Here is a 57,671-nt window from a genome sequence, read left to right as displayed (position 1 = left end):
AAGGCTGGCAAAATCCGCCACGTCGGCCTGTCCAACGAAACGCCGTGGGGCACCATGAAATTCCTGCAACTGGCCGAAAGCCGCGGCTGGCCGCGCGTTGCGTCGATCCAGAACCCCTACAACCTGCTCAACCGCTCGTTCGAAGTCGGTCTGGCTGAAATCGCCATTCGCGAGCAATGCGGCTTGCTGGCCTATTCGCCAATGGCCTTCGGCATGCTGTCAGGCAAGTACGAAGGTGGCGCACGTCCGCCCAAGGGCCGCCTGAGCCTCTACAGCCGCTTCACCCGCTACTTCAATCCGCAATCGGAAGCCGCCTGCAGCCGCTACGTTGCCCTGGCTCGTGAATTCGGCCTGGACCCGGCGCAAATGGCCCTGGCCTTCGTCACCCAGCAGCCGTTCGTGACCAGCAACATCATCGGCGCCACCACTATGGAGCAACTCGACAGCAACCTGGCCAGCGCTGATCTGGTGCTATCCGAAGACGTCCTGGCCGCTATCGAAGCGATCCACAAGGATCAGCCGAATCCGGCGCCGTAGACCAGAGTCCGCATAACTATCTGTACGTTGTTCGGTTTTTTCAGGAGCGAATCTGCAGGAGCAAATTCTGTGGGAGCGAATCATTCGCGAAGAGGGCGTAGCAATTCATGCACATTGATCGCCTGAATTGCCGCCTTCGCGAATGAATTCGCTCCCACAAGTACCCCCCACAAATCGCGCCCACCGATTTCTCCATCATCCCCGCTTACATCGACACTGGACACATCCGCCAAAAAATAAGACGATCCAGCCGCTAGTTGACCACTTTCCCATATAAGAACAAAAGATCATGTCAATCCAAACGACCACGCCCCTGCGGCGTGTCAGCATCCTGGCCATCGATGGAGTGTTTGCCTCCACCCTGATGCAGGCCAAGGATTTTTTCCATCTGGCCAGCCTGCGCTATAGCCGCCAGCTCGGCCAGGGGCGCGTCCCTGCCTTCGAGACTCGCCTGGTCAGCCCCGGCGGCCTCCCTGTGCGCAGCTTCAGCGATGTGGTGATGCCGGTCGAGGGTGACCTGGGCAATACCGATATCATCGTGATACCGGCCTTCTGGGACGATTTCGACGCCCTGAACAAACGCTACCCGCAGATACTGCCCTGGCTGCGCGAGCAACACGCCCGAGGCGCGGTGCTCTGCGGCGAAGCCAGCGGCGTATTCTGGCTGGCCGAAACCGGCCTGCTCGACGGCAAGGAAGCGACCACCTACTGGCGTTTTTTCGACGAGTTCGCCCAGCGCTTCCCGAAAGTGCTGCTCAATCAGGAAAAACACCTGACCGATGCCGACAACCTGTACTGCGCTGGCGGCACGACTTCAGCCTGCGACCTCTATATCTACCTGATCGAACGGTTCTGCGGCGCCAACGTGGCCCAAGCGGTCGCACGGGACATTCTGTATGAGGTTCAGCGCAACTATGCGCCGGGACGGATGGGGTTCGGTGGGCAAAAGCTGCATCAGGACGTGATCATCCTGCAAATCCAGCACTGGCTGGAAGAACACTTCGCCGACAAGTTTCGTTTCGAGGATGTGGCCCGGGAACACGGCATGAGCATTCGCAACTTCATGCGCCGCTTCCAGACCGCCACCGGTGACAAGCCACTGCACTACCTGCAGCGCCTGCGTATCGAAACCGCCAAGGGCCTGCTGTCCGGCACGCGCAAGAGCATCAAGACCATCAGTTACGAAGTGGGCTACGACGACGCCAGCTTCTTTGCCCGGCTGTTTCGCCAGCATACCGAGCTGTCGCCGAATCAGTATCGGCAGCAGTTTCAGCAGGCGGCATAGACGCAGCTGCAAGCTGCAAGCTGCAAGCCTCAAGCTGCAAGAGGCTTCGCACACATACCTCTTGTAGCTTATAGCTTGAAGCTTGCTGCTCCCGTCAGGGCTTATGCGCCCGCGCCAGAAACTCGTGGGACTGCATTTCCAGCAGGCGGCTCAGGGTGCGCTGGAACTCGAAGTTCAGGCGCCCGCCGCTGTACAGGTCCTTGAGTTCCACTTCCGCCGAGATGATCAGCTTGACGTTGCGGTCGTAGAATTCGTCGACCATGTTGATGAAGCGACGGGCGATGTCGTCGGTGCTGACGCTCATCTGCTCGACGCCGCTGAGCAGCACGGCATGGAAGATCTTGCCCAGTTCGATGTAGTCGTTCTGGCTGCGCGGCCCATCGCACAAAGCGCGGAAGTCGAACCAGGCGACGTCGTCGCAGGTACGTATGGCGCGAATCTCGCGATTCTCGATCATCAGCACATCGTTTTCGATGGCTTTGGTGCACTCCGGCGTCAGGGCGCGGAAGCTCTTGCGCATGCTCTCTTCGGCCGCTTCGTCGAGCGGGAAGTGGAACAGCTCGGCCTGCTCCAGGTGACGCAGGCGATAGTCGACGCCGCTGTCGACGTTGACGATGTCGGTGTTCTGTTTGATCAGGGCAATGGCCGGCAGGAAGCGCGCGCGCTGCAGGCCGTCCTTGTACAGGCCGTCCGGCACGATGTTCGACGTCGCGACCAGGGTCACGCCATTCTTGAACAGCTCTTCCATCAGGGTGCCCAGGATCATGGCATCGGTAATATCGGAAACGAAGAATTCATCGAAGCAGATGACCCGGGCTTCGTCGGAAAAACGCTTGGCGATGATGGTCAGCGGGTTGCGCTCGCCCTTGAGGGTCTTCATCTCTTCGTGCACGCGCTTCATGAAGCGGTGGAAGTGAGTACGGACCTTCTCTTCGAAAGGCAGCGCCTCGAAGAAGGTGTCGACCAGGTAAGTCTTGCCCCGGCCCACGCCGCCCCAGAAGTACAGGCCCTTGACCGGCGTGACTTCTTTCTTGCCGAACAGCTTGCCGAACAAGCCCGGCTTGCTGTTGTGCGCAACGATCAGGTCGTCGTACAGGCGCTGCAAATGGCGCACTGCAGTTTCCTGAGCGGCATCGTGGAAGAAGTCGGGACGCTTAAGATCAGCTTGATATCGTTCTAGGGGGGTCATATTCGTTAGCAAGGCAACAAAAACGGGCCGTCACTGTAGCGACGGCCCAATGGAATGGCAATCCGACAAAGGGCCGAGCCGCGAATTATTCGCCTTTAGGCTGCAGCGCCAGACGAAGGGCCGTCAATGCGGCCTCGCGCTCGGTTACTGCGGCAAATGCCGGGGTGGAAGCAACGGCCTGATCATCGCCCTTGATGAAGACATCGAAACCTTCGCCATTGGCGCGGATTTCGTAGTCCTGAGCCTCAGCCTGCAAGGCTTTGGTCACGGCTCCGGCGCTCTTGCCATCGGCAAAACCACGGGACAGCAACAGTTGCTCGCCTTCGGCCGACAGCAGACGGAACAGGAACTGGCCTTCTTCGCGGAAGCTGACGAAGCGCGCGCCCTTGGCGGCTTTTTTCTTGCCGCTGTCGGCGCTCTGCACCGAGCTACGGAATGAACGCAGGCCAACCGCTTCGCGCAACTCACCAAGGAACGGCGTGGCGACCTTGCGGGCTTTTTCGGCGCCGGCCTGGAGGATATCCTCCAGGTCCGCCGGGCGTTCGATCAGGCGCAGGTAGTTGTCCCGTGCCTCGCTCAAGTCAGCGTCAAGCAGATTGAACAGGCGGCTCTTGGCCTCGCCCCAACCAAGGCCCTGCAACAGGTCGGCGCGAAACTCGGCGCTCTGCTCGGCACTGGCGAAAGCCTGATAGAGCGTGAACAGGTGCGAATTGTCCGGATCCTTGGCTTCACCTGGCGCACGTGAGTCGGTGACGATGCGCGAGATCGCGTCCTTCATTTCCTTGGCACTGCTGAACAACGGGATGGTGTTGTCGTAGCTTTTCGACATCTTGCGCCCGTCCAGGCCCGGCAGGGTCGCCACGCTCTCTTCGATCAGCGCTTCAGGCATGACGAAGAACTCACGCCCCTTGCCGAACAGGTGGTTGAAGCGCTGGCCGATATCACGGGCCATTTCCACGTGCTGGATCTGGTCGCGACCGACCGGTACCTGATGGGCGTTGAACATCAGGATGTCCGCCGCCATCAGCACCGGGTAGCTGTACAGGCCCATGGTGATGCCAGCGTCCGGGTCTTCGCCGGTCTCGACGTTCTTGTCCACCGAAGCCTTGTAGGCATGGGCACGGTTAAGCAGGCCCTTGGCCGCCACACAGGTCAGCAGCCAGGTCAGCTCGGGGATTTCCGGGATGTCGGACTGGCGATAGAAGGTCACGCGCTCCACATCCAGGCCGGCCGCCAGCCAGGTCGCGGCGATTTCCAGGCGCGAGCGCTGGATGCGCAGCGGGTCATCGCACTTGATCAGGGCGTGATAGTCGGCCAGGAAGTAGAACGAGTCGGCGTCACTGCGACGGCTGGCGACGATGGCCGGGCGAATCGCGCCGGCGTAGTTGCCCAGGTGAGGCGTGCCGGTCGTGGTAATGCCGGTCAGGATACGAGTGGTCATGGCAGATCGCTTATTGTCAGGGCTGCATTCAGTTCGAGAGACGCGGCAGGACCAGATCCTTGAGATCGGTCAGCTTGCCGTGAAAAAAGTGTCCGCATTCTGCCACTTTCAGCAGCTCATGTGGACGCGACAGCGCCGCCGACCAGGCGTAGACCATCTCGGGATCGATCACTTCGTCGTTTTCCGGCTGGATCAGGGTGATCGGACAGTTTTGCGGCAGCACGCTCTGATCCTGCAGGCGCGAGGCCGCAGCAGCAATCAGAAACAGGTGTTCAAGCGGCTCACCGGCCGCCTCAAGGCGTCCACCGAGGTTGGCTGCCACATAGCCACCAAAGGAGAAGCCCAGCAGCGTCAGCGGCAGCTCAGGCTGTTGCTCGCGCAGCCACTTGGCCGCTGCCACGGCATCTTCGATCTCACCCGGCCCGGCCACGGAGGTCCCGGCACTGGCGCCGACACCGCGATAATTAAAGCGCAGGGTGATCAAACCGGCATCCCGAGCGGTGCGTTGCAGCGTCGACACCACTTTATTGAGCATGGTGCCGCCCTGGATCGGGTTAGGATGGCAAATCAGGGCAATGCCTTTGGCATCATTCGCATCCTGATACAAAGCTTCGATCTGGCCTTCCGGGCCGTCAATGAATACTGGGGTTTCGCGCATGAGCACAATGGAACTCCGTGACCTTGGATTGGATCGACTCGTCTAGGCAATGCCTGGAAAAGTCTGTAGCTGACATGCCGACGACGCATCGTGGCTATACAGCACAGGTTCGAGCCGTTAACGTAAAGCAAAGCCGTTTATAGAGGAAGGACTCGTGGAACACTCGCTCTTAGTTTGGTTGTTGCCGACCATCGCCCTGGTCGCCGGTGTTGTCATCGGTTTCTTCGTGGCGCGTCTGCTGCCCAACGCCGCCCCAAGCAGCACCCAGCGTCAGCTGGATGATGTGCAGGAGCGCTTCGATACCTATCAGAACGAGGTGGTCACTCACTTCAACAGCACGGCTAACCTGGTCCAGAAGCTGTCCCAGAGCTATCAGGACGTTCAGGAACACCTCGCCGAGGGCGCCAACCGTCTGGCCCTGGACGAACTGACCCGACAACGCCTGCTGGCCGCCCTGCATCCGGAGGCCAACGCCCTGCCCCGCGACCGCCTGACGCCACCGCGCACCACCGAGCCGCCAAAGGACTACGCCCCCAAGACCCCAAACTCCCCCGGCATGCTCGATGAGCATTACGGTTTGAAGAAGTGATGCGTTAACCGGCAGCACATAAAACCCGCCCTTGATTGCTCAAGGGCGGGTTTTTTATTGGTCGCAAACGCTCGCAAGAGACCTGCGGGAGAGATCTGTGGGAGCGAATTCATTCGCGAAGGCGTTGGTTCAAACGACAGAAATGCATCGAATTCAATGGCCTCTTCGCGAATGAATTCGCTCCCACAGGATTAGCCTCCATACTCAACGAAAGCGTAATCCGCAAACAAAAAACCCACCGATCAAGGTGGGTTCTTTGTTATTGCCTCAGCGCTTAGATCGCGCCACGGCTGCGCAGCAGATCCAGCACCTGCTTGACGCCTTCCTCGACATTCAGCGACTGGGTGTCGATCACCAGATCGGCATCCAGCGGCACATCGTACGGGAAGGACTCGCCGGGGATGTTGTCCTTGTCGGCGGCGTACAGGCCCTGTGGATCGCGTTCACGGCAAACCTGCGGCGAGGCCTGGACGTACACGGTGATCAGGCGATCGCTGCCGATCAGGCCCTTGGCGTTTTCACGGCCAGCGGCATCCGGCGCAACGAAAGCGGCCAGGGTCAGCAGGCCGGCTTCGTTGAACTGACGGGCGACGTGAGCCGCACGACGCCAGTTTTCGGTACGCCCGGCACGGTCCTGCGGCAGACCTTTGTTCAGGTCGTGACGCAGGTTCTGGCCGTCGAGGACGAACACCGCACGGCCCATGTCGAACAGCTTGCGCTCGACCGCATAGGCCAGGGTGCTCTTGCCCGCGCCGGACAGGCCGCTGAACAGCACGGTGGCCGGCTTCTGACCGAAGCGCTGGGCGCGCTCCTCGACAGAAACGTGGGCGAGCTCGCCGTGATGGCTGGCACCACCGGCGCTGACTGGCCTGGCGATGATCATGCCCGCCGCCACAGTGCCGTTGGTCAAGCGATCGATGACGATGAAGGCACCCGTCGTGCGGTTGCTGTCATAGCCATCCAGAGCGATTGGCGCATCAAGGCTGATCTTGACCCGACCGATTTCGTTAAGCTGCAACGCGCTGGCCGGACCTTCTTCCAGGGTGTTCACATCAACGCGGTGAGTAATGCTGGCGATGGAACCCGGTACATAGCTGGTGGCGCGCTTGATGTCGTATTTCTTGCCCGGCAGCATCGGCTCTTCAGCCATCCACACCAGCATCGCGTCAAACGCGTCGCTGACTTGCGGGACGTTGTCGGCATGCACCAGCAGGTCGCCGCGGGAGATATCGATCTCGTCTTCCATGGTCAGGGTCACGGCCTGACCTGGACCGGCGTGCTCCAGCTCACCTTCGAAGGTAACGATGGACTTGACCCGGCTGCTCTTGCCCGACGGCAGCACGACGATTTCATCGCCCTTGTGCACGACGCCGCTGGCCAGGGTCCCGGCGAAGCCACGGAAGTTCAGGTTAGGACGGTTGACGTACTGCACCGGGAAACGCAGATCGGTGTAATTGCGGTCGTTGGCGATCTCGACGGTCTCGAGAATCTCCATCAGTGACTGGCCGGTATACCACGGCGAGCGTTCGCTCTTGCTGACGACGTTATCACCCTTGAGCGCCGACATCGGCACGAAGGCCATGGTGCTTGGCTTGAAGGCGATACCGTCGGCGAACTTCAGGTAATCGGCCTTGATCGACTCGAATACCTGCTCGTCGAAACCGTTGAGGTCCATCTTGTTGATGGCCACAACGATGTGCTTGATGCCCAGCAACGAAGCGATGTAGCTGTGGCGACGGGTCTGGGTCTGCACGCCGTAACGGGCATCGACCAGGATGATCGCCAGATCACAGGTGGACGCACCGGTGGCCATGTTGCGGGTGTACTGCTCGTGGCCCGGGGTATCGGCAATGATGAACTTGCGCTTGGCCGTGGAGAAATAGCGGTAGGCGACATCAATGGTGATGCCCTGCTCGCGCTCGGCCTGCAGACCATCGACCAGCAGCGCCAGGTCGACGTCATCGCCGGTGGTGCCGGACTTCTTCGAGTCACGGGTAATGGCTTCCAGGTGATCTTCATAGATCATCTTGGAGTCGTGCAGCAGACGCCCGATCAGCGTGCTCTTGCCGTCATCGACGTTGCCACAGGTAAGAAAGCGCAGCATTTCCTTGCGTTCGTGCTGGCCCAGATAGGCGAGGATGTCCTCGCTGATCAATTCGGATTGGTGGCTCATTTCATTCAAGCTCCGAGCTGTAAGCTTCAAGCGGCAAGCTTGTCGGCGTACAACTAGTCAGAAATTTTGTTGATCAGCCCGCACAGCATTTTCGAAAGCTCGCGGGTTTCAATAATCCAAGCTGTTGCAAGTGGCTCAGCGATGTAACCAATTTCACTACCGATGATGAGCTGAGTCCTCAACTCACCGCAGGATGCTTTCGCAATCGACAAAAAACGGCACTTTTCCTTAGCAGTGAAGCGCTCCATGCCTTCTGCAATATTGCTCGGCACTGATAACCCGGAGCGAGTGATCTGGCTTCTGAAAGCCAAATCCGGGCAGTTGATCATCTCTTTGTAAAGACTGACCGACAATGCCTTTGCCCTTTGCCAAACCACGAGTTTCTCGAAATCCATTTCGATGACCTGCTTTTGATTTGCTTGAAGCTTGCCACTTGAAGCTTGCAACTGCTCCTCAGAAATAACCCTGACGTTTCTTTTCTTCCATCGAGCCTGCGCCATCGTGATCGATGACCCGGCCCTGGCGTTCGGAAGTTCGCGTCAGGAGCATTTCCTGAATGATGTCGGTCAGGCTGATGGCTTCGGACTCGACGGCGCCCGTCAACGGGTAGTCGCCCAGTGTGCGGAAGCGCACTTTTTTCTTGACGATGCGTGCGCGGTCGGCCTCGCTGAGGTGGTTACGCAGGCGATCGTCGTCGATCATGATCCAGGTGCCGTTCATTTCGATGACTTCGCGCTCAGCGGCGAAGTACAGCGGCACAATCGGGATGCCTTCAAGGTAGATGTACTGCCAGATGTCCAGCTCGGTCCAGTTCGACAGCGGGAATACGCGGATCGACTCGCCCTTGTTGACGTTGCCGTTGTACACGTTCCACAGCTCTGGGCGCTGGTTCTTCGGGTCCCAGCGGTGCTTGCTGTCGCGGAAGGAATACACGCGCTCCTTGGCGCGGGATTTCTCTTCGTCGCGGCGCGCGCCACCGAAAGCGGCATCGAAACCATGCTTGTCCAAAGCCTGCTTGAGGCCTTCGGTCTTCATGATATCGGTGTGCTTGGAGCTACCGTGAGTGAGCGGGTTGATGTCCTGGGCGACGCCGTCCGGGTTGATGTGGACAATCAGGTCCAGGCCCATTTCCTCGACCATGCGATCACGGAATTGATACATCTCCTGGAATTTCCAGCGGGTATCGACGTGCATGACCGGGAACGGTAGCTTGCCAGGGAAAAACGCCTTGCGTGCCAGATGCAGCATCACGGCAGAGTCTTTACCGACGGAGTACAGCATCACCGGGTTATCAAACTCGGCGGCGACCTCGCGGATGATGTGGATGCTTTCCGCCTCCAGCTGTTTCAGATGCGTCAGTTTGTCGACCATGGCTACTCACGGGGTTGCATTCGTTATGGACCGCAAGCATCAGCTTGCGGGGCGGCCTGCGGGCCGTGTTCGAGCCGCGCACTTTATCACGCAGCCTGCTTCTAATCAGCGGGGCGGATAGATCGAAACGATCTATGGATATAGCCTCTCGTTTGGGTGGCTAGATCGGATTGGGGCAGTCGATGAACAGATGTTCCAGGGCAAAACGTCGGGCCAGATAGTCGCCGAGGGCCTGAACGCCATAGCGTTCGGTAGCGTGATGGCCGGCGGCAATGAAACTGATGCCGTTTTCCTGAGCGCTATGAAAGGTCTGCTCCGACGCCTCACCACTGAGAAACAGATCGACCCCGGCGAGAATCCCCTGATCGATATAGCCCTGGCCACCGCCAGTGCACCAGCCGACCCGGCGAATCATATCGCTGCCTTCTATAAGCAGCGGCTCGCGACCGAGCACGTCCTGCACCTTGCGCGCGAAATCCCTGGGCATCATCGGCTCGGCCAGGGAGCCGACCAGGCCGACGATCCGGGCATTGTCCGGGTCCAGCGGACCTTCGACGGTGATATCCAGTTGCCGGGCCAGTTGCACGTTATTGCCCACTTCCGGATGGACATCCAGGGGCAAGTGGTAGGCCAGCAGACTGATGTCATGCTTGAGCAGGGTTTTCAGCCGGCGTTGCTTCATGCCGACCACACAAGGGTTCTCACCCTTCCAGAAATAGCCGTGATGGACCAGGATCAGGTCGGCCTGGGCCTCGACCGCCGCGTCAAGCAAGGCCTGACTGGCGGTGACGCCGCTGACGATACGCATCACTTGCGGGCGTCCCTCGACCTGCAGGCCGTTAGGGCAATAATCCTGAATGCGGGCACTGTTCAGATAGCGATCCGCTTCCTCGACCAGGGTGCTCAGGGCAACAGCCATAAAAGACTCCTAAATAGGCATTTCAGCAATGCGTGGTGCTCGTATAATGCCCGCCATTATGGCGCAGCTGTGGCAAAAATTTACCGCGCCTCTACCCCCTCAGGACTCGCTCAATGTTCAAGGCACTGCGTTTTTTCGGTTGGCCCTTGCTGACCGGTGTGCTCATCGCCCTGCTGATTATTCAGCACTACCCCGAATTGGTCGGCCTCCCGACTCAGGACGTCAACCTGCAACAAGCCCCACAAACCACCAAGATTCAGCAAGGCCCGGTGTCCTACGCCGACGCCGTGAGCATTGCGGCTCCGGCCGTGGCCAATCTGTACACCACCAAAATGGTCAACAAGACCAGCCGGCCGTTGTTCGAGGACCCGCAGTTCCGCCGCTTCTTCGGTGACAACCTGCCCAAGCAGAAGCGCATGGAATCGAGCCTCGGCTCGGGCGTGATCATGAGCCCCGAAGGCTATCTGTTGACCAACAACCACGTCACCACCGGCGCCGACCAGATAGTCGTCGCCCTCAAGGACGGCCGGGAAACCATCGCCCGGGTCATCGGCAGCGATCCCGAAACCGATCTCGCTGTACTGAAGATCGACCTGAAAAACCTGCCCGCCATCACCATCGGCAGCTCGGACAATATCCGCATCGGCGACGTCGCGTTGGCCATCGGCAACCCCTTCGGAGTCGGCCAGACCGTGACCATGGGCATCATCAGCGCCACCGGCCGCAACCAGCTGGGCCTGAACACCTATGAAGACTTCATCCAGACCGACGCGGCGATCAACCCCGGCAACTCGGGCGGTGCACTGGTGGATGCCAATGGCAACCTGACCGGTATCAATACTGCGATCTTTTCCAAATCCGGCGGTTCCCAAGGCATTGGCTTTGCGATTCCGACCAAGCTGGCCCTGGATGTCATGAAGTCGATCATCGAGCACGGTCAGGTTATCCGAGGCTGGTTGGGTATCGAAGTTCAACCCCTGACCCAGGAACTGGCCGAATCCTTTGGCCTCAAGGATCGCCCGGGGATCGTCGTCGCCGGGATCTTCCGCGATGGCCCGGCACAGAAAGCCGGGCTGCAGTTGGGTGACGTGATCCTGAACATCAATGGCGAACTGGCCGGTGATGGCCGCCGCTCGATGAATCAGGTGGCCCGCACCAAACCCGGCGAGAAGATTGCCATTGGCGTGATGCGTAACGGTAAAGAGTTGAAGTTGACGGCTGAGGTCGGCCTGCGCCCACCCCCTGCGCCGACACCGGCTGAGCAAGAATAAACAGACACGGGGCGACCCACAGCGCCCCGTTTTTTACCCACGGATTTTTAATGCCTACACCCAAACACTAAAACAGGGGTGGTAGTTATAGCCATTATTTACAACCGAGAGCACCGATAGACTTCAAGTTAATATCATTAACTTAAGGCTTTTCCGTGTCCATCGACAGAACACCCACCAAATATCTATCCACCACCACTTCAGCAAAAACACTATTTACCACCCTGCAAAACAATATTCCTCCCTGGTTGATCAACGCCTCTTCTGAAACTCACAGAGCATTACGCAGCGCACGCCTGCAAACACCGGACTGGTTTGAAAAAGCCCGCCTCTCGATGCCCGATGTCGTTCAGCAGTTACAGCGCGCCCACGCCGCCTATCTTGTCGATGAGCGACCAGTCAAACAATTACTGGCTCGTCTGCCGTCGGTTGAGGTGTTCGCTGCCCCCCTATTGACGGCGGCCATTGAGGAACGGTTCGGGCTGAAGGTCGATGTGCGTACGAGCTATCTGTTCTACGCACGACGGTTCCTGACAGACCAGTCGTTTGGCGCAGCTTCCAAAGACCCTTTAGTAGCAACCCAGGATGGGCTCAAGGCAGCGACGCAGCCGTTACTGCGCGCCGCCCTGCAAAATTTTGAAGCCTTTGAAACCCAACCCGGAGCGATGGATAAATCAAGCCGCAACAAAGCCGCTATTTATGCCGACTATCCTGTCAAAGGCATTGCAGTCACGGGTACGGTCTTGCCTATTGCCCCTGAACAGTTTGCAGACCTTTGTCGGACACTGGATCTGGGCGGCAAATACCAGGCATTGATCAGTGCTGTGGTGAACCCGGTGTCCAGACCCGGTGATGCTCCAGGCGCGGCGGCAGCCATTGTTCAGGCACAATTCAAACGGTTTGAAGCTTCGGCGATGACGCTGCAAGTGCATATTGCCCGCATGAAAGGTCTGATTAATGCAGATCAGCACAGTGCCTTACTGGAGTCTTTGCGCCACCGCTCAGGGATCTACCTCAACGGCCAGCAACGTGTCTGCAGTTTCCTCACACTATGGGATATCCCACTGACGGGTATCGTGGCCATTGGAAAACCGGCGAACGAAAGCAACCAGATAGAAAAAATCATCGTTTATATACCGGACGATCCTTTTCACCCCTTAAAAGAATACGAATCAACCCTGCACTTCATCAATGAACTAAGGGACCGGTTGTTGCATCGCAGTTATATGGATTTCTTCATGCGCTTCGTACCCGCCCGCGAACGTAACCGGTTGGCACGCAAACTCCATGAGGCTTTTTACCCCAAGGTCTGGAATAAGGCTGGCTGGTACGAACAGGTGCTGGATAAAAATGCAAAGCTGCACCTGAGGGCCGAGGCTTTTCCTTCCGGGCAGTTGATAGCTGATATCCATCGGCAAAAAGTTGCAATGCTACACAACGATGGCTTATTCCATGCAGTCCCCACCGCTGCCGAAGATCATAAAACCCTTGAAGACAAGTTACGTTACTTTGCTGAAAAAACGTTTGAGGTGCTTAACATTGCAGCGTTCGTAGTACCGGTATTGGGCGAGATCATGCTGGCCGTGACCGCCGCACAGCTGTGCTACGAAGTCTATGAAGGTATCGAAAGCCTGACCAGAGACGAGAAAGAGCAAGCCTGGTCTTACCTGCTGGACGTGGTGGAAAACCTTGCGTTGATGGCTGCGCTCGGGACTGCATCTGCCAACTCGCCTGGCATTGCGGCAGTCAAGGCACCCGCGGTGATAGAACAGATGCACGTCGTCGAACTGCCCACGGGTAGCACACGGTTGTGGAAACCCGATCTGGCACCCTTTGCCCACGACATCGTGCTTCCCGCCGGGCTTGAACCCAACGCACTGGGGCTTTACGACTATCAAGGTCAACAATGGCTGGCCCTGGAGGGCCGCACCTATGCAGTCAAAGGGGCAACGCCATACCGTCTGCAACATCCCACCCGTCCCGACGCTTATCAACCGACATTGCGCCATAACCATGCGGGCGCCTGGTTACATGAACTGGAGCAACCGCTGGACTGGCAGGGCCTGACGCTATTCCGTCGCCTGGGAAGGGCCCATGCCGGGTTTACCGACGTCACTGCCAGACGCATCCTGCAGGTCAGCGATACCCATGAAGCTGTCCTGCGCCATACCCTGGCCGAGGGCGAGCGACCGCCCGCAATGCTCGACGATACTGTGCAACGCTTCCGGCTTGATCAGGAGCTGGCCTCACAGATAGCCAACGATGAACACCTGCGCCCGCGCAGACACGAACTGTTCGAGGCTCGCTACGAGGCACTTCAAACCAGCGACAATGCTGGCGTTGCATTGATGCTCAGGGATTATTCAGGCCTGCCCAAAGCCGTAGCACAAGAACTGCTACGCCATGCCAGCGCCGAGGAGCTGTTGCAATTGACCCAGGAACAGCGCCTGCCACTAAGGATCGCCGAAGAAATCCGCGCCTATCAACAACAGGTGCGGCTGACTCGGGCCTACGAAGGATTGTACCTGGACTCGGTCGATCATCCCGATACCGACGTACTGATCCTGCACACCCTGGAAACACTGCCCGGCTGGTCGCCGCACATTCGCCTGGAAGTGCGTGATGGCTCATTCCACGGCGCCCTGCTCGACAGCATCGGCCCAATCGACGCTCCGATTCGCAAGGTGTTGATCAAGGAGGGGCGGGCTTATGAGGCCCGGGACAGCAACGACCAGCACCTGCACGGTCGAGACAATGTATTCGCTGCCGTCATGCATGCCCTGCCCGATGCCCAGCGCCAGGCATTGGGGCTGCCCCATGTGGGCCAGGGCAGTGAACTGCAACAAGCTCTGCAGGCCCGACCATTGCTACCCCGCCAGGCCCTGGCCGGATTGCTCAAGATGCAACCGCGCAAACCCGGCTTTAAATCCCCCATGCGACTGGCTGATGGTCGCCTGGGCTATCTGTTGAGCGGCCGGGGTGCTATGGAGGGCCATATCACCCGGGAAACGCTGCTGGACAAAGTGCGTCTGCTGGAATTGCCGGAGCCAGCCGAGCACACCCTCGCAGCCCTCGAAAACGCCAGACTCAGCCGCGTCGCCATCAACCAGCGCCTGGACCAACTCCTGAGCGAGCAACAAGCCCTGCGTGCCAGACTCAACAACTGGACGCAAACCCCAACGGCAAGCCCTGAGGAACAGGCCGCGCAAACCCTCAGCCGCCAGCGGATCCATGACGAGCTGTGGAATCACTGGCAGACCAGCCATCTGCCTGAAATTGGTCGGCATGCCGCACGCTTGCGACTGGAGGCTGTATGCCTTTCCGACTTTCCCGCGCAGTTGCCGGACTTTATCTTCGAGCGCATACACACACTGGAACTCAACGATGTCACGGTGGATATCCACCGTACCCTCAATACCAACAATGCACTGGCAGACCTGTTCAGCCGACTCCCGCACCTGACTTCGCTGACCATTGGCCGCAGCGCCCTGTCGGCAGGTTTCAGAGAGCTGGAGTTACTCGACGATGGAAGGGTCAGGGAGCTGCGGCCGGGCTTCGGCTTTCCCCACCTGCTGGCCGGAAGCCTGGACGGGCTGCGGGAGCTCAGGTTGACCAATCTGGGTTTGTATCTAAGTTCGATCGACATCGACAGCTTTCGCCAGATGTCCAACCTGCAGATCCTCGATTTAACCGGTAATCGAATGCTGACGAGCGCATCTGCACTCTCACCGCAAGCCTCGCTACCGGATTTCGGCGGATTGAACCTGCAATACCTGGGCTTGGAGGGAATGGAGCTGGATCGTTGGCCTGCATGGATCAATAGCCGCTGGACCGGGCAGATTGCCGAAATTTCCCTGGTCGATAACCGCATCACGTCACTGCCAGACGATGTTCTTTACAGCCCTGCGCCCGCTGAGCAACAGACCCGGGTTTTGTTACGAGGCAACGCTCTGCCCCGCAGGGTCCTGATAGCTGCCCGGCTGGCCAACGATCGGCCCCACGGGCGGTTCAGTTTCGAGGTCGAGACACCCCTCTCCCTTGAAACTACCGTCGAACAGCGTCTCCATCAACAACGAGCCCTGCATGAGGCAGTGGATAACTGGGCAGAAGCCTCCAGTTCCGCTGCACCGCTGAGCGAGGAGCGTATCCGGGCGCGTCGACAGATTGGTGAAAACCTTGGCGCCTTCTGGCGCGACATCAGCACAGACCATGGCCCGATAGCACTTGAGTTGAACGCTATTGACCTCGACGATTTTCCCCGGCAATTACCCGAGTTCTTTTATCGTGGAGTGCAGCATCTGTTGCTGAGCAGCATCAGGACCGCCCCCGGGCAGCTCGACGGACTGTTGCGCCACTTCACGCAACTACGCGACCTCACCATCAGAGACCACATGACCGCCATGGTGCAGCTGCCTGCGGTGTTGAGCGAGTTATCATCCCTGGCGACATTGAGCTTGCTGAACCAGGGTCTGCTCATTGATCAGACAGCCATAGAGTTTTTCGCTCGCCTGCCCGCCCTGACGCATTTGAGTCTGGACGGTAATACCCTGGGCGAGATCATCGATATTTCACCCTTGGCCGGCCGCAGGCTCTCTGCCCTGTCGCTGAGCAATGTCGGGCTACAGGCCTGGCCTGAGTGGCTGAGCGAGCTGATCCCGGGCAACATGGACATGCTTCATCTGGACGACAACCAACTGACCGAATTACCGGAGCACGTCCTGCAAAACCGACGCAATAATGAGCAACACACTGAAATCAGCCTGCTGGGCAACCCGCTCACCCATGACACCATGCGCCGCGCCCATACGTCAGAAGGCAATGGACGTACCTATTCGTTCGCCATGGACCTGCCTGCCGATATTCTTCTGCTCGATTACGAAACTCACAGCTCGGACACAGATACTTACGACAGCGACAGCTCGGACTCCTACCATCACATCCACAGCCCGCCTCCGCACCCGGTACAAGAAGTTGCCAATATCGAGCCGTGGCTATACGGCGCAGTCGAAGAACAGCAGCACTATCGCGCTATCTGGCAACAGCTTGATGGCGGTCAGGACGCGCAGGACCTGCTGAATCTGATCAACCGCCTGCGCCATACCGCCGACTACCGGACCCTGCGCAACCGACCGGAGATAATCGCGCGCGTCTGGCGCGTACTGGAAGCCGCCGCGCAGGACGCCGAACTGCGCCTGACGCTCAACGGCATGGCCGAGGAGCCTCTGCGTCTGCTTCTGGACTACGATACCTGTCCGGATGGCATCCGCCTGGAGTTCAACCAGATGGAAGTGCTGATTTACACCCGCCAGGCATTACTCGATGCTCCTGTCGAGCATCGTGGCCAAGCGCTCTACCACCTGACCCGTCGCCTTTATCGCCTGCACGAGCTGGATCGCATTGCCCGCGAGCAGGCGGGCAGTCGCGACGAAGCCGAAGTGCGATTGGCCTATCGCCTGCAATGGGCGGCAGAACTGGAGCTGCCGCTGCCGCCTGGCAGCATGCTGTACCGGGCGCACGCGCGGCTCAGGCCGGGCGAGCTGGATGAAGCGCTGGGGCGGGTAAGGCAGGGCGAAAGTACTGAACCGTTCATGGCGTACGCGGCGCAGCGGGATTTCTGGATGGACTATTTGCGCGAGACCTATGCTGAGCGCTTCCGCCAGCTCAAAGACGCGTATGAAGCCAATGTGCTGGCGCTGACCGATCTGCACCCGGATGACAATGTCGATCAGTACGCCCCCCGGATCGCAGCGCTGGAGCAGCAATTCAAAGAGGATGAGCAATACCTGATTCGTCAACTGACGATTCAGGAAGGCATGAGCCAGGATTAAGCTCTGCCTGTGGATAAAAAACGCCGCTTGAGTAAGCGGCGTTTTTTCTGCGCAGATTTAAAGCCCGCTCAATCCGTCCAGCAACGCCTGGTTCTGCTCCGGCGTACCGATGCTGATCCGCAGGAACTGCGCAATGCGCTCCTGCTTGAAGTGCCGCACGATCACTCCCTGTTCACGCAATCTGGCAGCAATCCCGGCTGCGTCATGCTGCGGGTGGCGGGCGAAGATGAAGTTGGCCGCCGACGGCAGTACTTCAAAACCCTTGCCCTGCAATTGTTCAACCAACGCTTCGCGACTGGCGATTACCGCGTTGCGGGTGACGTCAAAGTGCTCACGATCCTCGAAGGCCGCCGTGGCACCCACAATCGCCAGACGATCCAGCGGGTAGGAGTTGAAGCTGTTCTTGACCCGCTCCAGCGCCTCGATCAGATCCGGGTGACCGACCGCAAAACCGACCCGCAGACCGGCCAGTGAACGCGATTTGGACAAGGTCTGAGCCACCAGCAAGTTCGGGTAACGGTCGACCAGAGAGATGGCTGTCTCGCCGCCGAAGTCGATATAGGCTTCGTCGATCACCACCACCGAATCCGGGCTGCCCTTGACCAGTTGCTCGATGGCGTCCAGATCCAGCAGGCAGCCGGTCGGCGCGTTCGGGTTAGGGATGATGATCCCGGCATTGGGCTTGGTGTAGTCGGCTACCTGGATGCGGAACTGCTCGTCCAGCGGCACGGCGTCGTAGCCGATGCCATACAGGCCGCAATAGACCGGATAGAAGCTGTAGCTGATGTCAGGGAACAGCAGCGGTTTGTCGTGACGGAACAGCGCATTGAAGATATGCGCCAGTACCTCGTCGGAACCGTTACCAAGGAACACCTGATTGCGCTGCACGCCGTAGTAGTCCGCCACCGCCTGCTTGAGCAGGTCGCCGTTGGGGTCCGGGTACAGGCGCAAATCGTCGGTCAGTTGCTCGCGCATGGCCGCCAGCGCCTTGGGCGACGGGCCATAAGGGTTTTCATTGGTGTTGAGTTTGGTCAGCCTGGTCAGCTTCGGCTGTTCACCCGGTACATAGGGGACCAGATCGCTGACGAAAGAACTCCAGAACTTGCTCATTATTGGCCATCCTTTTTGTTGGCAGCAATCCAGGCCGGATCCGTGATGCGGTATTCAGCACTGCGGGCGTGAGCCGACAGCGATTCGCCGCGGGCCAATACCGAAGCAGTCTGGCCGAGCACGGACGCGCCCTCCTGCGAGCAGTAGATGATCGACGAACGTTTCTGGAAGTCATACACCCCCAGCGGCGAGGAGAAACGCGCGGTGCCGGAAGTCGGCAAAACGTGATTGGGACCGGCGCAATAATCGCCCAGGGCTTCGCTGGTGTGACGGCCCATGAAGATGGCACCGGCATGGCGAATCTGTGGCAGCCAGGCTTCAGGATCGGCCACCGACAACTCCAGGTGTTCCGGGGCGATGCGGTTGGCGACTTCGATGGCCTGTTGCATGTCGGCCACCTTGATCAGGGCGCCGCGGCCATTGATCGAGGTATTGATGATTTCGGCACGGTCCATGGTCGGCAGCAGGCGGGCAATGCTCGCCGCCACGCGATCGAGGAAGTCGGCATCGGGGCTGACCAGAATGGCCTGGGCGTCTTCGTCGTGCTCGGCCTGGGAGAACAGGTCCATGGCGATCCAGTCCGGATCGGTCTGGCCATCACAGACGACGAGAATTTCCGAAGGACCGGCAATCATGTCGATGCCGACCTGACCGAATACGTGGCGCTTGGCAGTGGCGACATAGATGTTGCCGGGGCCGACTACCTTGTCCACCTTCGGCACGCTCTCGGTGCCATAGGCCAGGGCCGCGACCGCCTGGGCGCCGCCGATGGTGAATACGCGATCGACGCCGGCGATGCAGGCCGCCGCCAGTACCAGCTCATTGATTTCACCGCGCGGCGTCGGCACAACCATGACCACTTCGGTGACGCCCGCGACTTTCGCCGGGATGGCGTTCATCAGTACCGACGACGGATACGACGCCTTGCCGCCCGGCACATACAGGCCGGCGCGGTCCAGGGGCGTGACTTTCTGGCCCAGCACCGTGCCGTCGGCTTCAGTGTAAGTCCAGGAGTCCTGTTTTTGCTTCTCGTGGTAGCTGCGCACGCGCTCGGCGGCCTTTTCCAGGGCTTCGCGCTGGGGTGCGGTGATGCGGGTCAGGGCCAGCTCCAGGCGTTCGCGCGGCAGAATCAGTTCGCTCATGGACTGCACGTGCAGGCCATCGAAACGCTGAGTGAACTCCACCAGCGCGGCATCGCCCCGCTCGCGTACGGCCTTGATGATATCCAGCACCCGCTGATTGACCGAGTCGTCGGACACACTTTCCCAGCTCAGCAGATGATCCAGATGTCGGGCGAAATCCGGATCAGCGGCGTCGAGTCGGCGAATTGCAGTGGAAGTGGTCATAGCGAGGGCCTCATTGATTGGCGAATGCTCAGGTGCCGTTAAGCTACCAAGCCGTCCGCGCAGGCACCTGAGAAATTTGGCTATGACACGGATAGCTGGGCGCGACGTGACGTCGCGCGGGTCAGTCAGCCGCGGTGTCGCGACTCTACGGCGGTGCGCAGAGTGTCGATCAGCGCCTGGATGCGGGCGTGCTGCATTTTCATCGAAGCCTTGTTCACCACCAGGCGCGAACTGATGGTTGCGATCAGTTCCTGAGGCTCAAGGCCGTTGGCGCGCAAGGTGTTGCCGGTGTCCACGACGTCGATGATCTTGTCGGCCAGACCGATCAGCGGCGCCAGTTCCATGGAGCCGTACAGCTTGATGATGTCGACCTGACGGCCCTGTTCGGCGTAGTAGCGCTTGGCAACATTGACGAACTTGGTGGCCACGCGCAGACGGCCCTTGGGCTCCACCGCACCAATGGCGCCGGCGGTCATCAGCTTGCATTTGGCAATCTGCAGGTCCAGCGGCTCGTAAAGGCCCTGGCCACTGTATTCCATCAGCACGTCCTTGCCCGCAACGCCGAGGTCGGCAGCGCCATGCTCGACGTAGGTCGGCACGTCGGTGGCACGCACGATCAACAGGCGTACATCGTCCTGGGTCGTGGGGATGATCAGCTTGCGGCTCTTGTCCGGATTCTCGGTCGGCACGATGCCCGCTTCAGCGAGAAGCGGCAGGGTGTCGTCAAGAATGCGGCCCTTGGACAGTGCGATGGTCAACATGGAAAACGTAAGTCCTTATCAGGAAACGTATGCCCGAACGCAATCGGCGTCGAACAACACCCGGACCCGTGACGCGGCCCGGGGCGAAACGAATTCGGTCATCCGGTGCGGGCACCGGATGACGCACAGCCACTAGCCCGGAACGCGACGAATCTTGGCGCCCAGCATTTGCAGCTTCTCTTCGATGCACTCGTAACCACGGTCAATGTGGTAGATGCGGTCGATCAGGGTATCGCCCTGGGCAACCAGCGCCGAGATCACCAGACTGGCCGAAGCCCGAAGGTCAGTGGCCATGACCGGAGCACCCTTGAGGTGGTCGACACCGGTAACGATCGCCGTGTTGCCTTCGACCTGGATCTGCGCGCCCATGCGATGCATTTCATACACGTGCATGAAGCGGTTTTCGAAGATGGTCTCGATCACCGCGCCAGTGCCTTCGCCGATGGCATTGAGCGAGATGAACTGCGCCTGCATGTCGGTCGGGAACGCCGGGTAAGGCGCGGTACGCACGTTGACCGCCTTGGGACGCTTGCCGTGCATGTTCAGCTCGATCCAGTCCGGACCGGTAGTGATTTCGGCACCGGCTTCCTGCAACTTGAGCAGGACCGCCTCAAGAATGGTCGGATCGGTGTCCTTGACCTTGACCCGGCCGCCAGTAGCGGCAGCGGCCACCAGGTAGGTGCCGGTCTCGATACGGTCAGGCATGACCTTGTAGGTGGCCGAACCCAGACGCTCGACGCCATCGATGGTGATGGTATCGGTGCCAGCACCGCTGACCTTGGCGCCCATGGCATTGAGGAAGTTGGCCAGGTCGACCACTTCCGGCTCGCGCGCGGCGTTCTGCAACACGCTGCGGCCTTTTGCCAGGCTGGCTGCCATCATGATGTTCTCGGTACCGGTCACACTGACGGTATCGAAGAAGAAGTGCGCGCCACGCAGGCCGCCTTCAGGCGCGCGGGCCTTGATGTAGCCGCCCTCGACATCGATGATCGCGCCCATGGCTTCCAGGCCTCGGATGTGCAGGTCGACCGGACGCGAACCGATGGCGCAACCGCCAGGCAGGGCAACTTCAGCCTCGCCGAAACGGGCAACCATCGGCCCCAGGACCAGGATCGACGCCCGCATGGTCTTGACCAGCTCGTACGGGGCAATCAGGGTCTTGATGGTGCGAGGGTCGATTTCAACGCTGAGCTTTTCGTCGATCACAGGCTCGATGCCCATGCGCCCGAACAGCTCGATCATGGTGGTAATGTCGTGCAAATGCGGCAGGTTCTGCACCACAACCGGGCCATCGGCCAACAGGGTTGCAGCCAGAATCGGCAGGGCAGAGTTCTTTGCCCCGGAAATGCGGATTTCGCCATCAAGACGAACACCGCCAGTAATAATCAGTTTATCCATTGGAGTCTCGACGCCTTTTGGCTCAGGTGCGCTCGGCCCACGCAGCGCGGCTGAAAAATTTCATGGTGACCGCGTGGATACTGCCATCGGTAATCCAAGGGTTCAGGTGCGCATAAATCTGCTGCTGACGTTTTACCGGGCTCAAGGCAGCCAGTTCGTCACTGATGACATTGAGCTGGAAATTGCAGCCTTCGCCCTCAACTTCCACCTGAGTCTCGGCCAGATTTGCTTCAAGGAAGCTCTTAACTTCTACGGCCTGCATGCTTAACCTCAATCGGCGCTCTACGCGCGCGGGTCGGCCATCATACAAAAAAGCCCGTGCAATGCGAACCCCGTAATACGGGGCCCGGACAGAGGGCTTAGTCGTGGATAGCGATTTATGATTGTAAAAGAAGTGCGTCCAGCTCTGAAACCTTGGCGATTTCGCGCATATCCAGCGGCAGCGCACGCACGCTGACAGCCTTGCCCAGAGCGGCGCCATCGCGCATGAACGCCAGCAGCAATGCCAGACCAACACTGCTCGACTTCTCGACAGCGGAGCAATCCAGCACAACGGATGCTGCCTGGCTCGACTTGATCAGCGCCCCACCCTGCTTGCGCAGGGCCGGGCCGGTACGGTAGTCGAGCACGCCGACCAGTTCGATCTCTCCGGCTGCACCAAGGCGAACAAGCGACTCACTCACCTTGAGGCGCCTTCTGCGCTGCATCGACGGTAGTTTCCTTGGCCTTGGCGACTTCGCCGGCCCAGCCATCAATGGTCTTGTCGAGATCGTTGCCATTGCGCTGCATCGAGTCGGCGAACTGATCACGGAACAGCTTGCCGATGTTGATGCCGTTGATGATCACGTTGCGCACTTTCCACTGGCCGTCGATTTTTTCGAGGGTGTAGGAAACCGGATAGACCGCGCCGTTATTGCCCTTGACCTGCATATCCACGCTGGTCCGGTCGGAGCCTTCTTCCTTGGCCGGGGATACGGTAATGCCCTGGTTGTTGTACTCGAGCAAGGCGTTGCCGTAGAACTGGATCAGGCTGCGCTTGAAGTTTTCCTGGAAGCGCTGCATCTGCGCAGGCGTGGCCTTGCGCGAATACTTGACGGTCATGATGCTCTTGGAAATGCCGTCGGCATCGATGGCCGGGCCGACAATACCGTTCAGCGCATCATAAAAAGCACTCGGGTTGCTTTTGTAGGTTTCTTTGTTCGCAGCCAGGTCACTCAACAGCTGCTTGGTCGTACGATCCACCAGATCATGGGCAGACTGGTCTGCCGCAGCGTTGGCCAGCATTGGCAGTGCAGCCAGCAAGACCAGCAGACCACGGCGCAAGGTCGAGATCATGTCAAACATCCTCATTTAGCGTCTTTGCTCACGGTGTTGAGCAGGAATTTGCCGATCAGGTCTTCCAGTACAAGGGACGACTGGGTGTCATGAATCGTTCCGCCATCGGTCAACAGTTTCGAATCGCCGCCGACGCTGAGACCGACGTATTTCTCGCCCAGCAGCCCGGCAGTCAGGATCGAAGCAGTCGAATCGATTGGCAGATTATTCACGCCCTTCTGCACTTCCATCGTCACCTTCCCGGTAAAACTTTCACGATCCAGATCGATTGCAGTGACCTTGCCGATGGTGACACCGGCCATGCTCACCTTCGCTCTGACAGTCAAACCGGCGATATTGTCGAAATACGCATAAAGTTTATAAGTATCGTTGGCCGTCGTGGCAGTCAGACCACTGACCCGCAGGGCGAGCAAGAGCAAAGCCAGCAGGCCGGCCAGCAGGAACAGGCCGACACCTGTTTCGATGGTGCGGTTTTGCATCAGAAATCTCCAAACATCAAGGCGGTCAAAATGAAGTCCAGGCCCAGTACGGCCAAGGAGGAATACACGACAGTCTTGGTCGTGGCACGGCTGATCCCTTCTGAAGTGGGCTCACAGTCGTAACCCTGGAATACGGCGATCCAGGTCACCACAAAAGCGAAGACTATGCTTTTAATTACACCATTGGCTACGTCATCCGTAAAAGAGACGCTGTTTTGCATGTTGGCCCAGAACGAACCCTCATACACACCCAACCAATCGATAGCCACCCAGGATCCGCCCCAGATACCCACCACATTGAAGATCAACGCCAGCACCGGCAAGGAAATGAAGCCCGCCCACAAACGCGGCGCAACAATGTACTTGAGCGGGTCGACCCCGATCATTTCCAGGCTCGACAGCTGTTCGGTGGACTTCATATTGCCAATCTCGGCGGTCAACGCCGATCCTGCGCGCCCGGCAAACAGCAAGGCCGTCACCACCGGGCCCAATTCACGCAGCAAGGTCAATGCCACCATCTGCCCCACGGCCTGCTCGGAACCGTATTTGGCCAGAATGCTGAACCCCTGCAACGACAGCACCATGCCGATGAATATGCCTGATACGACGATGATCGCCAGCGACAGGACACCCACCGAGTACAACTGTTTGATCAGCAGCTGAAAGCCGCCGCCAATCCCGCCACGGCCCAGGAGGGCGTGGACCAGGAACAGACCGGAACGCCCCAGTATCGTGACGGTTTCAATGGCCCCCTGCCCCAGATGGGCAACGCGGTCCAGTAATGACTTTCTGCGCATCAGCGCTTCCCCAAAAGATCTTCGCGAAAATCCGGCGCCGGATAGTGGAACGGCACAGGGCCGTCCGGATCGCCGGTCATGAATTGGCGCAGGCGCGGGTTGTCCGAGTTCATCAGGTCCTGCGGCGTCCCCTGCCCCAGCACCTGACCGTCGCCGACTACATAGAGGTAGTCGGCAATGCTCGCGGTCTCGGCCAGGTCATGGGAGACCACGACACTGGTGATCCCCAGCGCATCGTTGAGCAGGCGGATCAGGCGCACCAGCACGCCCATGGCGATCGGGTCCTGACCTACAAATGGTTCGTCGTACATCAGCACCTGGGGATCCAGAGCGATGGCGCGGGCCAGGGCCACGCGCCGCTTCATGCCGCCGGACAACTCATCGGGCATAAGCTCGATGGCACCGCGCAACCCCACCGCCTGCAACTTGAGCAGGACAATGTCACGAATCATTTCTTCGGGAAGTTCGGTGTGGACACGCAACGGAAAGGCCACGTTCTCGAAGACATCGAGATCGGTGAACAGGGCGCCGCTTTGAAAAAGAACACCCATTTGCTTGCGGGCATCGAACAGATCACTGCGCGACAACTTCGGCAGATTCTGACCATTGACCCACACTTCACCACTCGACGGGCGCAGTTGTGCCCCCATCAGACGCAGCAAGGTGGTCTTGCCGCTGCCCGAAGGCCCCATGATGCCGGTGACCTTGCCCCTGGGAATTTGAATGTCGACATTATTGAAGATGCTGCGCGTACCGCGCTTGAAGGACACGCCCTTCAGCTCGATCGCGTAGGCGTTATCGGCGCTCATCTAGACTCCTTGCGATACAACCTCACTCTCAGCTGCCGAGCCCTGAGGCAGGGGGACAGGCTATCTAGGTGGGTCGAACAAGCGGCGAACTATACCACCGCAATAGAGGGACGCCAAAGAGAGAACCCTGCTTCATTCAGCACGAGGACAGATATTTGATACAGCCCTCATATATGCAGGGATATGGCAAATGGCCCGTATTTACGGCTTGTCGCACGCAAGAAATGTGCGCAATTTCAAAGTGCGACGATCGAGCGTGAGGGAATCGTGCATTACCGTTATAATCGCCGCCTTTTCACAGGCTGACCGATTTCCGATATGAGCCAATCCAGCGACCTGATTCAATCCGCACAACGCACCATCCGCCTCGAAATGGAAGCCGTGGAAGGCCTGCTGGGCTTTATCGATGCCGAATTTGTACGCGCGTGCGAAATGATTCTGGCAAGCCGTGGCCGCGTCGTCGTGGTCGGCATGGGCAAGTCCGGGCATATCGGCCGCAAGGTTGCCGCGACCCTGGCCAGTACCGGCACTCCGGCGTTTTTCGTGCATCCGGCCGAGGCCAGCCATGGCGACATGGGCATGATTACCCGGGACGACATCATCCTCGCCCTGTCCAATTCGGGCACCACCGCAGAAATCGTCACCCTGTTGCCGCTGATCAAGCGCCTGGGTATCAAGATGATCAGCCTGACCGGCAACCCGACTTCGACCCTGGCCAAGGCCGCCGACATCAGCCTGAATGCCCATGTCGAGCACGAAGCCTGCTCGCTTAACCTGGCACCGACCTCCTCGACCACTGCCACGCTGGTCATGGGCGATGCCCTGGCGGTGGCCCTGCTCGACGCCCGCGGCTTCACTGCCGAAGATTTCGCCTTCTCCCACCCCGGTGGTGCACTGGGTCGACGCCTGCTGCTCAAGGTGGAAAACGTCATGCACACCGGCGACGACCTGCCCCAGGTGCAGCGCGGCACCCTGTTGCGCGACGCCCTGATGGAAATGACCCGCAAGGGCCTGGGCATGACCGCTATCCTGGAAGCTGACGGCCGCCTGGCCGGGATTTTCACGGACGGCGACCTGCGCCGTACCCTGGATCGCCCGATCGATATCCGCCAGACCACCATCGACGAAGTGATGACCGTGCACGGCAAGACCGCCAAGGCCGACATGCTCGCCGCCCAGGCCCTGAAAATCATGGAAGACCACAAGATTGGCGCGCTGATCGTCGTCGACGAAAACGACCGTCCGGTGGGCGCCTTCAACCTGCAGGACCTTCTGCGCGCAGGTGTCATGTAATGGCTGCACTTATTAATGGAGGCCAGTGAAATGACCCCTGAAGCAACCGCAGATCTGCTGCAACGTGGCAAACAGATCAAACTGGCCGTGTTCGACGTCGATGGCGTGCTGACCGATGGCCGCCTGTACTTCCTCGAAGACGGCAGCGAATTCAAGACCTTCAATACCCTCGACGGCCAGGGCATCAAGATGCTGATGGCCGCAGGCGTTACCACGGCTATCATCAGCGGGCGCAAGACCCCGGTGGTCGAGCGCCGGGCGAAGAATCTGGGCATCCCGCACCTGTATCAGGGCCGCGAAGACAAGCTGGTGGTACTCGACGAATTGCTCGCCCAACTCAACTTGAGTTACGAACAGGTCGCTTATCTGGGTGATGATCTGCCAGACTTACCCGTTATCCGTCGTGTCGGCCTGGGCATGGCCGTCGCCAACGCCGCGGGTTTCGTGCGCCAGCACGCCCATGGCGTGACTCAGGCACGCGGTGGCGAAGGTGCTGCGCGTGAGTTCTGCGAGCTGATCCTGAGCGCCCAGGGCAGCCTCGAAGCGGCCAATGCCGCCTACTTATAGAAGCCATTTATGCTAAGCAAAAGATTTCGTACGTTCCTGGTCTTCGGAGTGCTGGCCCTGCTGTTGGCCGCCGCAGGCTACTGGAACATCAACCCGGAAAGCTTCCTGGACAAGAACAAGACGGTCGTTGACGACACCGCCATCGACTTCTACGCGACCAACGCCCATACCGTGCAGTACCTGCCCGATGGCGGCGTGCAATATGAATTGACGTCCGACAAGGTCGAGCATCTCAAGGCCACCGATGTCAGCTGGCTGACCAACCCGGACATGTTCATGTATCGCGGCACGGCCTACCCATGGCATGTGCAAAGCAAACAGGCTGAAGTGTCATCGGGCGGCGACCAGGTTGAACTGATCGACAATGTGCGCGTTGCGCGCACCGATGAAAGAAACCGCACCACCATCATCACCAGTAGCCGTATGACTGTATTCCCGCAGAAGCAATATGCGCAGACCGAGCAAGCCGTTAGAATCGACGGCGCTGGCGGTGTGACTACGGCCAAGGGAATGAAAGCGTACTTGAATGACAGCAAGATAAACTTGCTATCCAACGTAAGAGGGCAGTATGAGGCTCGTTAATACCCTTCCTTTTTTGCTTGGCCTGGGTGCAGCACTGGGAAGCGCGAGCGCCTGGTCCCTGCCGACCGACCGCGATCAGCCAATCCACATCCAGTCTGACGATGCTCAGCTCGATGACAAGCAGGGCGTTGCCACCTACAAGGGCAACGTTATCATCACTCAGGGCACCATGAAGATCACCGGCAACACCGTGACCATCACGCGCAACGCCCAGGGTGACGTCGACGTCTTTACTTCGGTCGGCAACCTGGCCTACTACGAGCAGAAGCCCCAGGTGGATAAACCCATCGTCCAGGCCTATGGCGTGACGATCCAGTACTTTGCCGCACAAAACCGCATCGTGCTGATCGACAAGGCCAAGGTCATCAACGACGGCAACACGTCCGAAGGCGAGAAAATCGTCTATGACACCGTCAAACAGGTGGTCAACGCCGGTCGCGCCAATGGCTCCAAGATTACCGCGCCGCGTCCGCGCATCGACATGGTTATCCAGCCGAAGAACAAGACCACCCCACCGAACACTCCGCAGAAGGCCCAGTAAATGGCAACGCTGAAAGCCCAGCATTTGGCTAAAAGCTATAAGGCCCGCCAAGTGGTGCGCGATGTGAGCCTGTCCATCGACAGCGGTCAGATCGTCGGCTTGCTCGGCCCTAACGGCGCAGGCAAGACGACCTGCTTCTACATGATCGTGGGCCTGGTCCAGGCGGACCAGGGCCGTGTGCTCATCGACGACCTGGATGTCAGCCACCAACCCATGCACGGCCGCGCCCGGGCAGGCATTGGCTATCTGCCCCAGGAAGCCTCGATCTTCCGCAAGCTGTCGGTTGCAGACAACATCATGGCGATCCTGGAAACCCGCAAGGAGCTGGACGCCGCTGCCCGCCGCAAAGAGCTGGAAAGCCTGCTGCAGGAATTCCACATCAGCCATATCCGCGACAACCTGGGCATGAGCCTGTCCGGTGGCGAACGTCGCCGGGTCGAGATCGCCCGCGCGCTGGCAACTTCACCGAAGTTCATCCTGCTCGACGAACCCTTCGCCGGTGTGGACCCGATTTCGGTCGGCGATATCAAGCAAATCATTTACCACCTCAAGGCCAAGGGCATCGGCGTCCTGATCACTGACCACAACGTCCGTGAAACCCTGGACATCTGCGAGACCGCCTACATCGTCAACGACGGGCAACTGATCGCCGAAGGCGACTCGGCAACCATCCTGGCCAACCAGTTGGTGAAAGAAGTCTACCTCGGACACGAATTTCGCCTCTGATGGCTGCGATGTTTCACTGCCCGACTATGGGCAATGCCTGAGGGCCCGGAGCGATGCAATTTTAATTGCATCACACTCTAGGCAAAGACTTCAGTTTCAGGCATATAATTTGCTTATGTTGGCGCTTCGGCGCCCTGTAGTGGATGGCGCATGTGCGCCGGCGAATAAGGTGTTTAGCCCCTGCCATGAAACCATCGCTAGTCTTGAGAATGGGCCAGCAGCTGACGATGACGCCGCAGCTGCAACAGGCCATCCGCTTACTTCAGTTGTCGACTCTGGACCTTCAACAGGAAATCCAGGAAGCGCTGGAGTCCAATCCCATGCTGGAACGCCAGGAAGAAGGCGACGACTTCGACAACGCCGATCCACTGGCCGACAATATCGAAGCGAAAACCAGCACCGAGATCCAGGAACCGACCTACCAGCAGGAATCCGCGCCCACCGTGGACAACCTGGAGGATGGCGAGTGGGGCGAACGCATCCCCAACGAATTGCCGGTGGATACCGCCTGGGAAGACGTCTACCAGACCAGCGCCAGCAGCCTGCCCAGCAATGACGACGACGAGTGGGACTTCACCACTCGCACCTCGGCCGGGGAAAGCCTGCAAAGCCACCTGCTCTGGCAGTTGAACCTGGCGCCGATGTCCGACACCGATCGCCTGATCGCGGTCACCCTGATCGACTGCATCAACAACCAGGGCTACCTGGACGAGACGCTTGAAGAAATTCTCGACGCCTTCGATCCCGAGCTGGACATCGAGCTGGATGAAATAGAGGCGGTTCTGCACCGCATCCAGCAATTCGAGCCGGCCGGCATCGGCGCGCGCAACCTTAGCGAATGCCTGTCACTGCAACTGCGTCAGCTGCCCGCCAAGACCCGCTGGCTGGCCGAGGCACAGCGCCTGGTCACCGACTACATCGACCTGCTGGGCAGTCGCGACTACACCCAACTGATGCGCCGCATGAAGCTCAAGGAAGAAGAGCTGCGCCAGGTCATCGAACTGGTGCAGAGCCTCAACCCGCGTCCGGGCTCGCAGATCGAGTCCACCGAAGCCGAATACGTGGTCCCCGACGTGATCGTGCGCAAGGACAATGAGCGCTGGCTGGTCGAACTCAACCAGGAATCGGTGCCGCGTCTGCGAGTCAATCCGCAGTACGCCGGTTTTGTCCGTCGCGCCGATACCAGTGCCGACAACACCTTCATGCGCAATCAGTTGCAGGAAGCCCGCTGGTTCATCAAGAGCCTGCAGAGCCGCAACGAAACCCTGATGAAAGTTGCCACCCAGATCGTCGAGCACCAGCGCGGCTTCCTTGAGTACGGCGACGAGGCGATGAAGCCGCTGGTCCTGCACGATATTGCCGAAGCTGTCGGCATGCATGAATCGACCATCTCCCGTGTAACGACGCAGAAATTCATGCATACCCCCCGTGGCATATATGAACTCAAGTACTTCTTCTCCAGCCACGTAAGCACCTCCGAAGGCGGAGAATGCTCGTCCACAGCCATCCGCGCGATCATCAAAAAACTGGTTGCTGCGGAAAATCAGAAAAAGCCGTTGAGTGACAGCAAGATCGCTGGTTTACTGGAGGCACAAGGCATTCAAGTAGCCCGTCGCACAGTAGCCAAATACCGCGAATCACTTGGGATAGCACCGTCCAGTGAGCGCAAGCGCCTGATGTGACGATGGCAAGCTGGCAGCGTTCCAGTGGCAGGCATCAGCCTGCCTCTCTATGCACTGGCAATAAGGAGAAAGCGGTATGCAAGTCAACATCAGTGGACATCAACTGGATGTGACCGACGCCCTACGCGACTACATCACCGAGAAACTCGGACGACTGGAGCGCCACTTCGACAAAATCACCAATGTGCAGGTGATCATGGAGGTCGAGAAGCTGAAACAGAAAATCGAAGCCACCCTGCACATACCCGGCGGAGAAGTGGTCGCCAACGCGGAACATGCCGACATGTACGCAGCGATCGACCTCCTGACCGACAAGCTCGACAGACAATTGCTCAAGCATAAGGAAAAACAGCAACGCAGCCTGCAAGGTGCAGCGGCGCGCTGATACCCCACCTACATGATCCGACTTGAAAATATCCTGACCCCTGGCCGTTCATTCGTGGACGTGCCAGGCACCAGTAAAAAAAAGGTGCTCGAAGAAATCGCCAGGCTGATTGCCAAGGGGACAAGCCCTGAAATTGATCAGCAAGACGTCTACGAGCATCTTATTGCCCGCGAAAAACTCGGTTCGACCGGTTTTGGCAATGGTATCGCCATTCCACACTGCCGGCTGAAGGGCTTGACCTCACCGATCAGCGCAGTGCTTCATCTGAAAGAGAAGATAGAATTCGACGCCATCGATGGCGCGCCTGTCGACCTGTTGTTTGTTCTGCTGGTCCCCGAAGCGGCAACCGATGCCCATCTGGAGTTGCTGCGCCAGATCGCCGGCATGCTGGATAACGCCGATAACCGCATAAAACTGCGCAGTGCCAAAAGCAGTGAGCTGCTTTATCAAGTGGTACTGGACGTGCAGAACGGTAACTGATCATGCGCATGATCATCGTCAGCGGCCGCTCCGGCTCAGGCAAGAGCACGGCCCTCGATGTTCTGGAGGACAGCGGCTTCTATTGCGTCGACAACCTCCCCGCCGGCCTGCTGCCCGAGCTTGCCGAGCGCGCCCTGATCAATACCGAACTGGCTGAACCGATGCTCGCCGTCTCCATTGATGCGCGCAATCTGCCCAGCCACCTGACCCGCTTCCCGCAAATGCTCGAAGAAGTTCGCTCGCGCAATATCCGCTGCGATGTCATCTATCTCGATGCGGACGAGGCCACACTGTTCAAACGCTTCTCGGAAACCCGTCGTCGCCACCCGTTGAGCAATGCCAATCGCTCTCTGGCTGAAGCGATACGCGACGAGAGCAAGCTGCTGAGCCCGATCATCGATCTGGCTGACCTGTCCATTGACACGACCCACCTGAATCTCTACCAGCTACGCGACACGCTGAAACTGCGCCTGCTGGACAAACCGGAGCCAGGCACCGCCATCCTGATCGAGTCCTTCGGTTTCAAGCGCGGCATGCCCGTGGAAGCCGATGTGGTGTTCGACGTGCGCTGCCTGCCCAACCCTTATTGGAAACCGGAGCTGCGCGAGCAGTCCGGTCTGGATCAACCGGTTGCCGACTACCTCGCGGCGCAACCTGATGTCGAAGAGATGTTTCAGGATATCTTTGCCTACCTCAACAAGTGGCTGCCGCGTTTTGCCGCCAGCAATCGATCCTACGTCACCATTGCGATTGGCTGTACCGGCGGGCATCACCGCTCTGTCTATCTGACGGAACGCCTGGGCCGAGTGCTGCAACAATCCCTCAAGAACGTTCAGGTCCGCCACCGCGACCTTAGTTGAAAGGACTTTCACTGCGATGCCCGCTCGTCAAATCACCATTATCAACAAGCTCGGCCTGCATGCCCGTGCAGCGGCTAAATTCGTCGGCGTGGCGGGCCAATACTCCTGCCAGATCAGGATCGGGCGTACCCCGCAAAGCATGGTCGACGGCAAGAGCATCATGGCCGTCATGATGCTGGCGGCAGGTAAAGGCACCGAAATCCACCTGCACACCGAGGGCGAAAAGGAACAGGAGGCACTGGATGGATTGGTGGCGCTGATCAATAACTACTTTGATGAAGGCGAGTAAACCGCGTCTCTGATTATGGAATACGGCTCTGTAGGAGCCGGCTTGCTGGCGATGACGGTATAACGGGCAACATTCACGCCGACTGACCCGACGCTATCGCCAGCAAGCCGGCTCCTACGGATTTGTGTACGCCTCTCCTCGACGCAGGCATTCAACTCAGAACAGCAGCCAGCCCGGCGCCCGGCCAATCAGCAATACGACACCGAGCAAAAACACAATCAATCCTGCCGCCCGGCGAAACCTTCGCCCCCTGCCGACCTTGTGAATATCCAGACGCATACACTGCCTTAGTTCTTGTTATATGAATTCAGGCCACGGCGGCCAGATAGCGCCTGGACACTTCGTCCCAGTTGATCACGTTGTAGAAAGCGTTGATGTATTCAGGACGACGGTTCTGATACAGCAAGTAGTAGGCGTGCTCCCAGACGTCCAGACCCAGGATCGGCGTATTGCCGTTCATCAGCGGGCTGTCCTGGTTGCCGCTGCTTTCCACCACCAGTGTCTTCTGCGGGGTCACGCTCAGCCAGGCCCAGCCGCTGCCGAAACGAGTCAGCGCAGCCTTGGTAAAGGCCTCTTTGAAAGCGTCAAAGCCGCCCAGTTGCTCATCGATAGCCTTGGCGACTTCGCCTTTTGGCAAACCGCCACCGGCAGGTGCCATCACCGCCCAGAACAGCGAGTGGTTGGCATGGCCGCCGCCCTGGTTGATCACTGCCGCGCGCAATTTTTCCGGAAGCTGCTGCACCGCCGCCACCAATTTCTCGATCGGCCATTCAGCCCATTCGGTGCCTTCTACAGCGGCGTTGAGATTGTTGATATAGGTCTGGTGATGCTTGCTGTAATGGATTTCCATGGTCTGCGCATCGATGTGCGGCTCGAGGGCATCGTAAGCGTAGGGCAAGGCAGGCAAGGTAAAAGGCATCTCAATGAACTCCGTAAGTATGGCCGGGATAAGTAAGACCGGGGATGGCCGCCGCATTGCGCAGCAGTGACATGCGCGATTGCTCGCCGCCACTGCTGAGCAGCCGGTGAGTGCGCGGGTATTCGCCGTATTCGCTGATGAAACCCAGCAGTTCGGTGTAGGTTTTGCTGCTGTGACGCAGCGCTGCCTGGCGCAGGGCCGGGGGCAGACGCTGCTCCTGCATGGCCTGGAGCAAATGCTGATGAACCGCGCACAGGTACTCGGCGCTCTCCTCCGGCTGGCCCAGGGCCAGGTGCAGATCGGCCAGGTTGTGATGGGAAATGACGAAAGCGGCAACCGCCTCGTCAACGTTGGCCCAGCGTTCGAACAACACCTGGGCCAGTGCCAGCGCCTGCAGGTACAACTCGCGGGCATCGACCAGATCGCCGCGATTGAAACAGCGATTGGCCTCTTCAATGGTGCGTTTCCAATGCTGCATGACATACCTCCAGGGACGCTGACGGGTGTCGGTCAAAGACCGGCGGCTATGAGTTCATTGGTTGAGATCGAAGGTTGCAGGACGCAGGTGGCCAATTCCTGCACGCCGGACTGGTAGCGCGCCAGACGGGCCGGGGTCTGCGCCAGGGCATGAAGGTCGCGCAGGGGACGCCAGGCCTGGTCCAGGCACAGGCAGCGCCAATGCCAGGGCAATACCGTGTCACGCGCGGTATCGAGCAACAGGCGCAAGGTGGTTTCGGCGATCAGAGACTGGGGCGTGGCAGTGAAGCGCGCCAGATAGCGCCCTTCGGCAAGGTAATGTTCGATTGAGCGGGGTTCATCGGCATCAAGGGCGCAGCGCACCCGCACACCGAGGAAACGCCAGTGGTCCAGATGCGGTGATTCGTGCAGAAAGAGGCCCATGACCCAATCTCATTTTAGAAATGATATTCATTATTAAATGAGATTGATAATCACGACAAGCACGAGATGAATTGAAGTGCAATTTTTGTGGGACCGGCTTCAGCCGGTCCCACAGGCATCATTTCAATTCGGGGCAGGTCAGCTCCCCGCTACAGTCATCCGCTCAATCAATACCGAGCCCGTGCGGATATTGCTGCGCAACTCCAGATCGCTGCCCACGGCGACGATCTGCTTGAACATGTCGCGCATGTTCCCGGCAATGGTCACTTCCTGTACCGGGAACTGGATTTCACCGTTCTCGACCCAGAAGCCTGCCGCGCCACGGGAATAATCCCCCGTGACCATATTCAGGCCGCTGCCCATCAGCTCGGTGACGAACAGGCCGCGACCCATGCGGCGGATCAAGGCAGCCTGGTCTTCCGTGCCATGGGTGACGAACAGGTTGTGCACGCCCCCCGCGTTAGCCGTGCTCGGCAGGCCCAGCTTGCGCCCAGAGTAAGTACTGAGGATGTAGGACACCAGATCGCCATTTTCGACGAACGGTTTGGCATAGGTGGCCAGGCCGTCGCTGTCGAAGGCCGAACTGCCCATGGCGCGCATCAGGTGCGGGCGCTCGTCGATGGTCAGCCACTCGGGAAAGAGGCGCTGGCCCATGGTGCCTTCAAGGAAAGACGACTTGCGATACAGGTTGCCGCCGGAAATCGCCCCGAGGAAGCTGCCGAACAGACCGCCCGCCAGTTCGGCAGAGAACAGCACCGGCACTTCACAGGTCGGCACCGGACGCGCGCCCAGGCGACTGGCAGCGCGTTCAGCGGCCTTGCGGCCGATGCTCAGCGGGTCAGCCAGCAGTTCACCCTGGCGGCTGACGTCGTACCAGTAATCACGCTGCATCTGGCCATCGCCCTCGGCGATCATCACGCAGCTCAGGCTGTGGCGAGTCGAGGCATAACCGCCGACAAAGCCATTGCTGTTGCCGTACACACGGCAGCCTTGATGAGTATTGAGAGTGGTGCCGTCGGCGTTCTTGATCCGGCTGTCGGCATCGAAAGCCGCCGCTTCACAGATCAGCGCCTTCTCGATGGCCTGCTCGGGGGTGATGTCCCAGGCGTGGTACAGATCGAAGTCCGGCAGGTCCTTGGCCATCAGCGCGGCATCGGCCAGGCCCGAACTTTCGTCTTCGGAGGTATGTTTGGCGATGGCCAACGCGGCAGCAACGGTCTCGCGAATGGCCTCGGCGCCACTGGCCGAGGTACTGGCCGAGCCCTTGCGCTGGCCGACATACAAAGTGATACCGAAACCCTGGTCACGATTGAACTCGACCGTCTCGACCTCGCGCTGACGCACTGAAGTCGACAGCCCCTGCTCCAGCGACACCGCCACTTCACAGGCGCTGGCGCCCTGGCGACGGGCCTCGGCGATGATGTGCTCGACCTGCTCCTGCAGTTCGGGCAGGGCCTGCGGGCCGACGCTTTGGGATGCACTCATGACTTTCTCCATCAAATTCTGCTTTCGGCACATACCGAATACCGAGCGGGCCGGACAAGCGGCCCTCGACTGGTTATCATGGCGGCGTTTATTTTCGGACGGCCCCCATGGTTGATTCTTACGACGACTCCCTCGACGGGGAGAAAAGCAAAACCCAGATCAAGCGTGAACTTCACGCTCTCGTTGACCTGGGCGAGCGCCTGACCACACTCAAGGCCGATGTACTGGCCAAGCTGCCGCTGACCGATGCGCTGCGCAAGGCCCTGGCCGACGCGCCCAAGCACACGGCGCATATCGCGCGCAAACGGCACATCCAGTTCATCGGCAAACTCATGCGCGACCAGGACCTGGACGCCATTCTGGTGTTGCTCGACCAACTCGATGCCTCCACTCGCCAATACAACGAACGCTTTCACAACCTGGAACGCTGGCGTGATCGCCTGATCACCGGTGCGGACGATGTGCTGGAGAAATTCGTTGCCGAATACCCCGAAGCTGATCGCCAACAACTGCGCTCCCTGATCCGTCAGGCCCAACACGAACTGGCGCAGAACAAACCACCAGCTTCGACCCGCAAAATCTTCAAATACATCCGTGAGCTGGACGAGACACAACGCGGCTTGCGTTGAGTCCCGCCTTACACCCCGGCAACAGTGGGACTATGTGGGACCGGCTTTAGCCGGGAAGAGGGTCGTACATCCGATACACATGTGTCGTCTGTAATGCAGCCTTCCCGACTGAAGCCGGTCCCACAGAAACGAGCCCCACAGGCTCACCCAATCAGCCGCCGGTACCGCCCACGGTGATCGCATCGATCTTCAACGTCGGCTGACCCACGCCCACCGGCACGGACTGCCCGTCCTTGCCACAGGTCCCCACACCGCTGTCCAGGGACAGGTCGTTACCGACCATCGACACCTTGCTCATCGCTTCCGGACCGTTGCCGATCAGGGTCGCGCCCTTGACCGGAGCGGTAATCTTGCCGTCCTCGATCAGGTAAGCCTCGCTGGTGGAAAATACAAACTTGCCGCTGGTGATATCCACCTGACCGCCACCCAGGTTGGCGCAGTAGATGCCGCGCTTGACCGACGCAATGATCTCGGCCGGATCGCTCTGGCCACCGAGCATGTAGGTGTTGGTCATGCGCGGCATCGGCAGGTGCGCGTAGGATTCGCGACGACCGTTGCCGGTGCGGGCCACGCCCATCAGGCGGGCATTGAGCTTGTCCTGCATGTAGCCCTTGAGCACACCGTTCTCGATCAGTGTGGTGCACTCGGTCGGGGTGCCTTCGTCATCGACGCTCAGGGAACCGCGACGCCCGGCCAGGGTGCCGTCATCAACGATGGTGCACAGTTTGGAAGCCACCATCTCGCCGATCCGGCCGCTGTAGGCGGAACTGCCCTTGCGGTTGAAGTCCCCTTCCAGGCCGTGGCCGACGGCTTCGTGCAACAGCACACCGGACCAGCCAGAACCCAGCACCACAGGCAGCGTGCCCGCCGGCGCCGGAATCGCTTCCAGATTGACCAGGGCCTGCCGCAACGCCTCACGGGCATAGCCCATGGCGCGGTCATCAGTAAGGAAATAGCGGTAGTCGGTACGCCCGCCACCGCCGTGACCACCGCGCTCGCGGCGGCCGTTCTGCTCGACGATCACGCTGACATTGAAACGCACCAATGGGCGCACATCGGCCGCCAGACTACCGTCGGTCGACGCCACCAGAATCCGCTCCCAGACCCCGGCCATGCTCACCGACACCTGCTGAATGCGCGGGTCCAGAGCCCGAGTGGCGACGTCGATGCGCTTGAGCAGCTCGACCTTTTCCGCACGGGTCATGACTTCCAGGGGGTTGTCCGGGGCATACAACTGAGCCACGTCCTGACTGGTGAAGGCCTGGACGGTGCCGTGCTGCCCGGCGCGGGAGATCGAGCGAGCCGCCTTGGCCGCAGAACTCAAGGCTTCCAGAGTGATGGCGTTGCTGTAGGCAAATCCGGTTTTCTCGCCTGACTGCGCACGCACGCCCACACCCTGGTCGAGGTTGAAACTGCCTTCCTTGACGATGCCGTCTTCCAGGGACCAGGACTCGGAAATCTGCCCCTGAAAATACAGGTCGGCAGCGTCGATACCCGGGCCGGCCAGTTCGCCCAGCACCGATTGCAGGCTGTCCAGGTTAAGGCCGCCGGGTGCCAGAAGGTGTTCACTGACTGAGGAGACGTCGCTCATATTTACTCCGAAGCAGGCCGCACTGCGTCCTGCGCAAAAAATCGCCGGTGACTGGACACCGGCATCCGCGCCCGGATGGACGCCTGTTCTTCACTGTCGCGCTGGGCCAGCAAGACCGCCTCGCCTTGAGCCTGCTCGGCCACTACCCGGCCCCAGGGGTCGATAATGGCGGCATGGCCCCAGGTCTCGCGCGGGCCTGGATGAACCCCGCCCTGGGCGGCCGCCAGCAGATAACACTGGGTTTCAATGGCGCGCGCCCGGATCAGGATGTCCCAATGCGCCGCGCCGGTTACAGCCGTGAAGGCCGACGGCGCGGTAATCAATTCGGCACCTGCGGCTCGCAGTGCTGTGTACAACTCGGGGAAGCGCAGGTCATAGCAGACGCTCAAGCCCAGGCGCCCCACCGGCGTATCCACCACCACCAGGTCATTGCCGTGAGCATAATCATCGGACTCGCGATAACGCCCGCGGCTATCAGCCACATCCACGTCGAACAGATGCAGCTTGTCGTAACGCGCCACCTGCTCGCCGTGCTCGTCGATCAATAGCGAACACGCCGTAACCTTGCCATCAGGCCGATCACTCGGCGGTAGCGGCAAGGTACCGGCAACTATCCATAACTTGAGGTCACGGGCGGTGCTTTTCAACCATGGCAGGATCGGCCCTTGCCCCAGCGCCTCGGCGCGACCGATATCAGCGACATCGCGACGGCCCATGGCCGCAAAGTTTTCCGGCAATACGGCCAGCCGTGCGCCGGACGCGGCAGCCTGTTCGAGCAGGCGCCGGGCCTGGGCCAGGTTGCCCAGGACATCGCTCTGGCTGACCATCTGGATAACGGCAAAAGACATGGGGCACTCCTTGTCGGTGATGACAGGCACTTTACTCCTTGACTGGCAACAAGGAACTGTCAACAAACCAGGCTATGCACCAACCAATGCATAACCTGCTGCCATGACGATATTTTTGTCGCCACGAATTCTGTGAGCGAATTCATTGGCGAAAGAGGTCCGAACAATCGATACATCCCTACCGCCTGAAATACCGACTTCGCGGATAAATCCGCTCCCACAAGGTTCGCCCCCATTCCTGCTGTGCTCTTACTGCGGTTTTTCGAACGGCTTGTCGAAGGTGATCTTCGGCTCTTTCCACGGCCCTTCGACCTTGTACTGCACGCTGGCAAACCGCGCCACGCGATCACCCAGCAGCTTGTCCACCAGGAACAGCGCGCCGCCGATCGCAGGAGCGCCGACAATCAGCGCGGCAATCGGCAGGTTGTTGGTCACCGGCAAGGTCACCAGCAGCTTGGCATCGACGCGGTCCTTGACCATGTCCAGAGTGCCATCCAGCTCCAGATTGCTCGACGGTCCGGCCAGGGTGATTGGTTTGCGGGTGACGTAAACACCGTCGCTTGCCACCAGCAGGCCCTTGACCTTGTCGTAGCTCAGGCCTTTGCCAAGCAGGTCGGAGAAGTCCAGACGCAGGCGGCGGCCGATGGAGTTGAAGTTCAGCAGGCCGAACACACGCAACGCCTGGGCGCCGCCCTCCACTTCGACAAACTGGCCGCGCTCAAGAGTGGCGTCCAGGCTGCCCGAGTAGCGTTTGAGCCCGACCCAGGCCGGAGAGCCCGGCCAGCGACCATCGACGTTCAGCTCGAAACTCTCGCTGGTCACGGTCGGCGCAAAGCCCCAGCCTTTGAGCACATCGGCCAGGTTCTTGCCGTTGATCCTGCCTTTGTACCAACTGCTGGTGGCCCCCGGCGCGCCTTCCCAGCCGCCGTCGCCCAGCAGCAACATGCCCTTGAGGCCCATGTTCAGATTGGCCAGCTGGATACCATTGGGCGTCGGCCGCACCTTCAGCGACCATGCCCCGACCAGTTGGTCGCCCTGGAACAACTGGCTGATATTGATATTCAGCGCCGGAATCTGCCGTGGGTCGACATCGGCCAGCGGGTCCGGCGCGTTCTCTACGACTGCGGCAGCCGGGTCCGGCGCGGGCAGGCGTACGTACTGCATATCGATGCCGATGGGCGTGGTCTTGGCATCCGGCAGGCTGGCATTACCCTTGGCCACAGTGCTGTCCAGGGTCAGGTTCCAGGCAGCGGTATCACGCTTGACCTGCACCCGGGCCTGATCGAGGGTGGTGCCCATGGCGATCAACTTGCCGATCTGCAGATCCACACCGCTCAACAGCTTGGCGCTGCCGCCCGGATCATTACCGGCATAGCGGCTGGCGGTGGCTTTCCAGGTGTTCACATCCAGCTCGGACAGACTGCCGCGAATCCGCAGGCCCTTGCCATCCGGAACCGCTGCCGTGCCATTACCGAGCAGCAGCTCGCCACGGCCGTCGGCAGGGGTACTGGCTGGCGCACTGTAGGCCAGGCTCGCCAGGTTGCCGTAAAGCGCGTTGTAGCGCCGCTCAGGGCCTTGCAGGCTCATGCGGAACTCGCTGTCGCGGGTGTCATCGGCGGTCTTGCCAAAGGGCGCAGGCAGGTCCACCACCAGCCCCTTGAGGTTGGAGTTGATCTTCAACTGGCTGTCGGCGCCACCCAGGGTCACCTGCAACTGATAAGGCAAGTCCCCGGACACTGGCAGCGGCTGGGTAATGCCAAGCCAGTCGTTCAAGCGCTTTTGCGCTACCTGGCCGCTGGCATTGATCCGGGTGATGGGTGCGCCGGGCTTGCCGTCGGCAACGATTTCCGCAGTAATCGGCCGCTCGAAGGCCTGGGCCTTGATGTTCCTGCCGCTCAGCCCCTTGGTGCTGTCAAAACGGAAATCACCCTTGAGCTGGCTGAACTCCAGCACCGGGTCGGCAATTTTCAGGCGCGCATTATCGGTACTGAAATCGACAGCGATTTTCGCTTCCTGCCCCTTGACCAGCGGCACATCGAGTTTCAGCTTGCCTTGCAGCGGCCCTTCGCCGGTCCAGCCGGCAAAGGTGCTGGCGGTACCGATGGGAGCGGTCTGGAGGATCTTCACGCCGTCAGCCAGGGTGCCATTGAAGTCACCATCGACGAACAAATGACTGCTCTGCCCGGTCGGTACGTGGGGAATGTTGACCAGCACATTGCTGACCTGGGTATTGAGCATCTGCGCCTTGCTGGCCTTGATGCGCACACCGCTGTTTTCCACGAATACATTGCCATCCACACCGGTGAGCTGCGGCCAGCCGGGCTGGAAATCGAGAGTGGCGTTATGCACCTTGAAGAACAGGCTGATCACCCGCGCCGCATCCATGGCACCGTGATCGAGGGAACCCTGATACTGGAAGAAACCCTGATCCACCGCGCCACCGAGCACCGCAGTACGCAACCAACTGTCCAGCGCCGGGCTCAACGCCGCAGGCAGGTACTTGCTGGTGTAACGACCATCGCCATCGACCATGCCGACCCGCAGGTCCATATAGTCTTCCTGATCATGGTTGAAGTGCAGGCGGATCAGGAAATCGGCGGCAATCTTGCCCTCATCGCCGAGTACCTTGATATACGGCGCAATCAGGGTGAAGCCTTCCTTGTCCAGGTGCCAGGTCAACTGCGCGTTGGCCTTGGTGTAAGTCCACGGATTGGCGAAGATCGGTGCCAGGTGCAGCATGAAGTTGTCCGTAGCCAGGCGCAGCTCGCCCTGGCCGAGGTCGCCACTGATGGCGCCGCTGACATTCCCGGCCGCCGGAGCGCCGTGATACGCATTGAAACCAAGCTTGTCGAGGTTGGCGGCGAACATCAGTTTCTTGTCACCCTCCACCCCCGGACGAAAATCCACCAGCACATTGGTCAATGCGCCCGTGAACTTGAGGTTGTCCAGTGCCACCTTCACACCCTCAGGCACCGGTGCCAGGGCGTCGAACAGCGGCGTCAGCGGGGTCAGGTCCAGGCGGTCGGCCTGCACATGCCACAGTTCGTCGGTGTCGGCCGTCGCTTCTTCCTGAGTCACTTGAATGCGGCTTTCCCAACGATTGCTGCCCAGGCTCATGGCCAGGGAACCGAGGGTCAGGTTGAAGCCTTTGTCAGTGCGTTGCAGCCAGGCATTGAGGGCCAGGTTGCCGATCTTCGCTGGCTTGCGGTCGGCATACGCGGCCTTGATGGTTGGCGCATTCAGGCGCACGGCAGCGCTCTGCAGGGTGCCTTTGGCCCAGCTCAGCCACAGGTCGCCACCGGCTTGCAGGGTGTCCAGATTCCATTGTCTGGTCAGGCTCTTGGGCAACCAATGCGCCCAATCGCTCTGGGGCAGGCTCAGGTAGAGGTCGGCGTTGCCGTCGCGCCATTCGCTGGCGCGGACATGCGAGCGCATGTTGAGTGCCAGCGGCTGGCCATCGGGGAGTGTCGTCCGAGCATCCAGTCGTTGATTGGCGCTGCCGGTCTTGAGGCTGAGGCTGATGTACTTGAAAGTCTGCGGTTGTTGCTCGAAGGGTTGCAGGGTCAACTGGCTGTCGAACAGTGTCAGCCGCGAGACCACCTGCATCTGGGTCAACAATTGCTCAGGATCGAATGGCTTGTCATCACTGACCGGCAGGCCTTGCAGCGCCCAGTGGCCGTCCTTGTCTTCCTTGAGGCTCAGTTGCAGGCCATCGAGTTCCAGGCGCTCGATCCGCACTTGCCGGGCGCGAACGCTGGCCCAGAAATCGGGCACCGCGCGCACGTGTTCCAGGCGCATGGAGTTGCTGCCCTGCCCCACCACCACATCCCGGGCGACGAAAATCGGCGCAAAACCGTGCCAGGTGCCTTCCAGGCCGCCGATGCTTACCGGCATTTGCAGCGCCGCAGCGACCTTGCTCTCGATATCGGTGCGATATTCGGCCACCAGCGGCGCCAGTTGCCGCCCCAGGCTGACGTACAACGCCGCCAGCACCAGAATCAGCGCGCAAAGGCTCAACCCCCAACGGGTCAGCGTCGCTGAAAGGCGGGTCAGACGTTGCATGTCAGAGCACTCCCACTGAGGGATGGGATAACCCGGCTCGTTTTTGCAGACATCAGTAGGTTCCGGGATTGCTCAATTGCCACGCATCGATCTCGTTATAAGGGCGTCCTTGCCACAGGTCCGTCGGCTGCTCAGGGTTCAGGCTCGCGAGAGCGCTGCGAACTCAGAGCAGAACAACGTCGTATTGTTCCTGGGAATACATGGTTTCTACCTGAAAGCGGATGGTTCGGCCAATAAAGCCCTCCAATTCCGCGACATTGCCCGATTCTTCGTCAAGCAGACGGTCCACCACCCGCTGGTTGGCCAGTACACGATAGCCCAGCGCCTGATAGGCACGGGCCTCGCGCAGGATCTCGCGGAAGATTTCGTAACAGATGGTTTCCGGGGTCTTCAACTTGCCACGGCCCTGGCAACTGTTGCATGGCTCGCACAGCACCTGCTCCAGACTCTCGCGGGTGCGCTTGCGGGTCATCTGCACCAGGCCCAGTTCGGTGATACCGATGATGTTGGTCTTGGCGTGATCGCGCTCCAGCTGTTTTTCCAGGGTACGCAGGACCTGCCGCTGATGCTCGCCGTCTTCCATGTCGATGAAATCGATGATGATGATCCCGCCCAGATTGCGCAGGCGCAGCTGGCGGGCGATGGCAGTCGCCGCTTCGAGATTGGTCTTGAAAATGGTTTCTTCAAGATTGCGATGGCCGACAAAGGCGCCGGTATTGACGTCGATGGTGGTCATGGCCTCGGCCGGATCGATCACCAGATAACCGCCGGACTTGAGCGGGACCTTGCGATCCAGGGCCTTCTGGATCTCGTCCTCGACGCCATAGAGGTCGAAGATCGGCCGTTCGCCAGGATAGTGCTCAAGACGATCGGCGATTTCCGGCATCAGCTCGGCAACGAACTGAGTGGTCTTCTGGAAGGTTTCCCGCGAGTCGATGCGAATCTTCTCGATCTTCGGGCTGACCAGATCGCGCAGGGTACGCAGGGCCAGGCCGAGATCTTCGTAGATGACATTGGGCGGGCTGATGGTCTTGATCTGCTCGCCGATCTGGTCCCACAGACGACGCAGGTAGCGGATGTCCATAAGGATCTCATCGGCACCGGCGCCTTCAGCGGCAGTACGCAGGATGAATCCACCGGCTTCCTTGATCCCTTCCAGGGCCACGCAATCGCTGACCACTTTTTTCAGCCGCTCGCGCTCGCCTTCGTCTTCGATCTTCAGCGAGATGCCGACATGGGCAGTGCGCGGCATGTACACCAGATAACGTGAAGGAATCGACAGTTGAGTCGTCAGGCGCGCGCCCTTGCTGCCAATCGGGTCCTTGGTGACCTGCACCACCAGGCTCTGGCCTTCGTGCACCAGGGAGGCAATGCTTTCCACGGCCGGGCCTTCGCGCATGGAAATTTCCGAGGCGTGAATGAACGCCGCCCGGTCCAGGCCGATATCGACGAACGCCGCCTGCATACCGGGCAGCACCCGTACCACCTTGCCCTTGTAGATGTTGCCGACGATCCCGCGACGCTGGGTCCGCTCGACATGGACTTCCTGCAAAACACCGTTTTCCACCACCGCCACGCGTGATTCCATCGGCGTGATGTTGATCAGAATCTCTTCACTCATGGCTTGTCACCTTCCAGGCATTGCCAACAGGGTATGCCGAAACGGCTCAGCAGTTCTGCGGTTTCACACAAAGGCAGGCCGACTACCGCCGAATAACTGCCTTGCAAACCCTCGACGAAGACCGCCGCCAGCCCCTGAATGGCATAGCTGCCGGCCTTGTCCCGGGGTTCGCCGCTGGCCCAATAGGCCCGAATTTCCTGAGGCTGGATGACGCGAAAGCGCACGCGACTGCTGACCACCAGCGCCTCGCAGCCCTGACGATTGGCCACGGCCACAGCGGTGAGCACTTCGTGTTCGCGGCCGGACAGCGCCGTGAGCATGGCGCAGGCATCATCCGCGTCTATCGGCTTGCCGAGAATGCGGCCATCGAGCACCACTGCCGTATCGGCGCCGAGCACACAAGCGTCGGGCGATGCGCTCAGCGATGCCAGCCCGGCCTGAGCCTTGCCGCGCGCCAGGCGCTCGACATAGGCATGTGGGCGTTCATCCGTAAAAGGGGTTTCATCGATTTCGGCACTGAGGGCGGTGTAAGGCACACCGATCTGGGTCAGCAGTTCACGACGGCGTGGCGAACCAGAGGCCAGGTAAAGGGGGGGCATCTAGACGTCTCCATGTCAGGGCCATGATTGCGACCGGCTTCATGCCAACGGCAACCACGCAGCGCTCAATTGATTTTCAAACGCTTGCGCAGGCCACGCATACCGTAGCTCACCCAAGGCCAGAGCAGGACACTGACCAGTGCTGGCAAGAGCAATGCCAGGGTCGGCTGACGATTACCGGTCAAGGCGCTGAGCCAGAGTTGTGCCAACTGCGCCAGGCCGAAGATAACCAGCAGGATCAGGCATTGCTGCCACATGGGGTACATGCGCAAGCGTTGCTGCAAGGACATTACCAGGAAGGTGATCAGGCTCAGGATCAGTGCGTTCTGCCCCAGCAGCGTGCCGTACAACACATCTTCCATCAGGCCCAGCACCCAGGCCGTGGTCATGCCGACCTTGTGCGGCAGGGCCAGGGTCCAGAAGGTCAGCAACAGCGCCAGCCACAGTGGCCGGAAGATTTCCATGAACTGCGGCAGCGGCGAAACGCTCAGCAACAGCCCCAGCAGAAACGACAACCAGACGACCCAGCCATTGCGCGAGGGAGCCAGACTAACCATCGGTGCGCTCCCGAGTACCAGTCGCCGGTTCCGTGGCTTGCGCGGCGGGTGGCCTGCTCACTGCAGGCTTGGCCGGCCTGCGGGCGGGCTTGGCCGGAGCGGGCGCCGGGGTCAGGATCACAGCCGGTATTTCCGGAATGGTAAGCGGCGCGGTGCCCGGCACCGAATGGTTGGCGGGTGAATTGGCCGTCACCGGCGCGACCGGTGTCGCCGATCCTGCTGATCCCGCTGCCGCCGCAGGTGTAGACGGCTCGGCACCGCGCTCGATATTTTCCTGGGCCTTGGCCGCATCGGCCGCACGCTCTTCCGGCGAACGACCGTCGGAGAACACCAGCAACAGGTAACGGCTGCGGTTCAGGGCTGCGGTCGGCACGGCGCGGACAATAGCGAAAGGCTGGCCGGAGTCATGAATCACTTCCTTGACCGTCGCCACCGGGTAACCGGCAGGGAAGCGCTGGCCAAGGCCGGAACTGACCAGCAGGTCGCCTTCCTTGATATCAGCGGTGTCCGCGACATGGCGCAACTCCAGGCGCTCCGGGTTACCGGTGCCGCTGGCGATGGCGCGCAGGCCATTACGGTTGACCTGTACCGGAATGCTGTGGGTCGAGTCGGTCAGCAGCAGAACCCGCGAGGTATAGGGCATCAGCTCGACCACCTGGCCCATCAGACCCCGGGCATCGAGTACCGGCTGGCCCAGTACGACGCCGTCGCGCTCACCCTTGTTGATGATGATGCGATGGGTAAAGGGATTGGGGTCCATGCCGATCAACTCGGCCACTTCGACCTTCTCGTTGACCAGTGCCGAGGAATTGAGCAACTCGCGCAGGCGCACGTTCTGCTCGGTCAGGGCCGCCAGTTTCTGCAGGCGCCCCTGCAACAGCAGAGTCTCGGTCTTGAGTTTTTCGTTTTCGGCGATCAGCTCGGTACGCCCGCCAAACTGGCTGGCAACATTCTGATACAAACGCGAGGGCAGATCGACGATCCAGTAGGACTGCATCAGCACCAGAGACATCTGGCTGCGCAGCGGCCTGAGCAATTCAAACCGTGCATCAACCACCATCAGTGCTACCGAAAAGACGGCCACTGCCAACAGGCGCACACCCAGGGATGGGCCTTTTGCGAAGAGCGGTTTAATAGGCTCCTCCCGGGCATGCATCCGATGGGTTGAGCTGTGCGTGGCTGTGCTTATTCATGCGGCATTGGACCGGCCAGGACAGTAGAAAAGGTGAACGCCAGATTTCGGCGCCAGCGCAAAGCATACAGGTAGCACAAAGCGCTACCTGTATTCAAAGGCTGCCATGAAACGTCTCTGCAGCGATCACTCGCTGGAAAGCAGATCCATGGTGTGCTTGTCCATCATCTCCAGCGCACGACCACCGCCACGGGCTACGCAGGTCAGCGGGTCTTCGGCGACGATTACCGGCAGGCCGGTTTCCTGGGCCAGCAGCTTGTCGAGGTCACGCAGCAACGCGCCACCACCGGTCAGCACCAGGCCGCGCTCGGCGATGTCCGATGCCAGTTCCGGAGGCGATTGCTCCAGCGCGCTTTTCACGGCCTGAACGATGGTTGCCAGGGATTCCTGCAACGCTTCCAGCACTTCGTTGGAGTTCAGGGTGAAGGCACGAGGAACGCCTTCGGCCAGGTTGCGGCCGCGCACGTCGACTTCACGGACTTCGCCGCCCGGATAAGCGGTACCGATTTCCTGCTTGATGCGCTCGGCGGTGGATTCACCGATCAGGCTGCCGTAGTTGCGGCGCACGTAAGTGATGATCGCTTCGTCGAAACGGTCGCCGCCCACACGTACGGATTCGGCATAGACCACACCGTTGAGGGAGATCAGCGCGATTTCAGTGGTACCACCACCGATATCGACGACCATCGAACCGCGTGCTTCCTCGACCGGCAGGCCGGCACCGATAGCGGCGGCCATTGGCTCTTCGATCAGGAACACTTCACGGGCGCCGGCACCCAGGGCCGACTCGCGAATGGCGCGGCGTTCAACCTGGGTGGATTTGCACGGTACGCAGATCAGCACACGAGGGCTTGGCTGCAGGAAGCTGTTTTCGTGAACCTTGTTGATGAAATATTGAAGCATCTTTTCACAGACGCTGAAGTCGGCGATGACGCCGTCTTTCATCGGGCGGATAGCAGCGATATTGCCTGGGGTACGACCGAGCATGCGCTTGGCCTCCATCCCGACGGCGACGACACTCTTCTGGTTGCCATGGGTACGAATGGCCACAACCGAAGGTTCATTCAGAACAATACCGCGCTCACGCACGTAAATAAGGGTATTGGCAGTCCCCAGGTCGATAGACAAATCGCTGGAAAACATGCCACGCAGTTTCTTGAACATGGGAAAAGGACCCTAGGGAGCGCGTGGGTAAAAAAGTGCGGCAAACTCTAACAACGACAGGGATTTTGGGCAAGGAGCCAATATGTTAAATTGGTGGTTTTCCGAGCACGACGCTAGACGTTCGCGGCCCTTTGACCGTAAAACCCCTGTCGTGTTCCGCAATCCGCCCCACGGACTGGATCCGTGCGCATTCCACAGGAGAACCCCATGGCGCTTGATCGCTCCGACGTGGAAAAAATCGCTCATCTGGCCCGACTTGGCCTGAATGACGCCGATATCCCGCGTACTACTGAAGCACTGAACAGCATTCTGGGCCTGATTGACCAGATGCAGGCCGTCGATACCAGCGGTATCGAACCCCTGGCCCACCCCCTGGAAGCCTCCCAGCGCCTGCGCGAGGACGTGGTAACCGAGCCCAATCGTCGCGACACTTACCAAGCCATCGCACCGGCGGTCGAAAGCGGCCTTTATCTGGTTCCGAAAGTCATCGAGTAAGGGAAAGTGCCTGTTATGCATCAAATGACTCTGGCCGAGATCGCTCGCGGACTCGCCGAAAAAAAGTTTTCTTCTGAAGAACTGACCCGTGTCCTGCTGGCGCGCATTGCCCAGCTCGACCCTCAGCTCAACAGCTTTATCACCCGCACCGACGACCTGGCCATCGCCCAGGCCCAGGCTGCCGATGCCCGCCGCGCCAATGGCGAGAACGGTGCCCTGCTGGGTGCCCCGCTGGCCCATAAAGACCTGTTCTGCACCCAGGGCGTACGTACCAGCTGCGGCTCGAAGATGCTCGACAACTTCACGTCGCCCTACGACGCCACGGTGGTTGCCAAACTGGCCGCCGCCGGTACCGTGACGTTGGGCAAGACCAACATGGACGAATTCGCCATGGGTTCGGCCAACGAATCCAGCCATTACGGCGCGGTGAAGAACCCGTGGAACCTGGAACACGTGCCCGGCGGCTCGTCCGGCGGCTCGGCGGCTGCGGTTGCTGCGCGCCTGCTGCCTGCGGCCACCGGCACCGACACCGGCGGCTCGATCCGCCAGCCAGCGGCCCTGACCAACCTCACCGGCCTGAAACCGACCTACGGTCGTGTTTCGCGCTGGGGCATGATCGCCTATGCCTCCAGTCTCGATCAGGCCGGCCCCATGGCCCGCACTGCCGAAGACTGCGCCCTGCTGCTGCAAGGCATGGCCGGCTTCGATCCGCAGGACTCCACCAGCATCGACGAACCGGTTCCGGATTACTCCGCCAACCTGAACGCTTCGCTGCAGGGCCTGCGCATCGGCATACCGAAGGAGTACTTCAGCGCCGGTCTCGACCCGCGCATCGCCGACCTGGTCATGGCCAGTGTCGAAGAACTGAAGAAGCTCGGTGCCGTCATCAAGGAAATCAGCCTGCCGAACCTGCAGCACGCGATTCCTGCCTATTACGTCATCGCTCCGGCGGAAGCCTCGTCCAACCTGTCGCGTTTCGACGGCGTGCGCTTCGGCTATCGCTGCGCCGACCCGAAAGACCTGACCGACCTGTACAAGCGCTCCCGCGCCGAAGGCTTCGGCCCGGAAGTGCAGCGGCGCATCATGGTCGGCGCCTACGCGCTGTCGGCCGGCTACTACGACGCCTACTACCTGCAGGCACAGAAGATCCGGCGCCTGATCAAGAACGACTTCATGAATGCCTTCGCCGACGTCGACGTCATTCTCGGCCCGACCACGCCCAACCCGGCCTGGAAAATCGGCGCCAAGACCAACGACCCGATCGCCGAGTATCTGGAAGACTTCTACACCATCACCGCCAACCTCGCGGGTCTGCCGGGCTTGTCCATGCCAGCGGGCTTTGCCGGTGGACTGCCGGTCGGCGTGCAACTGCTCGCCCCGTATTTCCAGGAAGGCCGTCTGCTCAACGTAGCCCACCAATACCAGCAGGTTACTGACTGGCATTTGCGCTCGCCCGAAGGCTTCTGAGGAGAAACACACATGCAATGGGAAGTCGTCATCGGGCTGGAGATTCACACCCAGCTCTCGACCCAATCGAAAATTTTCTCCGGCAGCGCCACCACGTTCGGCTCCGAGCCCAACACCCAGGCCAGCCTGGTCGACCTGGGCATGCCCGGCGTACTGCCGGTGCTGAACAAGGAAGCCGTGCGCATGGCCGTCAAGTTCGGCCTGGCCATCGATGCTGAAATCGGCCAGCACAACGTCTTTGCGCGCAAGAACTACTTCTACCCGGACCTGCCCAAGGGCTACCAGATCAGCCAGATGGAACTGCCGATCGTTGGCAAGGGCCACCTGGACATCACTCTGGAAGACGGCACCGTCAAGCGCGTCGGCATCACCCGTGCCCACCTGGAAGAAGATGCCGGCAAGAGCCTGCATGAAGACTTCAGCGGCATGACCGGTATCGACCTGAATCGCGCCGGCACGCCGTTGCTGGAAATCGTTTCCGAGCCGGACATGCGTTCGGCCAAGGAAGCCGTGGCCTACGTCAAAGCCATGCACGCCCTGGTCCGCTACCTGGACATCTGCGACGGCAACATGGCCGAAGGCTCGCTGCGTTGCGACTGCAACGTCTCGGTCCGCCCCAAAGGCCAGGTCGAGTTCGGTACCCGCTGCGAGATCAAGAACGTCAACTCGTTCCGTTTCATCGAAAAGGCGATCAACAGCGAGATCCAGCGCCAGATCGACCTGATCGAAGACGGCGGCAAGGTCATCCAGCAGACCCGCCTGTACGATCCGAACAAGGACGAAACCCGCGCCATGCGCAGCAAGGAGGAAGCCAACGACTACCGTTACTTCCCCGATCCGGACCTGTTGCCGGTGGTCATCGAGGACTCCTTCCTCGAAGAAACCCGCGCCACCCTGCCGGAACTGCCACCGCAGAAACGCGAGCGCTTCCAGAGCCAGTTCGGCCTGTCGGCCTACGACGCCAGCGTGCTGGCTTCCAGCCGTGAGCAGGCGGACTACTTTGAACAGGTCGTGGCCATCAGCGGCGACGCCAAACTGGCCGCCAACTGGGTCATGGTCGAACTGGGCAGCCTGCTGAACAAACAGGGCCTGGACATCGACCAGTCGCCGGTCAGCGCCGAGCAACTGGGCGGCATGCTCAAACGCATCACCGACAACACCATTTCCGGCAAAATCGCCAAGATGGTCTTCGAGGCGATGGCCAACGGTGAAGGCAGTGCCGACGAAGTCATCGAGAAGAAGGGCCTGAAACAGGTCACCGACAGCGGTGCCATCGAAGCCATGCTCGACGAGATGCTCGCCGCCAACGCCGAACAGGTCGAACAATACCGCGCCGCCGACGAAGCCAAGCGCGGCAAGATGTTCGGCTTCTTCGTCGGTCAGGCGATGAAAGTCTCCAAAGGCAAGGCCAACCCGCAGCAGGTCAATGAACTGCTCAAGCGCAAGCTGGAAGGCTGACCCACGGCTGCATCAGCCATTGTGGGAGCGAATTCATTCGCGAAGACGGCATCACACGCGATAGATATATATCGAATGTGCCGGCCCCTTCGCGGATAAATCCGCTCCCACAAATGCACAGACAGTCCAATTGATTCAAGGAGCAATACCGCATGCTACGGCTTCTCGGCGCCTGCTTCCTGCTTCTGCTGCTGGCCGGCTGTGCCAGTGATCGCGAGATCGATCCCCACGGTTACGATGAAACCGGCAGTGCCTCGTACTACGGTTCGCAACACCAAGGCAAACGCACCGCCAGCGGTGAGCGTTTCGACCAGAATTCCCTGACCGCCGCCCACCGCCAGTTACCCTTCGGCACGCGGGTGAAGGTCACCAATCTCGATAATGACAAAAGTGTCGTGGTGCGCATCAATGATCGCGGCCCGCATACCCGTGGCCGCCTGATTGACGTTTCGAAGTCAGCCGCCGAACAGTTGGGTATGCTGCGCAACGGCACCGCTCGAGTGCGCGTGCAAGACCTGGAAGACTGACGCCTTTCACACACCAAGGAAAACCACAATTCTGCAACTATCGAACCTGCCCCTGCCCGTCATCCTGCAATTCCTCAGCGGCCTGGTGCTGCTGGTCGGAGGTGCGGAGCTGTCGGTGCGTGGCGCGGTACGCTTGGCCGCTCTGCTGCGGGTGCGCCCACTGATCATCGGCCTGACCGTGGTCGCGTTCGGCAGCAGCGCGCCGCAAATGGCCGTCAGCCTGCAATCGGCCTTCTCCGACAATACGGATATCGGCGTCGGCAGCGTCATCGGCGGTAACATTTTCAATGTGCTGGTTACCCTCGGCCTGTCCGCCCTGATCATCCCTTTGCGAGTCGCCCGGGAGCTGGTGCGCATCGATATCCCGCTGATGATCGCCGCCAGCCTGCTGGTCTACCTGCTGGCCTGGGATCACCAACTGGGGCCGTTTGAAGGGGGGATTCTGCTGATTGGGCTGCTCGCCTACCTGCTGATCGTGCTGCGCCAGTCCGGCTACAGTGCCCGCCACGGCAAGGTGATCAACGATCCGCGCCCCCGGCAGACCGGCCTGTTATTGATTCGCCTCGCCGCCATGGCCGTCGGCCTTGCCTTGCTGATCGGCGGCAGCCATCTGTTGGTCGACAGCACCGTGCTCCTGGCCCTGGACCTGGGCCTGTCCGAACGCATCATCGGCCTGACGGTGATTGCCGTCAGCACCTCCCTGCCCGCCCTGGTCACCTCGCTGATCGCCGCCATTCGCGGCGAACGGCATATCGCCGTGGGCAACGTGATCGGCAGCAACCTGTTCAACCTCTGCGGCGTACTGGGCCTGACTGCCCTGATTGCTCCACAGCCGCTGTCCGTCTCGCCCAATGCCCTGACCTTCGACCTGCCGATCATGCTCGGCGTTGCCGTGCTGTGCCTGCCGCTGATGCTGTCCGGCTACCGCATCACCCGCGCCGAAGGCCTGCTGCTGCTCGCCCTGTACATGGCCTACGGCCTTCATCTGGTGGCCCTGAGCACCGGCATGGCCCTGGCCGAGCGCTTGGAACAGGTGGTGATCGGGTATGTGTTGCCGGTGTTGGCGGTGGTTATTGTGTTCACCATGATCAGAACCTGGCGCCGTAAAACAGGTTAGCGGACGTTATCGGAGCGAACACGATGGAAGATAGTTCTGTGACAGCGAACTCTGTGGGAGCGAATTCATTCGCGAAGAGGCCGCTACATCCGACGCATCTTTACCGTCTGGAACAACGCTTTCGCGAATGAATTCGCTCCCACAACATCCGCGCCCTGTACATAAAATGCGTCGATCCAAGTGATCTCTACTGTTCTTCAGGAGCAAATAACATGAGCGAAGCAAAATCGAACGGTGAACAACTGCGGCGCAAGGTCATGGGCGATGTCTTCGTCGACCGGGCCCTGGGCAATGCCACGGAGTTCACCCAGCCGCTGCAGGACTTCGTCAACGAACACGCCTGGGGCAGTGTCTGGGGGCGTGAAGGTCTGCCGTTGAAAACCCGCAGCCTGATCACCCTTGCCGCACTGACCGCCCTGAAGTGCCCGCAGGAACTCAAGGGCCACGTGCGTGGCGCGCTGAACAATGGCTGCACCGTTGAGGAGATTCGCGAAGCACTGCTGCACTGCGCGGTCTATGCCGGGGTGCCGGCGGCCATCGATGCGTTCCGCGCCGCCCAGGAAGTGATCGACAGTTACGAGAAGCCCTCGACCTAAATCCAGCCGCCCCATTGCAGGATGAAAATGCCGATATTGGTCGTCACCGCCGCTGCCAGGGTGGTGATGACAATGATCGCGGCCGCCAGCTCGTGATTGCCATTGGCTGCCCGGGCCATGACGAAGCTGACAGCCGCTGTCGGGCTGCCGAAATAGAGAAACAGAATCCCCAGCTCCGCCTTGCGGAAGCCGCAGAGCCAGGCGCCGAAGGTACACAGCACCGGCAGCCAGATCATCTTGACCATACTGGCGCTGATCGCCAGCTTGCCGCTTTTGCGCAGCGACGCCAGGGACAGGGTGCCGCCGATGCAGATCAACGCCAGTGGCAGGGTCATCTGCGCCAGATAGTTACCGGAGGTTTCCAGCCACTTGGGCAGGCCGATGCCGAAGTAGGCAAAGGGTGAAGCCGCCAGCACGCTGATGATCAGCGGGTTGGCCAGGATGCTCTTGAAAATGCTCCACGGGTCGGACTTGATCACCGGGCTGTACACCGCCAGCACGATGGTCGACAGGGTGTTGTAGAACAGAATGATCAGCGCGGCGAGGATCGCCCCCAGGGAAATCCCGTAGTCACCGTACATGCTCGCCGCCAGGGCCAGGCCGATCACGCCGTTATTGCCGCGAAAGGCACCCTGCACAAAAATCCCGCGATCAATCAGCGGCGCCCGCCAGATTGCATAGCCCCAGGCAAAGGCAAAACCGGCCAGGGTCGCGACAGTGAAATAGATCAGCAGCTTGGGCTGCAAGGCCGCGTGCAGGTCGGCGTGGATGATGCCCAGGAACAGCAGCGCCGGCATGGTCGCGTTGAACACCAGGGCCGAGGCGGTGATGATGAAGCCGTCGTTGATCCAGCCAACGCGCTTGAGCAGCACGCCGAGAAACAGCATGGCGAACACCGGGGCCGTGATATTCACGGTCTCAAGAAAAATACCCAGCATGCCGCGATTCCCTGCCCCGTCGTTAGTAGGCTAATGATAAGTCACTAACGACCGGGTTGTTACAGAGAATTTCAGCGATCAGGCGTTGGCCGGCTGCAATTTCTTCTCGAATACCGCCACGCCATCCAGATCGCGCAGAGTCACGGTCAACTCCGCGCTCTGGCCGTCGATATTCACCTCGCCGAAAAACTGAAAACCGGCAAAGGGCGAGGTGTTCTGCGCAGGCGGCGCCTTCTGGAACACCAGTTCCGGGCCGAAGGTCTTGTCCAGCGGATTGGGCCCGAAGCTGCCGGCATTCAGCGGTCCGGCAACAAATTCCCAGAACGGGTCGAAGTCCTGAAAGGTCGCCAGCTCCGGTTGATAGTGGTGGGCGGCGCAGTAATGCACATCGGCGGTCAGCCATACGCAATCGCGGATCTTCTGCGCGCGCAGGAAGGTCAGCAGCTCGGCGGTTTCCAGCTCGCGACCCTTGGCCGGGCCATTGTCGCCATTGGCAATCGCCTCCCAACGCGCCACGCCGGGGCTGACTTCACCGTCCGGCACACCGAGGCCAATGGGCATATCGGCGGCAATCACCTTCCACTGCGCCGTGGAGCCTTGCAGTTCGCGCTTGAGCCATTCCAGCTGCTCGCGACCAAGGAACGCCGTGCTGCCACTGGCCTGCTCGGACAGATTGGCATCGTTGCCGCCGCGATAGCTGCGCATGTCCAGCACGAACACATCCAACAGCGGCCCGTAACCGAGCTTGCGATAAATCCGCCCGCCCTTGTCCGCCTGTTGCAGGCGCATCGGCGCGTATTCGAGGTAAGCCTGGCGCGCGCGGGTGACCAGCAACTGGATATCCCGGGTCTTGTAGCGCTCGTCCAGTTGCTTGCTCGGCGACCAGTTATTGATCACCTCATGGTCGTCCCACTGCCAGATCTGCGGCACCTCGGCGTTGAACCGGCGCAGGTTGTCGTCCATCAGGTTGTAGCGGTAATTGCCGCGATATTCGTCGAGGGTTTCCGCGACCTTGCTCTTGGCCTCGGTGGTGATATTGCGCCAGATCCGCCCGCCCTCGGTGACCACCTCGGCGGGCACCGGGCCATCGGCGTAAATGGTGTCGCCACTGTGGATAAAGAAGTCCGGCAGACGCAGGCGCATGGCTTCGTAGATGCGCATGCCACCGATATCCGGGTTAATGCCAAAGCCCTGGCCGACGGTGTCGCCGCTCCAGACAAAACGAATGTCCCGACGCTGCTGCGGCGCACTGCGCAAATGGCCGAACCAGGGTTCGCTGGCGGCACCGGTTTGTGCGTCTTCGAAATGCACGCGGTAGAAAATCGCCTGATCGGTGGGCAGGCCGCTGAGCTCGACCCGGGCGGTGAAATCCGTGCGCTGATCGGCCAGCAACGACACCGAACGGCGCGGGTTGGTGAACATGCTGCGGGTATCCCACTCCACCACCATGCGCGCAGGCCGGTCGCTGCGGCTCCAGACCATGGCCCGGTCACCCAGCAAGTCGCCGGACTGCACGCCATCGGTCATCTTCGGCCGGTCCTTGACCGAGGCCAGCACCGCCGGCGCCAGGCCCGGCAGCAACAGGCCTGCGCCCACGGCCTGGATTACCCGCCGACGTTTAAGATCGAACTCGCTCATGGCCACTCCCCTCGCACAAAGGTAAAGGGCACACGCTAACAGGGGTTTGTGGGGTGAATATGACAGCGCCGACCCTCGCTGGCCTGACAGCTGAATGACGTGTGTGAGGGGATTCTATAGAGGCCAATTGTGGGAGCGAATTCATTCGCGAAAGCCTTGTGTCAGGCGGCAAAGATGCGTCGTATGTACCGGCCTCTTCGCGAATGAATTCGCTCCCACAGAATTCGCGCTCACCAAATTCTCTCCCGCAAATCGCGCCGGCAGTTTTAGTCCGTGGCAAGGTTACATTTGTGTGCTTGCCTCGTAAAAAACCGGGAATTAACCTCCCGGCCTGCTGAGTTTTCAGCACTGGATTTGGCGATCCGGTAAGGATGAGTAAGCTGACCATATTGATACGGGGCATAATTATGCATTACCCGTTTTATGGTAGCTGTGCGTGGGAGACCTTCGGGTCTGCCGGGTTACTCATCACTGGTTCGCCAACCCGCGTACAGCTGCCGCCTATTTTGTTTGGCGACGAGTAAGTGGCAGCTCTTAAATGATGAGAGTTTTCCATGCCGATATATGAACAAACCTGCCACACCCCCACCCGCTTCACCCGCCATCACCTCAACCTTCACGCCCTGCTACTGGAAGGCCAGGTCTGGTTCTGCGCCCATAACCTGGGCCGGCTGATGGGCTATCGCCTGGAAGAGCGCAGCATCCGCAAGCTCGACCCGGATCAGCATCGCCTGCTCAACGTGCGCGAGCTGGGCGAGGTGCTGATGATCAGCGAATCCGGCGCCTACGCCCTGCTGATCTACCATTCAGCGCCCCACACCCGGCAACTGCGCGAATGGCTGACCCTGCACGTCGCCCCGACCCTGCGCGACGCCAACCACCTGGGCCACAGCGAACGCCCGACCCTCGGGCTACTGGACTGGGCCGGCGCCTCGCTGAACCTGCTGCACTGGCAAAACGAGCCCTGGATCCGCTTGCGGGACATGCCCAACGTGCTGCTGCACGAAACCCGCGAAAGCCTCGGCCAGACACAACCATGGTGGAAACGCGCGACGCAGTTTCTGGCGATATAAACCCGATTCCCCGTAGGAGCCGGCTTGCTGGCGATGGCGTCAGACCAGACGCTGAAGCTAGTGCGAGCGCTGCGCACTCGATCGCCAGCAAGCC

Annotated in this window: 54 protein-coding genes (1 of these 54 running past the window's edge); 23 read left to right on the top strand and 31 right to left on the bottom strand. The window is 60.1% G+C overall.

Features of this window, described 5'->3' with window-relative positions:
• Positions 1-537, top strand: partial view of an NADP(H)-dependent aldo-keto reductase gene (locus ACCD02_RS19535; RefSeq protein ID WP_413305258.1) — the 3' portion only. It extends 501 nt beyond the left edge of the window; 537 of the gene's 1,038 nt are visible here — the last part of the coding sequence; its start codon lies off the left edge, out of view; it ends in the stop codon at positions 535-537.
• Positions 538-925: 388 nt separating this feature from the next.
• On the top strand, positions 926-1,822 hold the full coding sequence (locus tag ACCD02_RS19530; protein WP_413305426.1) for a GlxA family transcriptional regulator: 897 nt from the start codon (positions 926-928) through the stop codon (positions 1,820-1,822).
• A 94-nt stretch (positions 1,823-1,916) separates the two neighbouring features.
• Here ACCD02_RS19530 and zapE read toward each other — a convergent pair whose 3' ends face one another.
• The 3 genes from zapE to ACCD02_RS19515 all read right to left on the bottom strand — a co-directional run bounded on the left by zapE (position 1,917) and on the right by ACCD02_RS19515 (position 5,110).
• Entirely contained in the window at positions 1,917-3,011 is a 1,095-nt protein-coding gene (gene zapE, locus ACCD02_RS19525) for a cell division protein ZapE (protein ID WP_413305256.1), read from the bottom strand.
• An 85-nt stretch (positions 3,012-3,096) separates the two neighbouring features.
• Positions 3,097-4,452: a tryptophan--tRNA ligase gene (locus ACCD02_RS19520; RefSeq protein WP_413305253.1), complete on the bottom strand. Its 1,356-nt coding sequence runs from the start codon at positions 4,450-4,452 to the stop codon at positions 3,097-3,099.
• Positions 4,453-4,480: 28 nt separating this feature from the next.
• Positions 4,481-5,110: an alpha/beta hydrolase gene (locus ACCD02_RS19515; protein ID WP_413305250.1), complete on the bottom strand. Its 630-nt coding sequence runs from the start codon at positions 5,108-5,110 to the stop codon at positions 4,481-4,483.
• A gap of 154 nt (positions 5,111-5,264) precedes the next feature.
• On the opposite strand from ACCD02_RS19515, the gene ACCD02_RS19510 reads away from it, so the two are divergent.
• Positions 5,265-5,699 carry a YhcB family protein gene (locus tag ACCD02_RS19510; RefSeq protein ID WP_259098334.1) on the top strand — a complete coding sequence of 145 codons (435 nt, stop codon included), beginning with the start codon at positions 5,265-5,267 and terminating at the stop codon, positions 5,697-5,699.
• Between the two features lie 274 nt (positions 5,700-5,973).
• Here the strand turns inward: ACCD02_RS19510 and cysN are convergent, their stop codons facing one another.
• The 4 genes from cysN to ACCD02_RS19490 form a co-directional block, all read right to left on the bottom strand.
• On the bottom strand, positions 5,974-7,872 hold the full coding sequence (cysN, locus tag ACCD02_RS19505) for a sulfate adenylyltransferase subunit CysN (RefSeq protein ID WP_413305247.1): 1,899 nt from the start codon (positions 7,870-7,872) through the stop codon (positions 5,974-5,976).
• A 53-nt stretch (positions 7,873-7,925) separates the two neighbouring features.
• On the bottom strand, positions 7,926-8,267 hold the full coding sequence (locus tag ACCD02_RS19500; RefSeq protein ID WP_413305424.1) for a four helix bundle protein: 342 nt from the start codon (positions 8,265-8,267) through the stop codon (positions 7,926-7,928).
• A 58-nt stretch (positions 8,268-8,325) separates the two neighbouring features.
• Positions 8,326-9,243 (bottom strand): sulfate adenylyltransferase subunit CysD, encoded by a 918-nt coding sequence (cysD, locus tag ACCD02_RS19495; RefSeq protein WP_259098330.1) that lies wholly within the window; start codon positions 9,241-9,243, stop codon positions 8,326-8,328.
• 160 nt (positions 9,244-9,403) lie between these two features.
• Positions 9,404-10,162 (bottom strand): Nif3-like dinuclear metal center hexameric protein, encoded by a 759-nt coding sequence (locus ACCD02_RS19490; protein WP_413305244.1) that lies wholly within the window; start codon positions 10,160-10,162, stop codon positions 9,404-9,406.
• A gap of 113 nt (positions 10,163-10,275) precedes the next feature.
• Between ACCD02_RS19490 and algW the strand changes: the two genes are divergently transcribed.
• A complete protein-coding gene (gene algW, locus ACCD02_RS19485; protein WP_413305241.1) occupies positions 10,276-11,433 on the top strand; it encodes a Do family serine endopeptidase AlgW in 1,158 nt (385 codons plus the stop codon).
• 335 nt (positions 11,434-11,768) lie between these two features.
• Entirely contained in the window at positions 11,769-17,261 is a 5,493-nt protein-coding gene (locus ACCD02_RS19480) for an NEL-type E3 ubiquitin ligase domain-containing protein (protein WP_413305239.1), read from the top strand.
• 57 nt (positions 17,262-17,318) lie between these two features.
• On the opposite strand, the gene hisC is transcribed toward ACCD02_RS19480, so the two are convergent.
• The 10 genes from hisC to ACCD02_RS19430 form a co-directional block, all read right to left on the bottom strand.
• Positions 17,319-18,371 carry a histidinol-phosphate transaminase gene (gene hisC, locus ACCD02_RS19475; RefSeq protein WP_413305236.1) on the bottom strand — a complete coding sequence of 351 codons (1,053 nt, stop codon included), beginning with the start codon at positions 18,369-18,371 and terminating at the stop codon, positions 17,319-17,321.
• Positions 18,371-19,717 carry a histidinol dehydrogenase gene (gene hisD / locus ACCD02_RS19470; RefSeq protein WP_413305233.1) on the bottom strand — a complete coding sequence of 449 codons (1,347 nt, stop codon included), beginning with the start codon at positions 19,715-19,717 and terminating at the stop codon, positions 18,371-18,373. The genes hisC and hisD overlap by 1 nt, the downstream gene beginning before the upstream one ends.
• 125 nt (positions 19,718-19,842) lie before the next feature.
• Positions 19,843-20,478, bottom strand: a complete 636-nt coding sequence (gene hisG, locus ACCD02_RS19465; protein WP_413305230.1) for an ATP phosphoribosyltransferase — start codon at positions 20,476-20,478, stop codon at positions 19,843-19,845.
• A gap of 132 nt (positions 20,479-20,610) precedes the next feature.
• On the bottom strand, positions 20,611-21,876 hold the full coding sequence (gene murA, locus ACCD02_RS19460) for a UDP-N-acetylglucosamine 1-carboxyvinyltransferase (protein WP_413305227.1): 1,266 nt from the start codon (positions 21,874-21,876) through the stop codon (positions 20,611-20,613).
• A gap of 22 nt (positions 21,877-21,898) precedes the next feature.
• The gene (locus tag ACCD02_RS19455) at positions 21,899-22,138 is read right to left on the bottom strand and encodes a BolA family protein (RefSeq protein ID WP_413305224.1); all 240 of its coding nucleotides are present in this window, start codon (positions 22,136-22,138) and stop codon (positions 21,899-21,901) included.
• Between the two features lie 115 nt (positions 22,139-22,253).
• A complete protein-coding gene (locus ACCD02_RS19450; protein ID WP_413305221.1) occupies positions 22,254-22,559 on the bottom strand; it encodes a lipid asymmetry maintenance protein MlaB in 306 nt (101 codons plus the stop codon).
• A complete protein-coding gene (locus ACCD02_RS19445; protein WP_413305219.1) occupies positions 22,552-23,211 on the bottom strand; it encodes a phospholipid-binding protein MlaC in 660 nt (219 codons plus the stop codon). The genes ACCD02_RS19450 and ACCD02_RS19445 overlap by 8 nt, the downstream gene beginning before the upstream one ends.
• Before the next feature lie 11 nt (positions 23,212-23,222).
• Positions 23,223-23,690: an outer membrane lipid asymmetry maintenance protein MlaD gene (mlaD, locus tag ACCD02_RS19440; RefSeq protein ID WP_413305216.1), complete on the bottom strand. Its 468-nt coding sequence runs from the start codon at positions 23,688-23,690 to the stop codon at positions 23,223-23,225.
• Entirely contained in the window at positions 23,690-24,487 is a 798-nt protein-coding gene (gene mlaE, locus ACCD02_RS19435) for a lipid asymmetry maintenance ABC transporter permease subunit MlaE (protein WP_259098313.1), read from the bottom strand. The genes mlaD and mlaE overlap by 1 nt, the downstream gene beginning before the upstream one ends.
• Positions 24,487-25,296, bottom strand: a complete 810-nt coding sequence (locus ACCD02_RS19430) for an ATP-binding cassette domain-containing protein (RefSeq protein ID WP_413305213.1) — start codon at positions 25,294-25,296, stop codon at positions 24,487-24,489. The genes mlaE and ACCD02_RS19430 overlap by 1 nt, the downstream gene beginning before the upstream one ends.
• A gap of 318 nt (positions 25,297-25,614) precedes the next feature.
• Here ACCD02_RS19430 and ACCD02_RS19425 point away from each other — a divergent pair, with 318 nt between their 5' ends.
• From ACCD02_RS19425 to ACCD02_RS19380, 10 genes are all read left to right on the top strand, one after another.
• A complete protein-coding gene (locus ACCD02_RS19425; RefSeq protein WP_413305210.1) occupies positions 25,615-26,589 on the top strand; it encodes a KpsF/GutQ family sugar-phosphate isomerase in 975 nt (324 codons plus the stop codon).
• Positions 26,590-26,619: 30 nt separating this feature from the next.
• Positions 26,620-27,156, top strand: coding sequence for a KdsC family phosphatase (locus ACCD02_RS19420; RefSeq protein WP_413305203.1), 537 nt, complete (start codon positions 26,620-26,622; stop codon positions 27,154-27,156).
• A gap of 9 nt (positions 27,157-27,165) precedes the next feature.
• Complete coding sequence (lptC, locus tag ACCD02_RS19415) at positions 27,166-27,738, top strand: LPS export ABC transporter periplasmic protein LptC (protein WP_413305201.1); 573 nt, start codon at positions 27,166-27,168, stop codon at positions 27,736-27,738.
• Positions 27,725-28,279: a lipopolysaccharide transport periplasmic protein LptA gene (gene lptA / locus ACCD02_RS19410; protein WP_413305198.1), complete on the top strand. Its 555-nt coding sequence runs from the start codon at positions 27,725-27,727 to the stop codon at positions 28,277-28,279. Before lptC ends, lptA begins: the two co-directional genes overlap by 14 nt.
• Positions 28,280-29,005: an LPS export ABC transporter ATP-binding protein gene (lptB, locus tag ACCD02_RS19405; protein ID WP_413305196.1), complete on the top strand. Its 726-nt coding sequence runs from the start codon at positions 28,280-28,282 to the stop codon at positions 29,003-29,005.
• A 185-nt stretch (positions 29,006-29,190) separates the two neighbouring features.
• Positions 29,191-30,687 carry an RNA polymerase factor sigma-54 gene (locus ACCD02_RS19400; RefSeq protein ID WP_413305194.1) on the top strand — a complete coding sequence of 499 codons (1,497 nt, stop codon included), beginning with the start codon at positions 29,191-29,193 and terminating at the stop codon, positions 30,685-30,687.
• 76 nt (positions 30,688-30,763) lie between these two features.
• Positions 30,764-31,072, top strand: a complete 309-nt coding sequence (gene hpf, locus ACCD02_RS19395) for a ribosome hibernation-promoting factor, HPF/YfiA family (RefSeq protein ID WP_259098298.1) — start codon at positions 30,764-30,766, stop codon at positions 31,070-31,072.
• A gap of 12 nt (positions 31,073-31,084) precedes the next feature.
• Positions 31,085-31,552, top strand: a complete 468-nt coding sequence (gene ptsN, locus ACCD02_RS19390; protein WP_413305192.1) for a PTS IIA-like nitrogen regulatory protein PtsN — start codon at positions 31,085-31,087, stop codon at positions 31,550-31,552.
• 2 nt (positions 31,553-31,554) lie between these two features.
• Positions 31,555-32,412 carry an RNase adapter RapZ gene (gene rapZ / locus ACCD02_RS19385; protein ID WP_259098295.1) on the top strand — a complete coding sequence of 286 codons (858 nt, stop codon included), beginning with the start codon at positions 31,555-31,557 and terminating at the stop codon, positions 32,410-32,412.
• A gap of 16 nt (positions 32,413-32,428) precedes the next feature.
• Positions 32,429-32,701 carry an HPr family phosphocarrier protein gene (locus ACCD02_RS19380; protein ID WP_413305189.1) on the top strand — a complete coding sequence of 91 codons (273 nt, stop codon included), beginning with the start codon at positions 32,429-32,431 and terminating at the stop codon, positions 32,699-32,701.
• Positions 32,702-33,008: 307 nt separating this feature from the next.
• Here the strand turns inward: ACCD02_RS19380 and ACCD02_RS19375 are convergent, their stop codons facing one another.
• The 4 genes from ACCD02_RS19375 to pmbA form a co-directional block, all read right to left on the bottom strand.
• The gene (locus tag ACCD02_RS19375) at positions 33,009-33,620 is read right to left on the bottom strand and encodes a superoxide dismutase (RefSeq protein WP_413305186.1); all 612 of its coding nucleotides are present in this window, start codon (positions 33,618-33,620) and stop codon (positions 33,009-33,011) included.
• Position 33,621: 1 nt separating this feature from the next.
• Positions 33,622-34,098: a hypothetical protein gene (locus ACCD02_RS19370; RefSeq protein ID WP_413305183.1), complete on the bottom strand. Its 477-nt coding sequence runs from the start codon at positions 34,096-34,098 to the stop codon at positions 33,622-33,624.
• Positions 34,099-34,130: 32 nt separating this feature from the next.
• Positions 34,131-34,520, bottom strand: coding sequence for a FagA protein (locus ACCD02_RS19365; protein WP_413305180.1), 390 nt, complete (start codon positions 34,518-34,520; stop codon positions 34,131-34,133).
• 138 nt (positions 34,521-34,658) lie between these two features.
• Complete coding sequence (pmbA, locus tag ACCD02_RS19360) at positions 34,659-36,005, bottom strand: metalloprotease PmbA (protein ID WP_413305178.1); 1,347 nt, start codon at positions 36,003-36,005, stop codon at positions 34,659-34,661.
• A 107-nt stretch (positions 36,006-36,112) separates the two neighbouring features.
• Between pmbA and yjgA the strand changes: the two genes are divergently transcribed.
• Positions 36,113-36,634 carry a ribosome biogenesis factor YjgA gene (gene yjgA, locus ACCD02_RS19355; protein ID WP_259098286.1) on the top strand — a complete coding sequence of 174 codons (522 nt, stop codon included), beginning with the start codon at positions 36,113-36,115 and terminating at the stop codon, positions 36,632-36,634.
• 151 nt (positions 36,635-36,785) lie between these two features.
• On the opposite strand, the gene tldD is transcribed toward yjgA, so the two are convergent.
• From tldD to mreB, 8 genes are all read right to left on the bottom strand, one after another.
• Positions 36,786-38,225 (bottom strand): metalloprotease TldD, encoded by a 1,440-nt coding sequence (gene tldD, locus ACCD02_RS19350; protein ID WP_259098284.1) that lies wholly within the window; start codon positions 38,223-38,225, stop codon positions 36,786-36,788.
• A 2-nt stretch (positions 38,226-38,227) separates the two neighbouring features.
• Positions 38,228-39,073, bottom strand: coding sequence for a carbon-nitrogen hydrolase family protein (locus tag ACCD02_RS19345; protein WP_413305174.1), 846 nt, complete (start codon positions 39,071-39,073; stop codon positions 38,228-38,230).
• A gap of 249 nt (positions 39,074-39,322) precedes the next feature.
• Positions 39,323-43,135 (bottom strand): YhdP family protein, encoded by a 3,813-nt coding sequence (locus tag ACCD02_RS19340; protein ID WP_413305172.1) that lies wholly within the window; start codon positions 43,133-43,135, stop codon positions 39,323-39,325.
• Positions 43,136-43,298: 163 nt separating this feature from the next.
• Complete coding sequence (gene rng / locus ACCD02_RS19335) at positions 43,299-44,756, bottom strand: ribonuclease G (RefSeq protein WP_413305170.1); 1,458 nt, start codon at positions 44,754-44,756, stop codon at positions 43,299-43,301.
• Entirely contained in the window at positions 44,753-45,355 is a 603-nt protein-coding gene (locus ACCD02_RS19330) for a Maf family protein (RefSeq protein WP_413305167.1), read from the bottom strand. Before ACCD02_RS19330 ends, rng begins: the two co-directional genes overlap by 4 nt.
• A 65-nt stretch (positions 45,356-45,420) precedes the next feature.
• Entirely contained in the window at positions 45,421-45,912 is a 492-nt protein-coding gene (gene mreD, locus ACCD02_RS19325) for a rod shape-determining protein MreD (protein ID WP_413305164.1), read from the bottom strand.
• Complete coding sequence (gene mreC / locus ACCD02_RS19320; protein WP_413305162.1) at positions 45,905-47,011, bottom strand: rod shape-determining protein MreC; 1,107 nt, start codon at positions 47,009-47,011, stop codon at positions 45,905-45,907. Before mreC ends, mreD begins: the two co-directional genes overlap by 8 nt.
• Positions 47,012-47,230: 219 nt before the next feature.
• Positions 47,231-48,268 (bottom strand): rod shape-determining protein MreB, encoded by a 1,038-nt coding sequence (gene mreB, locus ACCD02_RS19315; protein WP_020292894.1) that lies wholly within the window; start codon positions 48,266-48,268, stop codon positions 47,231-47,233.
• Positions 48,269-48,475: 207 nt separating this feature from the next.
• On the opposite strand from mreB, the gene gatC reads away from it, so the two are divergent.
• From gatC to ACCD02_RS19285, 6 genes are all read left to right on the top strand, one after another.
• Positions 48,476-48,763 carry an Asp-tRNA(Asn)/Glu-tRNA(Gln) amidotransferase subunit GatC gene (gene gatC / locus ACCD02_RS19310; protein WP_413305159.1) on the top strand — a complete coding sequence of 96 codons (288 nt, stop codon included), beginning with the start codon at positions 48,476-48,478 and terminating at the stop codon, positions 48,761-48,763.
• Positions 48,764-48,778: 15 nt separating this feature from the next.
• The gene (gene gatA, locus ACCD02_RS19305; RefSeq protein ID WP_413305155.1) at positions 48,779-50,230 is read left to right on the top strand and encodes an Asp-tRNA(Asn)/Glu-tRNA(Gln) amidotransferase subunit GatA; all 1,452 of its coding nucleotides are present in this window, start codon (positions 48,779-48,781) and stop codon (positions 50,228-50,230) included.
• Between the two features lie 12 nt (positions 50,231-50,242).
• Positions 50,243-51,688 (top strand): Asp-tRNA(Asn)/Glu-tRNA(Gln) amidotransferase subunit GatB, encoded by a 1,446-nt coding sequence (gatB, locus tag ACCD02_RS19300; protein ID WP_413305153.1) that lies wholly within the window; start codon positions 50,243-50,245, stop codon positions 51,686-51,688.
• 152 nt (positions 51,689-51,840) lie between these two features.
• Complete coding sequence (locus tag ACCD02_RS19295) at positions 51,841-52,215, top strand: septal ring lytic transglycosylase RlpA family protein (RefSeq protein WP_413305151.1); 375 nt, start codon at positions 51,841-51,843, stop codon at positions 52,213-52,215.
• 61 nt (positions 52,216-52,276) lie between these two features.
• Positions 52,277-53,332, top strand: a complete 1,056-nt coding sequence (locus ACCD02_RS19290) for a calcium/sodium antiporter (protein ID WP_413305421.1) — start codon at positions 52,277-52,279, stop codon at positions 53,330-53,332.
• 212 nt (positions 53,333-53,544) lie between these two features.
• A complete protein-coding gene (locus ACCD02_RS19285) occupies positions 53,545-53,928 on the top strand; it encodes a carboxymuconolactone decarboxylase family protein (protein ID WP_413305149.1) in 384 nt (127 codons plus the stop codon).
• On the opposite strand, the gene ACCD02_RS19280 is transcribed toward ACCD02_RS19285, so the two are convergent.
• Positions 53,925-54,866 carry an AEC family transporter gene (locus ACCD02_RS19280; protein ID WP_413305147.1) on the bottom strand — a complete coding sequence of 314 codons (942 nt, stop codon included), beginning with the start codon at positions 54,864-54,866 and terminating at the stop codon, positions 53,925-53,927. The two genes, ACCD02_RS19285 and ACCD02_RS19280, sit on opposite strands and share 4 nt — an antisense overlap.
• 78 nt (positions 54,867-54,944) lie before the next feature.
• Positions 54,945-56,504, bottom strand: a complete 1,560-nt coding sequence (locus ACCD02_RS19275; protein WP_413305144.1) for an alkaline phosphatase D family protein — start codon at positions 56,502-56,504, stop codon at positions 54,945-54,947.
• A gap of 554 nt (positions 56,505-57,058) precedes the next feature.
• On the opposite strand from ACCD02_RS19275, the gene ACCD02_RS19270 reads away from it, so the two are divergent.
• Positions 57,059-57,577 (top strand): Bro-N domain-containing protein, encoded by a 519-nt coding sequence (locus ACCD02_RS19270; RefSeq protein ID WP_413305143.1) that lies wholly within the window; start codon positions 57,059-57,061, stop codon positions 57,575-57,577.
• The last annotated feature ends 94 nt before the right edge of the window (positions 57,578-57,671 follow it).

The organism is Pseudomonas sp. Pseusp88 (assembly GCF_047303955.1).
In the GTDB taxonomy this organism is placed as follows: Bacteria; Pseudomonadota; Gammaproteobacteria; order Pseudomonadales; family Pseudomonadaceae; genus Aquipseudomonas.
The sequence above is the reverse complement of the archived record's forward strand: the minus strand, read 5'-3'. Positions and strand labels throughout refer to the sequence as shown.

Bases quoted from the DNA above. Each gene is read 5' to 3' on its own strand.
- ACCD02_RS19345 (WP_413305174.1), bottom strand. From the start codon at position 39,073: ATGTCTTTTGCCGTTATCCAGATGGTCAGCCAGAGCGATGTCCTGGGC.
- hisC (WP_413305236.1), bottom strand. From the start codon at position 18,371: ATGAGCAAGTTCTGGAGTTCTTTCGTCAGCGATCTGGTCCCCTATGTA.
- ACCD02_RS19400 (WP_413305194.1), top strand. From the start codon at position 29,191: ATGAAACCATCGCTAGTCTTGAGAATGGGCCAGCAGCTGACGATGACG.
- ACCD02_RS19420 (WP_413305203.1), top strand. From the start codon at position 26,620: ATGACCCCTGAAGCAACCGCAGATCTGCTGCAACGTGGCAAACAGATC.
- ACCD02_RS19280 (WP_413305147.1), bottom strand. From the start codon at position 54,866: ATGCTGGGTATTTTTCTTGAGACCGTGAATATCACGGCCCCGGTGTTC.
- ACCD02_RS19380 (WP_413305189.1), top strand. From the start codon at position 32,429: ATGCCCGCTCGTCAAATCACCATTATCAACAAGCTCGGCCTGCATGCC.
- ACCD02_RS19515 (WP_413305250.1), bottom strand. From the start codon at position 5,110: ATGCGCGAAACCCCAGTATTCATTGACGGCCCGGAAGGCCAGATCGAA.
- cysN (WP_413305247.1), bottom strand. From the start codon at position 7,872: ATGAGCCACCAATCCGAATTGATCAGCGAGGACATCCTCGCCTATCTG.
- ACCD02_RS19365 (WP_413305180.1), bottom strand. From the start codon at position 34,520: ATGGGCCTCTTTCTGCACGAATCACCGCATCTGGACCACTGGCGTTTC.
- rapZ (WP_259098295.1), top strand. From the start codon at position 31,555: ATGCGCATGATCATCGTCAGCGGCCGCTCCGGCTCAGGCAAGAGCACG.
- ACCD02_RS19295 (WP_413305151.1), top strand. From the start codon at position 51,841: ATGCTACGGCTTCTCGGCGCCTGCTTCCTGCTTCTGCTGCTGGCCGGC.
- ACCD02_RS19330 (WP_413305167.1), bottom strand. From the start codon at position 45,355: ATGCCCCCCCTTTACCTGGCCTCTGGTTCGCCACGCCGTCGTGAACTG.
- gatB (WP_413305153.1), top strand. From the start codon at position 50,243: ATGCAATGGGAAGTCGTCATCGGGCTGGAGATTCACACCCAGCTCTCG.
- ACCD02_RS19425 (WP_413305210.1), top strand. From the start codon at position 25,615: ATGAGCCAATCCAGCGACCTGATTCAATCCGCACAACGCACCATCCGC.
- gatA (WP_413305155.1), top strand. From the start codon at position 48,779: ATGCATCAAATGACTCTGGCCGAGATCGCTCGCGGACTCGCCGAAAAA.
- mlaD (WP_413305216.1), bottom strand. From the start codon at position 23,690: ATGCAAAACCGCACCATCGAAACAGGTGTCGGCCTGTTCCTGCTGGCC.
- ACCD02_RS19480 (WP_413305239.1), top strand. From the start codon at position 11,769: ATGCCCGATGTCGTTCAGCAGTTACAGCGCGCCCACGCCGCCTATCTT.
- yjgA (WP_259098286.1), top strand. From the start codon at position 36,113: ATGGTTGATTCTTACGACGACTCCCTCGACGGGGAGAAAAGCAAAACC.
- ACCD02_RS19520 (WP_413305253.1), bottom strand. From the start codon at position 4,452: ATGACCACTCGTATCCTGACCGGCATTACCACGACCGGCACGCCTCAC.
- ACCD02_RS19445 (WP_413305219.1), bottom strand. From the start codon at position 23,211: ATGATCTCGACCTTGCGCCGTGGTCTGCTGGTCTTGCTGGCTGCACTG.
- algW (WP_413305241.1), top strand. From the start codon at position 10,276: ATGTTCAAGGCACTGCGTTTTTTCGGTTGGCCCTTGCTGACCGGTGTG.
- mreB (WP_020292894.1), bottom strand. From the start codon at position 48,268: ATGTTCAAGAAACTGCGTGGCATGTTTTCCAGCGATTTGTCTATCGAC.
- ACCD02_RS19270 (WP_413305143.1), top strand. From the start codon at position 57,059: ATGCCGATATATGAACAAACCTGCCACACCCCCACCCGCTTCACCCGC.
- ACCD02_RS19375 (WP_413305186.1), bottom strand. From the start codon at position 33,620: ATGCCTTTTACCTTGCCTGCCTTGCCCTACGCTTACGATGCCCTCGAG.
- hisD (WP_413305233.1), bottom strand. From the start codon at position 19,717: ATGACCACTTCCACTGCAATTCGCCGACTCGACGCCGCTGATCCGGAT.
- ACCD02_RS19490 (WP_413305244.1), bottom strand. From the start codon at position 10,162: ATGGCTGTTGCCCTGAGCACCCTGGTCGAGGAAGCGGATCGCTATCTG.
- rng (WP_413305170.1), bottom strand. From the start codon at position 44,756: ATGAGTGAAGAGATTCTGATCAACATCACGCCGATGGAATCACGCGTG.
- hpf (WP_259098298.1), top strand. From the start codon at position 30,764: ATGCAAGTCAACATCAGTGGACATCAACTGGATGTGACCGACGCCCTA.
- tldD (WP_259098284.1), bottom strand. From the start codon at position 38,225: ATGAGCGACGTCTCCTCAGTCAGTGAACACCTTCTGGCACCCGGCGGC.
- ACCD02_RS19455 (WP_413305224.1), bottom strand. From the start codon at position 22,138: ATGCAGGCCGTAGAAGTTAAGAGCTTCCTTGAAGCAAATCTGGCCGAG.
- cysD (WP_259098330.1), bottom strand. From the start codon at position 9,243: ATGGTCGACAAACTGACGCATCTGAAACAGCTGGAGGCGGAAAGCATC.
- murA (WP_413305227.1), bottom strand. From the start codon at position 21,876: ATGGATAAACTGATTATTACTGGCGGTGTTCGTCTTGATGGCGAAATC.
- ACCD02_RS19430 (WP_413305213.1), bottom strand. From the start codon at position 25,296: ATGAGCGCCGATAACGCCTACGCGATCGAGCTGAAGGGCGTGTCCTTC.
- hisG (WP_413305230.1), bottom strand. From the start codon at position 20,478: ATGTTGACCATCGCACTGTCCAAGGGCCGCATTCTTGACGACACCCTG.
- mlaE (WP_259098313.1), bottom strand. From the start codon at position 24,487: ATGCGCAGAAAGTCATTACTGGACCGCGTTGCCCATCTGGGGCAGGGG.
- ACCD02_RS19340 (WP_413305172.1), bottom strand. From the start codon at position 43,135: ATGCAACGTCTGACCCGCCTTTCAGCGACGCTGACCCGTTGGGGGTTG.
- mreD (WP_413305164.1), bottom strand. From the start codon at position 45,912: ATGGTTAGTCTGGCTCCCTCGCGCAATGGCTGGGTCGTCTGGTTGTCG.
- zapE (WP_413305256.1), bottom strand. From the start codon at position 3,011: ATGACCCCCCTAGAACGATATCAAGCTGATCTTAAGCGTCCCGACTTC.
- lptA (WP_413305198.1), top strand. From the start codon at position 27,725: ATGAGGCTCGTTAATACCCTTCCTTTTTTGCTTGGCCTGGGTGCAGCA.
- lptB (WP_413305196.1), top strand. From the start codon at position 28,280: ATGGCAACGCTGAAAGCCCAGCATTTGGCTAAAAGCTATAAGGCCCGC.
- pmbA (WP_413305178.1), bottom strand. From the start codon at position 36,005: ATGAGTGCATCCCAAAGCGTCGGCCCGCAGGCCCTGCCCGAACTGCAG.
- gatC (WP_413305159.1), top strand. From the start codon at position 48,476: ATGGCGCTTGATCGCTCCGACGTGGAAAAAATCGCTCATCTGGCCCGA.
- lptC (WP_413305201.1), top strand. From the start codon at position 27,166: ATGCTAAGCAAAAGATTTCGTACGTTCCTGGTCTTCGGAGTGCTGGCC.
- ACCD02_RS19500 (WP_413305424.1), bottom strand. From the start codon at position 8,267: ATGGATTTCGAGAAACTCGTGGTTTGGCAAAGGGCAAAGGCATTGTCG.
- ACCD02_RS19370 (WP_413305183.1), bottom strand. From the start codon at position 34,098: ATGCAGCATTGGAAACGCACCATTGAAGAGGCCAATCGCTGTTTCAAT.
- ACCD02_RS19285 (WP_413305149.1), top strand. From the start codon at position 53,545: ATGAGCGAAGCAAAATCGAACGGTGAACAACTGCGGCGCAAGGTCATG.
- ptsN (WP_413305192.1), top strand. From the start codon at position 31,085: ATGATCCGACTTGAAAATATCCTGACCCCTGGCCGTTCATTCGTGGAC.
- ACCD02_RS19275 (WP_413305144.1), bottom strand. From the start codon at position 56,504: ATGAGCGAGTTCGATCTTAAACGTCGGCGGGTAATCCAGGCCGTGGGC.